The sequence below is a fragment of the Hydrogenophaga laconesensis genome, from assembly GCF_031457235.1.
In the GTDB taxonomy this organism is placed as follows: Bacteria; Pseudomonadota; Gammaproteobacteria; order Burkholderiales; family Burkholderiaceae_C; genus Hydrogenophaga; species Hydrogenophaga laconesensis.
In genome coordinates this window covers 1-55,138 of sequence record NZ_JAVDWE010000021.1, presented here as the reverse complement: position 1 = coordinate 55,138, position 55,138 = coordinate 1, and the positions used below count along the sequence as shown (strand labels likewise).

At 66.6% G+C, this 55,138-nt stretch carries 57 protein-coding genes (1 of these 57 cut by a window edge); 34 read left to right on the top strand and 23 right to left on the bottom strand.

Features of this window, described 5'->3' with window-relative positions:
- From J2X09_RS25125 to J2X09_RS25115, 3 genes are all read left to right on the top strand, one after another.
- Window positions 1–710 carry the 3' portion of a LysR family transcriptional regulator gene (locus J2X09_RS25125; RefSeq protein ID WP_204734499.1) on the top strand. Its footprint begins 256 nt before the window's first position, so only the last 710 of its 966 coding nucleotides appear in the window; the start codon falls outside the window, past its left edge; its stop codon occupies window positions 708–710.
- 23 nt (window positions 711–733) lie between these two features.
- Window positions 734–1,528 (top strand): metallophosphoesterase, encoded by a 795-nt coding sequence (locus J2X09_RS25120; RefSeq protein WP_204734500.1) that lies wholly within the window; start codon window positions 734–736, stop codon window positions 1,526–1,528.
- 70 nt (window positions 1,529–1,598) lie between these two features.
- Window positions 1,599–2,021, top strand: coding sequence for a universal stress protein (locus J2X09_RS25115; RefSeq protein WP_204734501.1), 423 nt, complete (start codon window positions 1,599–1,601; stop codon window positions 2,019–2,021).
- A 67-nt stretch (window positions 2,022–2,088) separates the two neighbouring features.
- On the opposite strand, the gene J2X09_RS25110 is transcribed toward J2X09_RS25115, so the two are convergent.
- Window positions 2,089–2,733: a TetR/AcrR family transcriptional regulator gene (locus tag J2X09_RS25110; RefSeq protein ID WP_310309691.1), complete on the bottom strand. Its 645-nt coding sequence runs from the start codon at window positions 2,731–2,733 to the stop codon at window positions 2,089–2,091.
- Between the two features lie 98 nt (window positions 2,734–2,831).
- Entirely contained in the window at window positions 2,832–3,761 is a 930-nt protein-coding gene (locus tag J2X09_RS25105; protein ID WP_204734502.1) for a LysR family transcriptional regulator ArgP, read from the bottom strand.
- Window positions 3,762–3,910: 149 nt separating this feature from the next.
- On the opposite strand from J2X09_RS25105, the gene J2X09_RS25100 reads away from it, so the two are divergent.
- The 3 genes from J2X09_RS25100 to J2X09_RS25090 all read left to right on the top strand — a co-directional run bounded on the left by J2X09_RS25100 (window position 3,911) and on the right by J2X09_RS25090 (window position 7,872).
- Window positions 3,911–5,269: a D-amino acid dehydrogenase gene (locus J2X09_RS25100; RefSeq protein WP_204734503.1), complete on the top strand. Its 1,359-nt coding sequence runs from the start codon at window positions 3,911–3,913 to the stop codon at window positions 5,267–5,269.
- 304 nt (window positions 5,270–5,573) lie between these two features.
- Window positions 5,574–7,241 carry a ShlB/FhaC/HecB family hemolysin secretion/activation protein gene (locus J2X09_RS25095; protein WP_204734504.1) on the top strand — a complete coding sequence of 556 codons (1,668 nt, stop codon included), beginning with the start codon at window positions 5,574–5,576 and terminating at the stop codon, window positions 7,239–7,241.
- A 43-nt stretch (window positions 7,242–7,284) separates the two neighbouring features.
- On the top strand, window positions 7,285–7,872 hold the full coding sequence (locus tag J2X09_RS25090; RefSeq protein ID WP_204734505.1) for a hypothetical protein: 588 nt from the start codon (window positions 7,285–7,287) through the stop codon (window positions 7,870–7,872).
- Here the strand turns inward: J2X09_RS25090 and J2X09_RS25085 are convergent.
- Window positions 7,841–9,007, bottom strand: coding sequence for a mandelate racemase/muconate lactonizing enzyme family protein (locus J2X09_RS25085; RefSeq protein ID WP_204734506.1), 1,167 nt, complete (start codon window positions 9,005–9,007; stop codon window positions 7,841–7,843). The two genes, J2X09_RS25090 and J2X09_RS25085, sit on opposite strands and share 32 nt — an antisense overlap.
- A gap of 107 nt (window positions 9,008–9,114) precedes the next feature.
- On the opposite strand from J2X09_RS25085, the gene J2X09_RS25080 reads away from it, so the two are divergent.
- Window positions 9,115–10,050, top strand: a complete 936-nt coding sequence (locus tag J2X09_RS25080; protein WP_204734507.1) for a LysR family transcriptional regulator — start codon at window positions 9,115–9,117, stop codon at window positions 10,048–10,050.
- A gap of 3 nt (window positions 10,051–10,053) precedes the next feature.
- Here J2X09_RS25080 and J2X09_RS25075 read toward each other — a convergent pair whose 3' ends face one another.
- From J2X09_RS25075 to J2X09_RS25060, 4 genes are all read right to left on the bottom strand, one after another.
- Window positions 10,054–10,950, bottom strand: coding sequence for a M14 family zinc carboxypeptidase (locus J2X09_RS25075; RefSeq protein WP_204734508.1), 897 nt, complete (start codon window positions 10,948–10,950; stop codon window positions 10,054–10,056).
- A 38-nt stretch (window positions 10,951–10,988) separates the two neighbouring features.
- Complete coding sequence (locus J2X09_RS25070; protein WP_204734561.1) at window positions 10,989–12,245, bottom strand: acyl-CoA dehydrogenase family protein; 1,257 nt, start codon at window positions 12,243–12,245, stop codon at window positions 10,989–10,991.
- 195 nt (window positions 12,246–12,440) lie between these two features.
- Window positions 12,441–13,205: an alpha/beta fold hydrolase gene (locus J2X09_RS25065; RefSeq protein ID WP_204734562.1), complete on the bottom strand. Its 765-nt coding sequence runs from the start codon at window positions 13,203–13,205 to the stop codon at window positions 12,441–12,443.
- 44 nt (window positions 13,206–13,249) lie between these two features.
- Window positions 13,250–14,299, bottom strand: a complete 1,050-nt coding sequence (locus J2X09_RS25060) for a 2,5-dihydroxypyridine 5,6-dioxygenase NicX family protein (RefSeq protein ID WP_204734563.1) — start codon at window positions 14,297–14,299, stop codon at window positions 13,250–13,252.
- 86 nt (window positions 14,300–14,385) lie between these two features.
- On the opposite strand from J2X09_RS25060, the gene J2X09_RS25055 reads away from it, so the two are divergent.
- From J2X09_RS25055 to J2X09_RS25040, 4 genes are all read left to right on the top strand, one after another.
- Window positions 14,386–14,907, top strand: coding sequence for a flavin reductase family protein (locus J2X09_RS25055; protein ID WP_204734509.1), 522 nt, complete (start codon window positions 14,386–14,388; stop codon window positions 14,905–14,907).
- A gap of 95 nt (window positions 14,908–15,002) precedes the next feature.
- Complete coding sequence (locus J2X09_RS25050) at window positions 15,003–15,461, top strand: MarR family winged helix-turn-helix transcriptional regulator (protein ID WP_310309685.1); 459 nt, start codon at window positions 15,003–15,005, stop codon at window positions 15,459–15,461.
- A gap of 55 nt (window positions 15,462–15,516) precedes the next feature.
- Window positions 15,517–16,419, top strand: coding sequence for a DMT family transporter (locus J2X09_RS25045; RefSeq protein WP_204734511.1), 903 nt, complete (start codon window positions 15,517–15,519; stop codon window positions 16,417–16,419).
- Window positions 16,420–16,529: 110 nt separating this feature from the next.
- Entirely contained in the window at window positions 16,530–16,868 is a 339-nt protein-coding gene (locus J2X09_RS25040) for a hypothetical protein (protein WP_204734512.1), read from the top strand.
- Window positions 16,869–16,959: 91 nt separating this feature from the next.
- Here J2X09_RS25040 and J2X09_RS25035 read toward each other — a convergent pair whose 3' ends face one another.
- A complete protein-coding gene (locus J2X09_RS25035; protein WP_204734513.1) occupies window positions 16,960–17,874 on the bottom strand; it encodes a LysR family transcriptional regulator in 915 nt (304 codons plus the stop codon).
- A gap of 101 nt (window positions 17,875–17,975) precedes the next feature.
- Between J2X09_RS25035 and J2X09_RS25030 the strand changes: the two genes are divergently transcribed.
- The gene (locus tag J2X09_RS25030) at window positions 17,976–18,620 is read left to right on the top strand and encodes an NAD(P)-dependent oxidoreductase (protein ID WP_204734514.1); all 645 of its coding nucleotides are present in this window, start codon (window positions 17,976–17,978) and stop codon (window positions 18,618–18,620) included.
- Window positions 18,621–18,773: 153 nt separating this feature from the next.
- Here the strand turns inward: J2X09_RS25030 and J2X09_RS25025 are convergent, their stop codons facing one another.
- Window positions 18,774–20,939 carry an acetoacetate--CoA ligase gene (locus J2X09_RS25025; protein ID WP_204734515.1) on the bottom strand — a complete coding sequence of 722 codons (2,166 nt, stop codon included), beginning with the start codon at window positions 20,937–20,939 and terminating at the stop codon, window positions 18,774–18,776.
- A 121-nt stretch (window positions 20,940–21,060) separates the two neighbouring features.
- On the opposite strand from J2X09_RS25025, the gene J2X09_RS25020 reads away from it, so the two are divergent.
- The 8 genes from J2X09_RS25020 to fahA all read left to right on the top strand — a co-directional run bounded on the left by J2X09_RS25020 (window position 21,061) and on the right by fahA (window position 28,563).
- The gene (locus J2X09_RS25020) at window positions 21,061–22,101 is read left to right on the top strand and encodes an SMP-30/gluconolactonase/LRE family protein (RefSeq protein WP_204734516.1); all 1,041 of its coding nucleotides are present in this window, start codon (window positions 21,061–21,063) and stop codon (window positions 22,099–22,101) included.
- Window positions 22,102–22,181: 80 nt separating this feature from the next.
- Window positions 22,182–22,880, top strand: coding sequence for a TetR/AcrR family transcriptional regulator (locus tag J2X09_RS25015; protein WP_204734517.1), 699 nt, complete (start codon window positions 22,182–22,184; stop codon window positions 22,878–22,880).
- Between the two features lie 25 nt (window positions 22,881–22,905).
- Entirely contained in the window at window positions 22,906–23,847 is a 942-nt protein-coding gene (locus J2X09_RS25010; RefSeq protein ID WP_204734518.1) for an ABC transporter substrate-binding protein, read from the top strand.
- A 35-nt stretch (window positions 23,848–23,882) separates the two neighbouring features.
- Complete coding sequence (locus tag J2X09_RS25005; RefSeq protein ID WP_204734519.1) at window positions 23,883–24,650, top strand: ABC transporter ATP-binding protein; 768 nt, start codon at window positions 23,883–23,885, stop codon at window positions 24,648–24,650.
- Window positions 24,651–24,781: 131 nt separating this feature from the next.
- Window positions 24,782–25,525, top strand: a complete 744-nt coding sequence (locus J2X09_RS25000; protein WP_310309680.1) for an ABC transporter permease — start codon at window positions 24,782–24,784, stop codon at window positions 25,523–25,525.
- Entirely contained in the window at window positions 25,522–26,298 is a 777-nt protein-coding gene (locus J2X09_RS24995) for an ABC transporter permease (protein WP_204734521.1), read from the top strand. Before J2X09_RS25000 ends, J2X09_RS24995 begins: the two co-directional genes overlap by 4 nt.
- Before the next feature lie 43 nt (window positions 26,299–26,341).
- Entirely contained in the window at window positions 26,342–27,148 is an 807-nt protein-coding gene (locus J2X09_RS24990) for a cyclase family protein (protein WP_204734522.1), read from the top strand.
- An 89-nt stretch (window positions 27,149–27,237) separates the two neighbouring features.
- Window positions 27,238–28,563, top strand: a complete 1,326-nt coding sequence (gene fahA / locus J2X09_RS24985) for a fumarylacetoacetase (RefSeq protein ID WP_204734523.1) — start codon at window positions 27,238–27,240, stop codon at window positions 28,561–28,563.
- 7 nt (window positions 28,564–28,570) lie between these two features.
- Here the strand turns inward: fahA and J2X09_RS24980 are convergent, their stop codons facing one another.
- Together J2X09_RS24980 and J2X09_RS24975 are read right to left on the bottom strand one after the other, a co-directional pair.
- Entirely contained in the window at window positions 28,571–29,023 is a 453-nt protein-coding gene (locus tag J2X09_RS24980; RefSeq protein ID WP_204734524.1) for a DUF5990 family protein, read from the bottom strand.
- A 19-nt stretch (window positions 29,024–29,042) separates the two neighbouring features.
- A complete protein-coding gene (locus J2X09_RS24975) occupies window positions 29,043–29,732 on the bottom strand; it encodes a TerC family protein (protein ID WP_204734525.1) in 690 nt (229 codons plus the stop codon).
- A 215-nt stretch (window positions 29,733–29,947) separates the two neighbouring features.
- Here J2X09_RS24975 and J2X09_RS24970 point away from each other — a divergent pair, with 215 nt between their 5' ends.
- Window positions 29,948–31,243, top strand: a complete 1,296-nt coding sequence (locus tag J2X09_RS24970) for a solute carrier family 23 protein (protein WP_204734526.1) — start codon at window positions 29,948–29,950, stop codon at window positions 31,241–31,243.
- Between the two features lie 24 nt (window positions 31,244–31,267).
- Here the strand turns inward: J2X09_RS24970 and J2X09_RS24965 are convergent, their stop codons facing one another.
- A complete protein-coding gene (locus tag J2X09_RS24965; protein ID WP_204734527.1) occupies window positions 31,268–32,536 on the bottom strand; it encodes an AsmA-like C-terminal region-containing protein in 1,269 nt (422 codons plus the stop codon).
- Between the two features lie 142 nt (window positions 32,537–32,678).
- Here J2X09_RS24965 and J2X09_RS24960 point away from each other — a divergent pair, with 142 nt between their 5' ends.
- The 6 genes from J2X09_RS24960 (at window position 32,679) to J2X09_RS24935 (ending at window position 39,254) form a co-directional block, all read left to right on the top strand.
- The gene (locus tag J2X09_RS24960; protein ID WP_204734528.1) at window positions 32,679–33,101 is read left to right on the top strand and encodes a hotdog fold thioesterase; all 423 of its coding nucleotides are present in this window, start codon (window positions 32,679–32,681) and stop codon (window positions 33,099–33,101) included.
- 225 nt (window positions 33,102–33,326) lie between these two features.
- Window positions 33,327–33,461, top strand: coding sequence for a hypothetical protein (locus J2X09_RS24955; RefSeq protein WP_310309678.1), 135 nt, complete (start codon window positions 33,327–33,329; stop codon window positions 33,459–33,461).
- Between the two features lie 23 nt (window positions 33,462–33,484).
- The gene (locus J2X09_RS24950) at window positions 33,485–34,297 is read left to right on the top strand and encodes a PIG-L deacetylase family protein (protein ID WP_204734529.1); all 813 of its coding nucleotides are present in this window, start codon (window positions 33,485–33,487) and stop codon (window positions 34,295–34,297) included.
- A gap of 15 nt (window positions 34,298–34,312) precedes the next feature.
- Window positions 34,313–35,140 carry a class I SAM-dependent methyltransferase gene (locus J2X09_RS24945; protein ID WP_204734530.1) on the top strand — a complete coding sequence of 276 codons (828 nt, stop codon included), beginning with the start codon at window positions 34,313–34,315 and terminating at the stop codon, window positions 35,138–35,140.
- A 476-nt stretch (window positions 35,141–35,616) separates the two neighbouring features.
- A complete protein-coding gene (locus J2X09_RS24940; RefSeq protein ID WP_310309694.1) occupies window positions 35,617–36,903 on the top strand; it encodes a glycosyltransferase family 4 protein in 1,287 nt (428 codons plus the stop codon).
- 104 nt (window positions 36,904–37,007) lie between these two features.
- Window positions 37,008–39,254: a heavy metal translocating P-type ATPase gene (locus J2X09_RS24935; RefSeq protein WP_204734532.1), complete on the top strand. Its 2,247-nt coding sequence runs from the start codon at window positions 37,008–37,010 to the stop codon at window positions 39,252–39,254.
- Here the strand turns inward: J2X09_RS24935 and J2X09_RS24930 are convergent.
- The 3 genes from J2X09_RS24930 to J2X09_RS24920 are packed head-to-tail and all read right to left on the bottom strand — an operon-like array spanning window position 39,246 to window position 40,566.
- Entirely contained in the window at window positions 39,246–39,599 is a 354-nt protein-coding gene (locus tag J2X09_RS24930) for a hypothetical protein (RefSeq protein WP_204734533.1), read from the bottom strand. The two genes, J2X09_RS24935 and J2X09_RS24930, sit on opposite strands and share 9 nt — an antisense overlap.
- A 44-nt stretch (window positions 39,600–39,643) precedes the next feature.
- Window positions 39,644–40,003: a hypothetical protein gene (locus J2X09_RS24925; RefSeq protein WP_204734534.1), complete on the bottom strand. Its 360-nt coding sequence runs from the start codon at window positions 40,001–40,003 to the stop codon at window positions 39,644–39,646.
- A complete protein-coding gene (locus J2X09_RS24920; protein ID WP_204734535.1) occupies window positions 40,000–40,566 on the bottom strand; it encodes a cob(I)yrinic acid a,c-diamide adenosyltransferase in 567 nt (188 codons plus the stop codon). The genes J2X09_RS24925 and J2X09_RS24920 overlap by 4 nt, the downstream gene beginning before the upstream one ends.
- A gap of 202 nt (window positions 40,567–40,768) precedes the next feature.
- Between J2X09_RS24920 and J2X09_RS24915 the strand changes: the two genes are divergently transcribed.
- The 5 genes from J2X09_RS24915 (at window position 40,769) to J2X09_RS24895 (ending at window position 45,666) form a co-directional block, all read left to right on the top strand.
- Window positions 40,769–41,002: a hypothetical protein gene (locus tag J2X09_RS24915; RefSeq protein WP_204734536.1), complete on the top strand. Its 234-nt coding sequence runs from the start codon at window positions 40,769–40,771 to the stop codon at window positions 41,000–41,002.
- A gap of 102 nt (window positions 41,003–41,104) precedes the next feature.
- Window positions 41,105–41,713 carry a TetR/AcrR family transcriptional regulator gene (locus J2X09_RS24910; protein ID WP_204734537.1) on the top strand — a complete coding sequence of 203 codons (609 nt, stop codon included), beginning with the start codon at window positions 41,105–41,107 and terminating at the stop codon, window positions 41,711–41,713.
- Window positions 41,710–42,681: a Bug family tripartite tricarboxylate transporter substrate binding protein gene (locus J2X09_RS24905; RefSeq protein WP_204734538.1), complete on the top strand. Its 972-nt coding sequence runs from the start codon at window positions 41,710–41,712 to the stop codon at window positions 42,679–42,681. Before J2X09_RS24910 ends, J2X09_RS24905 begins: the two co-directional genes overlap by 4 nt.
- A 5-nt stretch (window positions 42,682–42,686) precedes the next feature.
- Window positions 42,687–44,216: an amidase gene (locus J2X09_RS24900; RefSeq protein WP_204734539.1), complete on the top strand. Its 1,530-nt coding sequence runs from the start codon at window positions 42,687–42,689 to the stop codon at window positions 44,214–44,216.
- Between the two features lie 25 nt (window positions 44,217–44,241).
- Window positions 44,242–45,666, top strand: a complete 1,425-nt coding sequence (locus J2X09_RS24895; RefSeq protein ID WP_204734540.1) for an FAD-binding oxidoreductase — start codon at window positions 44,242–44,244, stop codon at window positions 45,664–45,666.
- Here the strand turns inward: J2X09_RS24895 and J2X09_RS24890 are convergent.
- From J2X09_RS24890 to J2X09_RS24865, 6 genes are read right to left on the bottom strand one after another with little or no spacing between them, the layout of a single operon-like run.
- A complete protein-coding gene (locus tag J2X09_RS24890; protein WP_510184455.1) occupies window positions 45,635–46,171 on the bottom strand; it encodes a toxin-activating lysine-acyltransferase in 537 nt (178 codons plus the stop codon). The genes J2X09_RS24895 and J2X09_RS24890 overlap by 32 nt on opposite strands.
- Before the next feature lie 20 nt (window positions 46,172–46,191).
- Entirely contained in the window at window positions 46,192–47,550 is a 1,359-nt protein-coding gene (locus J2X09_RS24885; protein WP_204734542.1) for a TolC family outer membrane protein, read from the bottom strand.
- Complete coding sequence (locus tag J2X09_RS24880) at window positions 47,540–48,883, bottom strand: HlyD family type I secretion periplasmic adaptor subunit (RefSeq protein ID WP_310309671.1); 1,344 nt, start codon at window positions 48,881–48,883, stop codon at window positions 47,540–47,542. The genes J2X09_RS24885 and J2X09_RS24880 overlap by 11 nt, the downstream gene beginning before the upstream one ends.
- The gene (locus J2X09_RS24875; RefSeq protein ID WP_310309669.1) at window positions 48,880–51,045 is read right to left on the bottom strand and encodes a peptidase domain-containing ABC transporter; all 2,166 of its coding nucleotides are present in this window, start codon (window positions 51,043–51,045) and stop codon (window positions 48,880–48,882) included. The genes J2X09_RS24880 and J2X09_RS24875 overlap by 4 nt, the downstream gene beginning before the upstream one ends.
- 10 nt (window positions 51,046–51,055) lie before the next feature.
- Window positions 51,056–51,550, bottom strand: coding sequence for a GNAT family N-acetyltransferase (locus J2X09_RS24870; protein ID WP_204734544.1), 495 nt, complete (start codon window positions 51,548–51,550; stop codon window positions 51,056–51,058).
- Window positions 51,547–52,296, bottom strand: coding sequence for an SPM autocatalytic domain-containing protein (locus tag J2X09_RS24865; RefSeq protein WP_510184454.1), 750 nt, complete (start codon window positions 52,294–52,296; stop codon window positions 51,547–51,549). Before J2X09_RS24865 ends, J2X09_RS24870 begins: the two co-directional genes overlap by 4 nt.
- A 178-nt stretch (window positions 52,297–52,474) precedes the next feature.
- Between J2X09_RS24865 and J2X09_RS24860 the strand changes: the two genes are divergently transcribed.
- Window positions 52,475–53,056, top strand: coding sequence for a hypothetical protein (locus J2X09_RS24860; RefSeq protein WP_204734546.1), 582 nt, complete (start codon window positions 52,475–52,477; stop codon window positions 53,054–53,056).
- Window positions 53,049–53,489: a hypothetical protein gene (locus J2X09_RS24855; RefSeq protein WP_204734547.1), complete on the top strand. Its 441-nt coding sequence runs from the start codon at window positions 53,049–53,051 to the stop codon at window positions 53,487–53,489. The genes J2X09_RS24860 and J2X09_RS24855 overlap by 8 nt, the downstream gene beginning before the upstream one ends.
- 515 nt (window positions 53,490–54,004) lie before the next feature.
- On the opposite strand, the gene J2X09_RS24850 is transcribed toward J2X09_RS24855, so the two are convergent.
- Window positions 54,005–54,445, bottom strand: coding sequence for a hypothetical protein (locus tag J2X09_RS24850; protein ID WP_204734548.1), 441 nt, complete (start codon window positions 54,443–54,445; stop codon window positions 54,005–54,007).
- Window positions 54,446–54,557: 112 nt separating this feature from the next.
- A complete protein-coding gene (locus tag J2X09_RS24845; RefSeq protein WP_204734549.1) occupies window positions 54,558–55,043 on the bottom strand; it encodes a sensor histidine kinase in 486 nt (161 codons plus the stop codon).
- Between the last annotated feature and the right edge of the window lie 95 nt (window positions 55,044–55,138).

Here is a 55,138-nt window from a genome sequence, read left to right as displayed (position 1 = left end):
CGCTGGCGCCCGGCACCTTCGACCCAACGAGCGCACGCAATGCCTTCGTGCTCGCGATGGCAGATGCCACCGCAGCCAAACTCATCCCCGGCCTGATGGACCTCTTCGAAAGTGAAGCGCCCGGCGCCAACCTGCGCGTGCTGCCGCTGACCACACGGGACCCTCGCGAATTGCTCGAGACGGGCACCGCCGATCTGGCGATCGGCCACTTTCCCGGCGTGCTGGCCGAGCTGGGCGCGTTGCACCTGCAGGAGCACAACCCGCACTTCCATCACCAACGCCTGTACGACGGCGAGTACGTGGTCGTGATGCGGCGAGGCCATCCGCTGGCGGGCAAGCCCCTGAGCCTGGACACCTACTGCTCGGCCCGCCATCTGCTGGTGAGCTTTTCCGGCCGTCCATTCGGTTTCGTCGACGAAGCCCTCGCAGCCGTTTCCCGGCAACGCCGTGTCGTGCTGACCGTCAACCAGTTCTTCACCGCAGGCCGGGTGGTCGCCACCACGGACCTGCTCACGGTGTTGCCGCGCCACTTCGTCGGCGCGACCGGCATGGAACACGAGCTCGCCTTGTGCGACCTGCCGCTGCAGGTGCCCGCCGTGCACGTCGATTCGCTCTGGCACCGGCAGGCCACCCAGAACACAGCCCACCGCTGGCTGCGCGAGAAGGTGGCACGGGCGGCCACCATTGGCTTCAGGCCCGGCAAGGCCTGAGCGCCCTGCACCACAATGTGCCCATGAACCTCCAGCTGCTCAGCGACCTGCACCTCGAAGCCAACCCCGACTTCACACCGGCACCTGCCCCGGGCGCCGATCTGCTGGTGCTGGCGGGAGACGTGGGCTCGTACCAACTGCGCCGCGATGGCAGCGCGATGGGCGAGCCCGACTGGGGCCTGGGCCGTTTCGCCGACTGGCCCGTGCCCGTGCTCTTCGTGCCAGGCAACCACGAGTACGACGCGCTCGACATCGACAAGGCGCATGCGCAATTGCGTGCAGCCTGTGAGCGGCTCGGCCTGATCTGGCTGGAACGCGAATCCCGGGTGATCGAGGGTGTGCGTTTCATCGGCACCACGCTGTGGAGCGATTACGACGCGCTGGGCGACCGGGAAAAGGCCTATCGCGCGGCCAACCATTACCTCACCAAGATGGCGGGCCAGCGCAACGGGACGCTGTTCGACGCCGAAGCCATGCGCGGCCTGGCGCTGGAGTGCCAGGACTGGCTGCGTGGCGCACTCGCGGAACCGTTCGACGGCACCACGGTGGTGGTGACGCACTTTGCCCCCACCCTGCACAGCGCAGACCCGCGTTACGGCCTGACCCCGGGCACCGCCGGTTTCTGCAACCGCCTGGACGACTGGTTGCCTCAGGCAGACCTCTGGCTGCATGGACACCTGCATTGCCCGACCGACGTAAAGGTGGGTCGCTGCCGCATCGTGGCCAACCCATTGGGCTATGCGATGAAGAACGAGCAGGGCGGGTTTCTTCCACAGCAATTGATCGAGGTGCCCGTGGGGAGAAGTCAACCCCTTTGAGCCAGCGCAAAGCGCGCACCGCACAAGGGCATACACTTAACCCTGACTTAACCATGAAGGAGATGCATTCATGAAGATCCTGCTGGCTGTCGATGGCAGCACCTACACCAAGAAAATGTTGGCCTACCTCGCGACCCACGACGAGATGTTCGGCCCCAACAACGCCATTTCGATGATCACGGTGCAGGCTCCGCTGCCCCCTCGCGCACGTGCGGCTGTGGGTGCCGCCGCCGCCAACGAGTACTACGAAGAAGAGTCCAGGAAGGTGACGAGCGCGGTGGCCAAGTTTCTCAAGCGCCATGGGATCGACGCCAAGGCCATCCACAAGGTGGGCTCACCCGGTGAGCAGATCTCCAAGGTGGCCGACGCTGGCAAGTTCGACCTCGTCGTCATGGGTTCGCACGGCCACAGCGCGCTGGGCAATCTGGTGATGGGCTCGGTCGCCACGCAGGTGCTTGCCCACTGTGGCGTGCCGGTGCTGCTGGTCCGCTGAAGCAACCCACACCCATCAAAAAAAGGGCCGCTGCATGCGACCCTTTTTCATGCGCGCGGCTCGGGGGTCAACGTGACTGCAATCCTTCGAAGCAGGTGCTCAGCACCATCTCGGTGATCTGCTCGTCCTCATACAGGCCGGTGCCCTTGAGAAATCCAAGCACCGGATCACAGCCCCGCGCGTACAGCGTGTAGAGCACGGCGATGGGCGGCAGTGCCCGGTTAAGGCTGCCGTCGGCCTGCGCAGCGATGATCCAGGCGCCCAGCCGGTCGCTGATGTCCATCAGCCCATCCACGTAGGCCTTGTTGTTGGTCAGTACCGCCCGCAGGCTGGAGTTCTGACTGGGCAGCGACGGCATTTCACCGGCCAGCTGCACCTCGATGGTCCAGCGCGCGACAGCTTTCAGCTGATCGACCGGCCGGCGGTCGGCAGCATCGCTCTGCAGCTTGTCCAGAAATGCGCGTGCGCGGTCCATCATCCGCACCATCGCCGCGCTGGCCAGGTCTTCCTTGCTGGAAAAATGCTTGTAGAGACTGGCCTTCGCGACCCCCACCTCGATCGCTACCTCATCCAGCGTCATCGCCTCGAAGCCCTTCTCGGCTAGCAGGCGGTTCACGACGGTAATGATCGCGTCCTCGCGAGCCAGGTGCATCTGCTCGCGGAAGCTGCGTTTGGCCGGAGCGGGGGGTTTGGAAGAAGTGACGCTGACCATGGGAGTCTCTTGACAGATTCTGGATTCTGCATCAGATCGACGACAGCGTCGACGTTGTGACTACAAAGTCAGCTTTCAGGCAGGGGAGTTAGGAACCGTCATGCCGCCAGTGCATTGGCGCCCTTGAGATTGACGCTCGCGGCGTGCCGCAATGCGGTGCTCAGGGCGTCCAGCACGTCGGAATTGAGGTTCCAGCAATGCCAGTACAGTGCCACGCCCAGGCGGTGTCGCGGCGCCAGATCCACAAGTTCGCCGCGGGCAAGCAGATCGCGAACGCGCAGTTCGGGCACCACGCTCACGCCCCACCCTGCCTGCACTGCGCGCACCTGACCTTCGCAGGACGGCACAAAGACTTGCTTGAGCATCACGCGCGGCAAACCGAACGCCTTGACCACGAAGGCATGCTGCAGGTTGTCCTTGCGGTTGAAGGTGACAAAGGGCACCTTGTGGAAGTTGTGCGCGCTCAAGCCCTTGGGCAGATGTTCGGCCGCGTAGCCCGCCTCGGCCACCACCACGTAGTCCATGGTGCCCAGCGACTCCATCCTGCAACCGCGCAGCGCCTGGCCAAGCGAGGTGACGCAACCCAGCACCTGACCTTCCCGAAGCCATTCGTGCGTGAACTCCTGGTCGTCTGCAATGATTTCGATCGGCAGACCGCCTTGGGCCAGCGAATCGAGTGCAGGCAAGGCCCAGGTGGCGATGCTGTCGGAATTGATGGCCACCGAGACGCGCTCCTCGTCGCGGCCGTTCCCGGTGGTGCTCGGCGCGAGCTCTTTGAGGTCCTTCTCGAGATCTGCCCTCAGCAACCGCATCATCTTGGCGTGCTTGAGCATGAGCTGCCCTGCTGCCGTAGGTTTGAGCGGGCGGCTCCGCACGATCAGCACGGTGCCGACCTGGGCCTCAAGCGCTCGCAAACGCTGCGATACAGCGGACTGCGTGATGGAAAGGCGCTGCGCGGCGCGCTCGAAGCCACCTTCTTCGATGATGGCTGCCAGACATTCAAGTGCGTCCGGATCAAAGGTGCTCATGGAACCTCCAGGGCGAAAACAGGATGCGGCCCCAAAAGGGACATTAGCTATTCTGATGAATCGGATTTTAGTTTAATTCCGCTTCAACAAAACAGCGATTGTTCCCATACTCCAGCGCTTTCACCATCCCCATTTTCATGGAGCGGATCATGCAAGTTACGGTTTTGGGTGCGGGCATCATCGGCGTCAGCACAGCCTGGCACCTGCTGCAGAGGGGCCACGATGTCACGCTGGTGGACCGGCAACCCAACGCGGCACTCGAGACCAGTTTCGCCAACGCCGCGCAGATTTCGGTGAGCTATTGCGAGCCTTGGGCCAACAAGGACGCTCCGCTCAAGACCCTGAAGTGGATGTTCTCGGACGAGTCTCCGCTGCTGTTCCGCCCCCAGCTGGACTGGGCGCAATGGCGCTGGGGGCTGCAGTTCCTGGCGCAGTGCAATGACAAGGCCTTCGTGCGCAACGTCGCGCAACTCGTTGCCCTGGGCGCCTACAGTCATGCGGCCCTGAAGGACGTGGTGGCCGACACCGGTATCGAATACAACCGCCTGGAACGCGGCATTGCGCACTACTACACCGACCAGAAATCGTTCGACGGCGCAGCCGATGCCGCCGCCGTGATGCAGCGCTTCGGCGTTCAGCGCCGCGTGGTCTCCCGCGATGAACTGCTGGCCATCGAGCCGGCGCTGAGGTCGTTCGGCGACCGCATCGTCGGCGGCACGTACACACAGAGCGACGAATCGGGCGATGCACGCGTGTTCACCCAGAAACTCGCCGCACTGTGCGCCCAGCGCGGCGCCCAGTTGCTGTTCGGGCACGATATCGAAAAACTGGAGAGCGACGGCCAGGAAGTGCGCCAGATCCGCGTGCGCAACCGCAACACGGGCATGGCGAGCGTTCTCAAGGCCGATGCCTATGTCGTGGCCTGCGGCGCCTACACCACACCCCTGCTCAAGTCGGTGAATGTGAACGTCCCGATCTACCCCGGCAAAGGCTACAGCGCCACCTTGCCGCTGCTGCAACCGGAGCGTGCTCCCACGGTGAGCATGCTCGATGACCAGATGAAATGTGCGGTGTCCCGGCTGGGCAACCACCTGCGCGTTGCAGGCACCATCGAACTTGGCGGCTTCGATCTGGCACTCGACACACCGCTGGCCCGTACGCGCTGCGAGATGCTGGTGCGCCGTATCGAGGAGGTGTTCCCGGGCGTGGCCGACACGCGCACACCCGAAGAGAACGGCAATCCGCAGTTCTGGTGCGGCCTGCGTCCAGCCACCCCCACCAACATTCCGCTCATCGGTCGCACGAAGCTGCGCAAGCTCTGGATCAACGCGGGCCACGGCACGCTGGGCTGGACGCACGGCGCCGGCTCGGGCAAGGCCATCGCCGAGCTCATCAACGGCGAACAGCCGGCGATGAACTTTGGATTCCAGGGCTCCGGAACGCGCACCAGGACCTACGCATCGGCTAGCGTGCCGCGCCTGCAAACGAAGTCCTCCGTGCGAAGCTGAAGCACAAGCTCAGGCCACCCTGCCCAACGTGCCCATGCGATTCGTTCCACAGGTTGGTCACTCCGTGAATTCCACCCCTCACTCTGTGCGCAACGCGCTCACAAGGCGCCGTGCCTCATAGACTCACCTGCGGCCTCGGGACAAAACCCTGAGCGCCTCGCGCTGCGGGCTTTACCCAAGCCCGCGTGCGCACCCGCAAAGCAAGGGAGTGAGTTTGTCGATACGGCGTCTTTCAGCGCGCGTACGCGCTGTTGGCGCTCGCGCAGTTTCATCCCGTTGGCCCGGCTGGACGCTGTCCTGCCTGATGGTCACCAACGCCGCGCATGCACAGTTTCCGGTCATACCGGCACCGGAGGTGCGGCAACAGGGCGAGCAGCAAGAGCGCCTTCAGCAAGAGCGCGAAGGCGCACGGCGCGGCCTCCTGCAACCCGGGTCCCAGGCCACCATCCCCAGCCCGCCAGAGCCCGTCAGGCCATGGCCCGACAGCGAGTCGCCATGCATCACGATCCGTGAGATCACGCTGGTCGGTGATGCCAGCGAGTCCTTCCCATGGGTGCTCGACGGCCTCGTCTCCGGTACCGATCCGGCTGTCGGGCGCTGCCTGGGCAGCAACGGCCTCAACGTCGCGGCCAGCCGCGCCCAACGGGATCTGATCGAAAGAGGCTACGTCACCTCACGCATCGTCTTCCAGGAACAGGACCTCGCCAGCGGGCGTCTTGCGCTCACCCTGCTGCCAGGGCGCATCGGTTCCATCCGCTTCGGCCAGCCCGATTCGCGCGCCACCGCGTTGAACGCGGTACCCGCCCATCCAGGTGACGTTCTGAACCTGCGTCACCTCGAACAGGCGCTGGAAAACTTCAAGCGCATACCGACTGTCGAGGCCGACATCCAGATCGCGCCCGCCAACACGCCAGACCGGAGCGACCTCGTCATCACCTGGCGTCAGGCTTTCCCCTTTCGCTTCAACGCCACGCTCGACGACAGTGGCTCCAAGGCCACCGGCAGATACCAGGGCAGCACCACCCTGAGCTATGACCACTGGTGGACGCTCAACGACCTGTTCTATGTCACCTTGAACCATGACCTGGGCGGCGGCAGTCCAGGCGCGCGAGGCACGCGCGGTCACACCGTCCACTACTCGGTGCCCTGGCACCACTGGTTGCTGGCGTTCACGCAGTCCAGCAACCGGTACCACCAGAACGTGGCAGGCCTCAGTCAGGACTACGTCTACAGCGGTCGCAGTGAAAACGCCGAAATCAAACTCTCGCGCCTGTTGCACCGCAATGCCAGCCAGAAGACCACCGTCGGCCTCAAAGCCTGGCTGCGTCGCTCCAGCAACTTCATCGATGACACTGAAGTTGAAACCCAGCGTCGCGCGACCGGCGGCTGGGAAGTCGGTCTGGCCCACAAAGCATTCTTCGGCCGCACCACGCTGGATCTGAATCTGGCGCACAAGCGCGGCACGGCAGCGTTTGGCGCCATCCCGGCACCCGAGGAAGCCTTCGACGAAGGCACCTCACGCATGCGCGTGACCACCCTGGACGTGAACCTCAGCGCTCCGTTCGCGCTGGGCGAACAACAGCTGCGTTACACGGGCACGGTGCGTGTGCAACGCAACGGCACCTCACTCACTCCGCAAGATCGCTTCGCCATCGGCGGGCGCTACACCGTCCGCGGTTTCGATGGCGAGTCATCCCTCTCAGCCGAGCGGGGCTGGTTCCTGCGCAATGACCTGTCGTGGACATTGGGCGACTCGGGTCAGGAGATCTACCTGGGCCTGGACCATGGCTCTGTCAGCGGCCCCTCGACCCAGTTCCTCGTCGGCCGGCATCTGACCGGGGCCGTGATCGGCCTGCGCGGCAATGTCCAGCCGTTGACCTACGACCTCTTCATCGGCCAGCCCGTCAGCAAACCCACGTACTTCCGCACACACAGCGCCGTCGCGGGCTTCAGTGTGAGCGCGTCTTTCTGACCTCGGAAGTTGTCACGACCAGGAAACACTTCGCTTCAATTCCATGAACATCAAGACCCGCACCCTCATCGGCACCATCCTGACGACATCACTGCTCACCGCCTGCGGCTCCCGCGGACCTGCGATCGCCGAACCCGACGAGCCCGAGGCAACGGCCACCGCGCGCAACACCGTCATCCTTCCGGCCATCACCTACGGCAAGACGCCGGCGGGCCTGCAACTGAGCAAGGCCGACGACAACTGCGACATCCCCACCTCACTCACGAACGCCCTCCAGGAGCAGCTGGAAGCCCCTTACGAGTTCGCCGTGCCCATGCCGTCCGAGGCGCTGGCGGGTGCACCGACGCTGCGCATCGAGATCACCGACATTCTGGCCAACGCCGGCGGTCTGTATGGCGGGCCGAAGATCGTCCGACTGCATGGCGTGCTCGAGCGGGTGGACGCGACGCCCGTGCATTTCGATGCGCAGCGCCATTCGTTCCTGTACTTTGGCGTGCCGCGCAGCACCTGCAAGATGGTGAGCATCGCGACGTATGGACTCGGCGGCGACATCGCCAACTGGCTGCTGGCGCCTGTGGACGGCGCGCAGCTGGGCGACCTCAACTCGCCAGTGCCCGCATCTCGGAAATGAGATCCGACTTGCCCTCGAACCCGATCCCGGGCAACGCGGGCAGGGTCACATGACCCTTCTCCACCGTCACGCCGTCCGGGAAACCGCCGTAGGGCTGGAACAGGTCGGGGTAGCTTTCGTTGCCACCCAGGCCGAGGCCTGCCGCGATGGCAAGCGACATCTGATGGCCGCCGTGGGGAATGCAGCGGCTGGGTGACCAGCCATATTCCTTCAGCATGTCCAGCGTGCGAAGGTATTCGACGAGGCCGTAGCTGAGCGCGCAGTCGAACTGCAGCCAGTCGCGGTCAGGGCGCATGCCGCCGTGGCGGATCAGGTTGCGCGCATCCTGCATGGAGAACAGGTTCTCGCCGGTGGCCATGGGGCCTGCGTACACCTTGCCCAGTTCGGCCTGCAGTTCGTAGTCGAGCGGGTCGCCGGCCTCCTCGTACCAGAACAGCGGGTATTGCGACAGGGCCTTGCCGTACTCGATGGCGGTCTTGAGGTCGAAGCGGCCGTTGGCGTCCACCGCGAGCTGCTGGCCCGGGCCGAGGATCTGCAGCACGGACTCGATGCGTTCGCAGTCGTCGGCGAGCGACGCACCGCCGATCTTCATCTTCACGACCGAGTAGCCGCGTTCCAGGTAGCTTTCCATTTCCTTGCGCAGGCCGTCGAGGCCTTTGCCCGGGTAGTAGTAGCCGCCGGCGGCGTAGACGAACACGCGCGGGTTCGGCGTGCCGTTGCCGTAGCGCTCGGCGAGCAGCTGGTAGAGCGGCTTGTTGGCGATCTTGGCGACAGCGTCCCACACGGCCATGTCGATGGTGCCGACAGCCACCGAGCGCTCGCCATGGCCCCCGGGCTTCTCGTTGATCATCATGCGGCCCCAGACCTTGTGCGGGTCCAGGTTCTCGCCGCTGTCGTCGAGCAGGCTGGCCGGATCGGCTTCGAGCACGCGCGGGCGGAAGCGGTCGCGGATGAGCCCGCCCTGGCCGTAGCGACCATTGGAATTGAAGCCGTAGCCGATGACGGGCTTGCCATCGCGGATGACGTCGGTGACCACCGCCACGAGGCTCAGGGTCATCTTCGAGAAGTCGATGTAGGCGTTGCGGATGTCCGACTTGATCGGACGGGTGGATTCGGCGATGTCGACGATTTTCATGGTGTTGCCAGGGGAGGAAGAAGCGATGGGTGGCATCATTCCCGCCGGGGCCTGCCCCGTCCAATACCCGAATCGCATACATCTATCTGCGCTCAAGCACCACAACCATGGGCCCAGGCAACCGACCGCTCGACCTCGAATGGCTGGAGGACTTTCTCGCGCTCGCCGAGACGGGCAACTTCTCGCGGGCCGCGCAGGCCCGACACATCGCCCAGCCGGCGTTCAGCCGCCACATCAAGTCGCTGGAGGAGTGGACGGGTGTGCCGCTGTTCGACCGCAGCGAGCACCCGACCGTGCTCACACCGGCCGGGCAGCGGTTCAAGCCGCTGCTGGAAGAGTTGCTGGGCCGGCTCGAATCGGCACGCAGCCTGGCCCGCGCCGCGCACGACGAAGCCGCGGCCGGCCTTCGCTTCGCGGCCACGCACCTGCTCTCACTGGCCTTTTTCCCTGCGTGGTTCTCGCGCGTCGAGCAGACGCTGGGCCCGCGCACGGTGCAGATGCATTCCAACGACCTGGCCGCCTGCGAGGACCTGCTGCTGCAACGCAGCGTGCAGTTTCTGCTGTGCCATGGCCATCCCGCGATGCCGGGGCGGCTGGAGGCATCGGGCCATCCCATGCAGCCGATTGGTGAGGACACGCTGCTGCCTGTCGTTGCCCTCGGGCCCGATGGCGCACCGCCATTCCACCTCGACGATGTGCCGCCCGACCAGGCCTTGCCCCTCCTGGCGTACCACGCTTCTTCAGGACTGGGCCGCATGCTGCAGGCCGGCCTGCCACCGCTGCCAGGCGGTGATGTACAACACCAGACTGTCTTCTCTTCGCACCATGCGGTGGTGCTCAAGGCCATGGCACTGGAGGGCCGGGGCATCGCGTGGTTGCCACGCAGTCTGGTGGCGGCCGAACTACAGGGCGGTCAGCTCGCGGTGGCGGGGGGCGATGAATGGGCGCTGCCGATGCAGATCCGCCTGTACCGCCAGCCGATGGAAATGACCGAATCGGCCGAAGCCCTGTGGTCGCTCGTGGGTGGCGCCCCGGGGGCTTGATGATCAGCCCGTCTTGCGGGCTTTCACCGGCACCAGCGGCGGGGCCTCTTCAGGTCGCAGCCGCTCAGCCATCCAGCGCTGCATGTCCATCCACATCTGGCGCATCTCGGCGTCCAGCGGCGTGCGCAGTGCGCTGGGCAGTTCCACGGTGACGACTGGCATGCCCTGGTGCACGCCGCCGTAGTTGCCGAGGCTGCCGGGAAAAATGCCGACCTGGTCCAGGTAAAGGCGACCGAGCTTGGGCGGCGGCACGCCGGGGCCGTCGAAGTCGAGCACGCCGTAGGGCGCGTGGATGCTCACGATGAGGTGGGGCTGGAAGCTTGCCATCTCCGAATGCAGGAAGCGCGACTCCGGTTCGGACAGCGGCTCCTTGCCTGGCCAGCGGCGCGGGTCCTTGCCGGTGCGCTTTTCCCAATAGACCTTGGCATCGCGGTGCCAGTTGGGCGTGGGGAAGTTGCGGTTCAGGTCGACGCCGTTGGCGTTGATGCGCCGCGCCGGGCGGGACAGCAGGCCGTCGGGGTTGAGCGCGGGGATGAAACGCCAGTGCGCGTTGGCGGGCATCTTCACCGCGTGCTGGATCCAGTGCAGCGCGACCGACGCCGACGAGAGCTCATCGCCATGGATGGCGCCCACCACCAGCACGCGCAACTTTGCCTCGGGCGCGATCACATCGCGCGCGTAGATCGTGCGACCGCGCACCGACCGGCCTTCGGTGGGCTTGAGTTCGGCGGCGTCGCACAGAGGGCGCTTGAGGTTGGGCAGGCGCGCGACAAACGCTTCGCAGGGTGATGCGGACGTGGCTGAAGCCGGTGGCGTGGCATGCGCACCGACGCTCACGCAACCCAGCAGCGCGAGCGCGATCGGGAACACATGGCGCGGCAGATGAACGCGAAAAGACATCGGGCCATTCTAGGTGCGTGGCACCCGAGGGGCGGCTCTCATTCGTCGCGCTCCCCCGCCTCGTACAGCGTCTCGCGCCCCATGCGATCGAGGATGAGTTCGGCCGTCCACGGCAGCATGAGCGCGCCGCAGCGGCTGTCGCGGTACAGGCGCTCCAGCGGCAGGTGCTTCATCATGCTCTGCCCGCCACAGGTGCGGATGGCCAGCCGCGCGATGTCGTTGGCGCCTTCCATGACGCTGTAATGCGCGGCGTATAGGCGCAGCTTCTCGTCCTTCGATGGATTGGGCCGGGCCTCGGCGATGGCGCGCGCGAACAGGCTCTTCATGCCTTCGAGCTGGATGCGCAACTGCGCCACCGCGATCTGTTTGGTGGGGTACTGGCGCCGCTTCACCGGCGGTTCGCCTTCGACTTCGCCGCGCAGGTACTTCACCGTGAAGTCATAGGCCGCCGTGGCCAGGCCCAGGTACGTGGGCGCCAGGGTGAAGAACATGGCCGGCCAGGTCTGTGCGCCCTTGAAGTAGATGCCACGCGGCATGAGTTGCTCGGCATCGCTCACGAACACGTCCTTGAACGCGAGGTTGCGGCTGACCGTGCCGCGCATGCCCAGCGGATCCCACTCGCCGCTGATGGAAAAACCCGCGCTGGTGGCCGGCACGCTGAGGTAGAGCGTGTCGCGCGCATCGGGGTGGTCGTCGCCCTTGTCCTCGGTGCACAGGATGCCGTAGTAGTCGGCCGCACCCGAGAGGCTGGCGAAGATCTTGCGGCCATTGACGCGCCAGCCCCCCTCCACCTTCTTCGCGGTGGTGCCAAAAGGCGCGCGCCCCGCCGCGGCGGCACTGCCTTCGCTGAAGGGCTGGGCGTAGATCGCGCCATCGTTCACCACGCGGCGAAAGTGCAGTTCGCGGCGTGCCAGGTGTTCGGTGCGCTGCCCGTCGGTCATGGGAATACCGTCGGCCAGCACGCCGGTCCACATCGTGCTGCAGATGTGCATGTTCCAGGTGAGCGCGGTGGCGCCGCAGAAGCGCCCGATCTCGGCCGCGACCATCATGTAGGTGGCGTAGTCCGCGCCAAGACCGCCATGCGCGGTGGGCACGCACAGTTTCAGAAAGCCCGCGTTGCGCAGGTCGTCGTAGTTGGCGAAGGGAAAGCTGGCCTCGCGGTCCCACTGCGCGGCGCGTGGCGCGAACTTCTCGCGGCCCAGGCGGTGCGCGGTGGTCAGCAATTCACACTGCAAAGGCGTGAAGACCATGTCGCCGACAGCGGGGATGAAGTCCAGCGCGGAGGCGTTCGGCATTGGCGCGTTCATGGGCAGTCTCCTTGAATCTCCGTTTTCATCGCCTCGGCGCGCGAACCGCAACGCACGAAACAACGCCATCCAGAAGCATCGAGGGCCCGGCTCTGCCGGCCCAAGGTGCTGTCCCTCCTCGAAGCGCCAAAGGCGCGCCACGGAGGGGGGAAGCCGCGTCAGCGGCGCAGGGGAGTGTCGACATCAGTGCGTGTCGCGCGAGCGGTCGCTCGCCGGCTCGCTCAGGAAGTCGAGCAGCAGCGCGTCGAACTCGTCGGGCGCCTCCAGGTTCATGAGGTGCCCAATGCCCGGCAGTTCGGCGTAGCGTGCGCGCGGAATGGCGGCGGCCATCTGCTTCATCACGGCGGGCGCGGCCACGCGGTCGAACTCGCCGCCCACGAGCAGCGTGGGCACACCGATGCCACCCAGCGCGGCCTGGCGGTCGAAGGTGACGAGGCAGTCGAGCGCGCGGCGGTAGGTGGCCGCGGGGACGCCAGCCATGCAGTGTTCGGCCAGTCGCACGCCCTCGGGCAGCGAGCCGGGGCCGACCATCTGCGGCACCAGTTTCTGCGCCACCTCGGCCATGCTCTGGCCCGCGTCCAGCGGCGCGGTGCGCTGCGCGACGAACTGTTTCGCCCACGCGTCCGCATTGCGGCCATCGGTGCGCTTGCCGAACGCGGCCGAGGTGCCGCAGAGCACCAGCCGGCTCACACGCTCGGGCCGGCGCGCCACCACTTCCTGCGCCACCATGCCGCCCATGCTGTGGCCGAGCAGCACCACGTGCTCGCACCGCAGCGCGTCGATGAGATCGATGCAACTCTGCGCCAGACCCTTGAAGGTGTAGGGCTCGATGGGTGCGCTGTGGCCGTAGCCCGGCATATCCCAGGCCACGGCGCGGTAACCGGCCGCGGCCAGTGTCTCCACCTGCGGCGCGAAGGCCACGTGGCCGCCGCCAATGCCGTGCAGCATCAGCACGGTGGTGGGGCCACTGCCCAGGGTGGTGAACTTCGGGATCACGCCACCACCCTCCCTGCGTCGATCACCACCGAGCCATCGAGCGCGACCGTGCAGCCCCGCAAAGGAAAGTCGAAATGCCCGCGCGTGTGGCGCCCGGCCACTTCGTTGGCGCCGGTGCTGTAGAGGAAGTTGCCGGCGAAGGCGCGCAGTTCGGTGCCGTTGAAGTCGCGCTTGTCGTACAGGGCCATGCTGTCCCAGCGAGCGGCGTCGTTGAGGCCATAACCGACATGGCTCACGGCATAGGCGGCCTGCTCGTTCCATGCGGCGTAGTGGCTGCGCAGCAACTCGGCATCGACACCCTGGCCATCGATGCGCGTGACGTGGTCGTTCTCGATCGTGAGCGTGATCGCGCGCTCGATGTAGCGCTTGAAGGTGAGGTTCACGTCGCCCTCGGCCAGCACCAGCGTGCCGTTCACACTGCCCGCTGCGGGAAACGCCAGCACCATGCCGCCCGGCCAGTGGGTGAGCGTGCCGGGTCGCGTGGTGGTGCCCCAGTTGCCGCCCACCACCGAGCCCTGCAGCGAGATGGACAGGTCGGTGCCGGCGGCGGAGGTGACGCGCAACGCCCGGGCACCGCGCACCCGTCTCACGTGGTCTTTCACCAGCGCCTCGGTGGCGCTGTCGGGCAGCAGGCGCACCAGGGCCTCGGGATGCTCGTTGCTCACATAGACGACGCGCGGCTGCGTCTGGCCATTGCCCTTGAGGATGGCAGGAAGCTCGGGCGCGTGCATGAGGCCCTCGACCGTGCAGTCCACCACCAGCGTGCAGCCCGCCAGTGCGGCGATCACCGGCGCGAGCTGCTGGATGGCCGGACTGGCACCGGTAGAGCGGGAAACGGGCTCGTGCGTGCTGAAGACAGAAGACAACGTGAGCGTGAAACTGTGCACGCCGATGCGCGCTGCGGCAAGCCTTGCCAGCTCCATCAGCACCGGCCGGCTCTGGGTTTCACCGAGAATGGCCACAGTGTCGCCGGGCTGCGCGGCGCAACGGCGCAACAGGGTTTCGAAGGCGTCTATCCAGGCGGGTTCAATCCGCTCCTGCAGCATGGGGGTCTCCTGGTCGTGGCCGGCTTGCGTCAGTTTTCTGTGGTCGGCCTTGCCATTATTCATGATTTTTCATATAAATTTCCACCATGTCCCCAGCCCGATCCGCCGGTCTCCAGGCTCGTCCACCTGATTTTTCGGTGCCCGAGTTCCGCGCCTCGCTGGGCATGTTCGCCACGGGCGTGACCATCGTCACCGCGCGCACCGACAGCGGGGCCCTGCTGGGCCTCACGGCCAACTCCTTCAACTCGGTCTCGCTGTCGCCGCCATTGGTGCTCTGGAGCCTGTCGCGCCTGGCGGGCTCGCTCGCGGCGTTCTCCAATGGCCGGCACTACGCCATCAACGTGCTCGCGGCCGATCAGCAGATGCTGGCCGAGCGCTTCGCCGCGCGCGACACCGACCGCTGGGCGGGCGTGGGCTTCACCGAAGGCGTGAACGGTGCGCCTGTGCTCGATGGCGCGGCAGCGAGCTTCGAATGCTTCAACCGAAGCCAGTACGCCGAGGGCGACCACGTGATCTTCGTCGGCGAGGTGGAACGCTGCACCCACCGCTCCGGCGCTTCGCCGCTGCTGTTCCACGGCGGACGCTTCTACACGGAACACCCCTTGTGAACACGCGGCCAGGGCGCGGTGCCGCGGCGGAGCGTGAGGGCGAGCGGGACGGCCGCCGGGCCGCCCCAAGGCCGGCTCAACCCCCTCGGGGGGCAGTGACCCGCGCAGCGGCGGAGCGTGCGGGCCCTGCCCCCTCACGGTTCGTCGACGACTACCTGGGCTACCTGCTGGGCCAGGCCAATCACGCGCTGTTCAAGGATTTCGAGGCCGTGGTCCGGGAGGCCGGCTTGAGCGGCATCGAATGGCGGGTGCTGGCCACGCTGTCCGGCCAGGCGCCCATGCCGGTGGGGCAGCTGGCGCACGAAGTGCTGAGCCAGCAACCCACCGTCACGCGGCTGGTGCAACGGCTGGCCGCGCAAGACTGGGTCTCTCTGAGCGACGACCCCGCGGACCAGCGCCGCACGCTGGTCCGCATCACCGAGACCGGGCAGCGGAAGGTGACGCCGCTGATGGCCCTGGCACGCCAACACGAGGCAGCGGTGCTGGGCACGCTGGATGCCTCCGACGTGCAACGCCTCAAGGAACAGCTGCGCCGGCTCGCGCAGCCCGGCTGAACACCCGAAGCCCCGGCGACAGCCGGGACACTGGCGCGCACCGACAATCGCCCGCATGACCACGCCGGCCCAACGCAAGACCCACCTCGACTCGCTCGCCATCACCCTGCTTGTGGCGTGCTGCGCCTTCTGGGGCTTCCAGCAGATCCTCATCAAGGACACCGTGGCCGAAGTGCCACCGCTGTGGCAGGCCTCGCTGCGCTTCTGGGCCGCGGCCGTGCTGATCGGGCTGTGGTGCCGGGCGCGTGGCGTGCCACTGTTCGCACGCGACGGCACACTGGGCGCCGGTCTGGTCGCCGGTGCGCTGTTCGCCGCCGAGTTCACCTTCATCTACCTCGGGCTGCTGCACACCACCGCCTCGCGACTCACCGTGTTCCTCTACACCAGCCCGTTCGTGGTCGCGCTGTTGCTGCCGCGCGTGGTGCCGGGCGAGCGTCTGCGGCGCATCCAGTGGGTGGGCCTGGTGATCGCGTTCGCCGCGGTGGCGCTGGCGTTCAGCGAGGGCTTCACGCACAGTTCGCCCGTGGCGGGCCAATGGATCGGCGACGCGATGGCGCTGGGCGCTGGCGCGCTCTGGGGCCTGACCACACTCACGATCCGCGCCACGAAGCTGTCCGGCGCAAGCGCAGAGAAAACCCTCTTCTACCAGGTGGCGGTGACAGCACTGACCGCGCCCATCGTCTCGCTGGCCCTGGGCGAGGTGTGGTCGCTCGACTACTCCGCGCGCGCGTGGGGATCGCTGGCGATCCAGACCGTGGTGGGTGCGTTCGCCAGCTACCTCACCTGGATGTGGCTGCTGCGGCACTACCCGGCCACGCAGATGTCGACCTTCACCTTCCTGACGCCGGTGTTCGCGCTGGTGTTCGGCGTGGTGCTGCTGAGCGAACCGCTCACGTTGCAGCTGGGGGTGGCACTGGTGGGCGTGGCGGCGGGCATCGTGCTGGTGTCCCGGCGCTGAAGCCCGCGCCCGTCAGCCCGCGGTAAGCCCGCGAACCGACGATTTTGGCGAGCGCGGCCGTCCATGAGCAGCGCCCTGCCACGCCAGGACAAGGCGACGAGGAGACTGGGGTGCTGTCCAACGTGATTCTGTTGCTGTCGGTGGTCGCGCTGCTCTTCCCCATGGGGTTCTTCGCCCTGGCCACGCCACCGCTGCTGATCCTGAAACACGACACCCCCCTGGACGGGCGTTTCGTGCGCGGCATGTTCCACCACTACTACGCGGTCATCATCGTGGCCGCCAGCGCCAGCGCGGTGGCCCATGCGGTGCTGGGTCGCATGACGACGGCATTCGCGCTCGGTGGTGTCGCCGCGGTCGTGTTCGCCATACGGCGCTGGTTCCTCCCTCGCATGGACGCACTGCGAGAAGCCATCGCGGCCGACGAGCCCGGCGCCATCTCGCGGTTCTAGCGGCTGCATGTCATTGGCATGCTGCTCAACCTGGTTCAACTGGGTGTGGTGGGCTTTGGCATGGCGAAACTGATCACGGTCTGAGTGCGGGTCAGACTGCCCGTGCCGCGAAATGCTGCTGTAGAGCCTGCAGTGCGTGCCGCACCTTGGCCGGCTGCTCGTCTCGGCGCGGCGTGACGGCGAACACCGCCGCAGGTTCCAGCCGCCAGTCCGGCAGCACGGGTGCGAGCCGGCCCTCGGCCATGGGCTGGCGCACGTCGTCGGCCATGCCCACATACAGGCCCCAGCCCGCCACCGCCATCGCCTGCAACGCCGTCACCTGCGAAGCGAGCAGGCGTGGCTCGGCGCGCACCTCTTCCCGGGTGCCTTGCGGTCCCTGAAAGCTCAGGACGTCCACGGCACCACTGCGCGGTGGCAGGCCCAGCCAGTCGTGGCCCGCCAGTTCGCCCGGGTGGCGCGGCCAGCCGCGTTCGGCCAGGTAGCGCGGCGCCGCACACAGCTGGCGCTGGAGTTCACCCAGCCGGCGCGCGACCAGCGCCGAATCGGTGAAGCGGCCCACGCGCAGGGCCAGGTCCACGCGCTCGCCGATCAGGTCGATCGGCGTGTCGTCCAGCAGCAGGTGCAGGCGCAGGCGGGGGTGGCGGCGCAGCGGTTCGAGCGCGGTGGACAGCAGTTCCCCGAAACCGATGGGCGCGGCCAGGCGCAGCTCACCCTCGGGCTCGTCGCGCAGGCGTTCCAGGGCCTGGTCGGCGCTGCGGGCCTGGGCCACCATGGCGGCGCAGGCCGGGTAGTAGCGCTCGCCCGCCTCCGTGAGCGTGATGCGGCGGGTGGAGCGGTGCAGCAGCACCAGGCCCAGCGCGGTTTCGAGCAGGCGCAGCTGCTGGCTCACGGCCGATGGCGTGCTGCCCACGCGGCGCGCGGCGGCGCTGATGGAGCCGCTGTCGACGATCTCGGCGAACAGGGCCATGCGCTTGAGCTTGTCGGTCCAGGCGGTGGCGTCGCTCATTTTGTAGATTTTCTAAATAAAGATAGACGATTCTGCCGTCTATCGGTCTCTTTGTGTAGGTGGGACACTGGATACATCTCAACTGTCTCAGGAGCCTTGTCATGAAGATCGCCCTCATCGGTGCCACCGGTTTTGTCGGCAGCGCCTTGCTCACCGAACTGCTTTCGCGCGGCCACGCCGTGACCGCCCTCGCCCGCCACCCCGAAAAAATCGCCGCGCAGCCGGGGCTGCAGGTGGTGAAGGCCGACGTGACCGACGCCACCCAGGTGGCGCGCGCCGTCGCTGGTCACGACGCTGTGGTGAGCGCTTACAACCCGGGCTGGGGTGAGGCGGACATCCACCGCCTGTTCGGCCTGGGTTACGACGGGATCCTGGCGGGCGCCCGGCAGGCGGGCGTGAAGCGTGTGCTGGCGGTGGGCGGTGCGGGCAGCCTGGAGGTGGCGCCCGGGTTGCAGCTGGTGGACACGCCGGAATTCCCTGCCGAGTGGAAGCAGGGTGCGCTGGCGGCGCGCGATCTGCTGACGCGCCTGCGTGGGGAGACCGAACTGGAATGGACTTTCGTGTCGCCCCCCATCGCGCTGGCCCCGGGCGAACGCACGGGGCAGTACCGCACGGGTGGCGACCAGCTGTTGCCTGGTGCTGGTGAGGCGCCGGCCGGCATCTCGGTGGCCGATCTGGCGGTGGCGATCGTGGACGAGGTGGAGAAGCCGAAGCACGTGCGTGCGCGTTTCACTGTCGCGAATTGAATGTCCTTTTCCGTGCGTTGGCGAGAAAGGCCGGAGGCAAGGGGGTACCCGGCTCCGCGGCTGTCCCCCGGGGCGGCGGCACCAGCCGCCGGGGGACAGTCGCGGAGCAGAGCGCCCGGTGCTTGCGAGCCCGCGAGGTGCAAGCACGCAACCCTACGCAACAGAGCGCGAAGCCGCAAACCTCACATACCAGTCCAGGCACCCCGGATTCGCCATCGCCTCGCGGTTGATGACCTTCTCCAGCGACTGCCCGAGCAAGAGCTTCTTGATCGGCAACTCCTGCTTCTTGCCCGACAGCGTGCGCGGAATCTCCGCCACCTGGAACACATCGTTCGGCACGAAGCGTGGCGACAGCGCGGTCTTGATGCTGTCGTTGATCCGCGCCTTCAGCGCCGCGTCCAGCACGATCCCCTCGCGCAGCACCACGAACAGTGGCATGTAACTCTCGCGGCCGAGGTACTCGAGGTCAACCACCATCGAGTCCATCACCTCGGGCAGCGCCTCGACCGCGCTGTACAGCTCGCTCGTGCCCATGCGCAGGCCGTGCCGGTTGATGGTGGCGTCGGAGCGGCCATAGATGACACAGGACCCATCGGCGCCAATGCGCAGCCAGTCGCCATGTCGCCACACCGCGCCGGTCTCGGGGCCGAGATCCCCCCCGCCGGGCTTGCGTCCCTGCCCAGGCGGGTACATGTCGAAGTAGCTGCCGATCAACCGCTTGTTGTCGGCGTCGCCCACGAAGTACAGCGGCATGGACGGAATGGGCTGCGCGCACACCAGTTCGCCCACCTCGTCGATCACCGGCTGTCCCTGCTCGTTCCACGACTCGACCGCGCAGCCCAGCAGGCGGCACTGCATGCGGCCCGGGGTTTGCGGCAGGTCGCGGTTGCCACCAATGAAGGCCCCTGCGAAATCGGTACCGCCACTGATGTTGCACCACCAGATGTCGCCCCCATGCTCCGCCGCTGTGCGGGTCGCTGCCCCCCGAGGGGGCTGATCCGGCTGGGGGCGGCCCGGCGCCCGATCGTCCTTCTGCACCTCGTTCTTCGCGATGCGGTGGAACTGCTCGGTGCCCCAGCGCTGCGCGTCTTCCGACAGCGGTGAGCCAGTGGTGCCGAGCGCGCGCACGGCGGAGAGGTCGCCACAGGTGGCGAGGTCCACGCCGGCCTTGAGGCAGTTGGCGAAGAACGCGGCGCCGGCGCCGAAGAAGGTCACGCCCTGTTCGGCGGCGAAGCGCCAAAGCGTGGTCCAGTCGGGCCGCTCCTTGCTGCCGCCGGGGTTGCCGTCGTAGATGACGCAGGTGGTGCCGTTGAGCAGGCCGCTGGTCTGCGCGTTCCACATCACCCAGCCGGTGGAGCTGTACCAGTGGAAGCGCTCGCCCCAGCTGTTGGGCTGGTAACTGCAGCCCACGTCGTTGTGCAGCACCTTGAGCGCCAGGCCCACGATGACCGTGCCACCATGGCCGTGGACGATGGGCTTGGGCAGGCCGGTGGTGCCGCTGGAATAGACGATCCACAGCGGGTGATCGAACGGCAGCCACATGGGCTCGAAAGCGGCGGTGGCCACGTCGTCGCGCGCGGTGGCGGCCGCGAAACTGGTGCACGGTGCGGCGGCCTGCAGCGCCTGGGCCTGCGCGGCCTCGCCTTCGGCGAGGTTGGCGTGCAGCACCACATGCCGCACGGTGGGCAGCGCCGCGCGCAGCTCGGCCACGACCGCCAGGCGGTCGTGGTCGCGTCCGCCGTAGCTCACCCCATCGCAGGCGATGAGCACCACCGGGTCGATCTGGCGGAAGCGGTCGAGCACGGCGTTGGTGCCCATGTCGGGTGCGCAGATGCTCCACACCGCACCCAGCGACACGGTGGCGAGGAACGCGACCATGGCCTCGGGAACGTTCGGGAGGTAGGCGGCGACACGGTCGCCCGGCTGCACGCCCTGCGCCTGCAGGTGCTGCGCGAGCGAGGCGACCTGGCGGCGCAGTTCAGGCCAGCTCAGTTCGACGTGCCGGCCCTTCTCGTTGCGACTGACGATCGCGACAAAGCCCGCTTCGTGCGCTGGCTGCACATGGCGCAGCACCTGTTGCGCGTAGTTCATGCGCGCGCCGGTGAACCACGATGCCCCGGGCATCACGTTCTTCGCGAGCACCGCCGTGTGCGGTGTGGGCGAGCGCAGATCGAAGTAGTCCCAGATGCTCTGCCAGAAGCCATCGAGGTCGGTGATGGACCAGCGCCAGAGGTCGTCGTAGCTGTCAAAGCGCAGGCCACGCTGCTCGGCGAGCCACTGCTGGTAGAGGCGGATCTGGGGCACGTAGGGGGCGGACATGCGGCGAGCTTATTCGCCGCATCGCCACGCCGCGCCTAGGGTTTGTACGGTTGTACAAGAAACGGGCAGACCCGTTCAATGCGGTGCACCGCCGCAGCCTGCGGCGCATCCAGGAGCCCGCATGCCTTCATCGCACAACCCGCTGGACGGCTTCGAGGTGGACCGCGCCGCGATCCGTACCATCGGTCACGACCTGCAGCGGCCCGAGTGCATCCTGGCCGAGCGCGACGGCACGCTCTGGGCCGCCGATGCGCGCGGCGGCGTCACGCGCATCGCGGCCGACGGTTCGCAACGCTTCATCGGCCAGCGCGCCGACGAGCGCTTCGCCACAGCGGCACACGCTTCGGCCGGTGACATGGAGGCCAAGTACACGCAGGGCACACTGCCGAACGGCCTCGCGTTCGCGGCCAACGGTGACGTGCTCATCTCCAACTTCGGCACCGACCGGCTGGAGGTGATGACCCGCGACGGCCAGACCCGCACGCTGCACGACACCATCGACGGCCAGCCGATCGGCAAGGTCAACTTCGTGCTGCGCGATTCGAGGAACCGCATCTGGCTCACCGTGTCCACCCGCGTGAACCCGTGGACGGCGGCGGCCAGCAGCCGCGTGCGCGACGGCTACATCGCCGTGGTGGACGAACGCGGCCTGCGCGTGGTGGCCGACGGTTTCCACTTCACCAACGAGGTCCGGCTCGACGCGCGCGAGGAGTGGCTTTACATCGTGGAGACCACCGGCCCGCACATCTCCCGCATGCGGGTGGTGGAGTCGGCGCAGGGCGTGGGTCTGAGCGGGCGCGAGGTGTTCGGGCCGTCGCACCTCGGCGGCTTTCCTGACGGCATCGCGTTCGACGCCTTCGGCAACCTGTGGTGCACGCTGGTGATGACCGACCAGCTGATCGCGCTCACACCGCAGGGCGACAGGCGTCTGCTGCTCGACGACGGCAACCCCGAAGCGTCGAGGGTGCTGCTCGCGCACATGAACGATGGCACGCTCACCGCCGAAGACATGCTGCGCGCGCGCGGCACGCTCGCGCCTTGGATGGCCAGCGTCACCTTCGGCGGACCGGACCTGCGCACGGTGTACATCGGCAGCCTGATGGGCACCACGATCCCCTTCTTCACCTCGCCCGTGGCCGGCTTGCCGATGGTGCACTGGTAGCGCACCTGTGGAACACCTGCGCAACCGGCAAAGGGTTTGTACGGGTGTACAACAAGTTTGAACACCTGTTCAATATCGCCATGCCCGTACGCAAGCCAGCCCCCGCGACCGCCCGCCGCAAGAGCGAAGCCGCTCCCCGGCCCGACCGCCAGCAGGCCATCCTGCTCGCGGCCGAGAAGCTGTTCGCGCAGCGCGGCTACCACGCGGTGACGATCCGCCAGATCGCCGAAGAAGCGGACGTGCCGCTGGCGCTGGTGGCCTATTACTACGGACCGAAGCAAGACCTGTTTCACGCTGTGTTCGCGCACTGGGGCCACACCATCGACGAGCGCCTGGCCGCGCTGGACGCGGTGCCGAAAGACCCGGCGGACCCGCAGACGCTCACGCGCATCGTCGAGGCCTTCGTGTTCCCCGTGATCCGCATGCGCTCCAGCCCCGAGGGCCAGTTCTACGCCCAGCTCGTGGGCCGCGAACTGGCCTACAACAGCGAGGAGTCCGACCGCGTGCTGCGCGACTTCTTCGACCCGATGGCCAACCGCTTCATCGATGCACTGCACGAGGTGCTGCCGCATGGCACGCGCGCCGAAGCCGCCTGGGGTTACCAGTTCGCGCTGGGTTCGCTGCTGCACCACCTGGTGGACGACCGCATCGCGCGGCTCTCCGGCCACATCAACACACCGAGCGACCCCGCCGCCGCCGAACGGCTGGTGCGCTTCATCGTGGGCGGCCTGCGCGCCGCCCTGCCCGTGCCCGACAAGAAGACTTCAAAGAAGCGTTAGCCCCCCCACCCCGAAGGAGACACACATGAAACGTCGCACCGCCCTGGCCGCACTCGCGTCCCTCCCCGCCGCCGCGAGCCTGCCGGCATTCGCGCAAAGCACCACGAAGATCGTGTTCGGCTACACCGCCGTGACCGACTTCGCCTCGGTGTTCGTCGCCGCCGAGAACGGCTACTTCAAGAAGCGCGCGCTGGACGTGGAACTCAAGTTCATCCCGATCAACTCCACCATTCCCGCCGCCGTACAGGCCGACTCGCTGCAGATCGGCGGCCCCACGCCCAGCGTGTTCCTGCAGTCGGTCGACGGCGGGCTGGACCACGTGGTGGTGGCCGGCGCGGGCGTCACGTCCAAGACCATCACCGGCTTCGGTCTCGTGGCCCGGGCCGGCAGCGGCATCCGCAAGGCGCAGGACTGCGTGGGCAAGAAGATCGGCGTGCCCGGCCTGGGCGCCTTCCTGCACGTGACCTTCCGCGCCTGGCTCAAGAGCCAGGGTGTGGACTACACCAAGGTGAACTTCGTGGAAGCCGCCTTCCCGCAGCACGGTGACCTGCTGCGCGGTGGCTCGGTGGATGCCGTGGTCAGCGCCGATCCGTTCATGAGCCGCATCACGGACACCGGCGTGGGCTACGTGGCGTCGTACTACTCCACCTTCCTGCCCGAGAACCAGCCCACCATCATCCACGTGGCGCGGCGCGACTGGGTGGCGAAGAACCCCGCGGCGGCGAAGTCGTTCCGCGAAGCGGTGCAGGAGGCCGCGGCCTTCATGAACCAGCCGAAGAACGACGCCGCCGTGCGCGCCGCCATCGGCAAGTACATCAAGCTGCCGCCCGAAGTCATCGCCAAGGTGCAGATCTCGCCCCCCGGCCCGGTCGTCACCGAGAAGCAGCTCACCTACTGGGTCGACCTGATGAAGGACCAGGGCATGCTGAAGACGGTGCCCGACGTCGCGCGCCTGATCGCCAAGTGAGGCACGCCACGCCCCACGCCAGCGCGCCGTCGACCATGACCGATTCCGTTTTGCACTTCGACCGCGTTGCCATCGAGCTCGGCGGCCGGCAGATTCTCTCGCCCGTCGAGCTCACGGTGAAGCGCGGCGAGTTCGTGTGCGTGATCGGTCCTTCGGGCTGCGGCAAGACCACCCTGCTGCGCGCCGCCGCTGGCTTCGTGACGCCCAGTGGCGGCAGCGTGCGCCGCAAGGGCGCACCCATCACCGGTCCCAGCCGCGAGGTGGCCTTCGTGTTCCAGGACTACGGGCGCGCCCTGCTGCCCTGGCGCACGGTGCAGGCCAACGTGAGCCTGGCGCTGGAAGCCGCGAACGTGCCGGCCGCCGAACGCCCGGCGCGCATCGCGCATGTGCTCAGGACCGTGGGGCTGCAGGCGCACGCCCAGAAGTTTCCGGCGCAACTCTCGGGCGGCATGCAGCAGCGCGTGCAGATCGCGCGCTGCCTTGCGCAGCGGCCCGACGTGATGCTGATGGACGAGCCCTTCGGGGCGCTCGACGCGATGACGCGCGAGACGCTGCAGGACGAACTCGCCCGCCTGGTGCGCGAAGAAGGGCTGACCGTCATGTTCGTCACCCACGACCTGGAAGAGGCCCTGTACCTGGGCGACCGCGTGATCGCGCTGCGCAGCAACCCCACGCCCGAACTGCCCAGCCTGGCCGCGCTGATCGACGTGCCGTTGCCGCAGCCGCGCGACCAGCTCAGCACCAAGGAACACCCGGAGTTCCTGCGCCTGCGCCGCGAGCTGTACCACTACTTAGGACATTGAATGCCCCCCGCAGCGCCGGAGGCGCTACCCCCCACGGGGGGCAACACCAGAGGCCCGGCAAAGCCGGTTCCTCGGTGTTCCTGGACGGCGTCACTTCACGCCGAGAGCTGGATATCGAGATGAAGATTCGAATGAAATCCCTCGCCTTTCCGGCGTTGCTGATCGGCGCGCTGGAGGTCTGGGCCCGCACCACCGGTCAGGGCAGCGACGCGATCGCGCCACCCAGTGCCGCGCTGCGCGCCTTCTGGGGCGCGGCCATGGACGGTTCGCTGTTCCAGGCCACGGCGTTCACGCTGGGCACGGCCGCGCTGGGCCTGCTCATCGGTGCGCTCGGCGGCCTTCTGCTGGGCACGCTGCTGGGCCTCTCGCGCCGCGCGGCGCGGCTCGGTTTCCTGAGCGTGGAGGTGGCGCGCCCGATTCCTTCGGTGGCGCTGATTCCGCTGGCCATGCTGGTGTTCGGCTTCGGCCTGCGCATGGAGCTCAGCGTGGTCGCCTTCGCCTGCCTGTGGCCCATGCTGGTGCTCACGCAGGCGGCGGTGCAGCAGGTGGAGCCGCGCCTGCTGGAGGTTTCGCGTGCGCTGGAGCTCACGGCCTGGCAGCGCTTCGCCTGGATCATCGGCCCGGCCATCGTGCCGCGCCTGTTCGTCGCGCTGCGCCTGGGGGTGGCGATCGCGCTGGTGGTGGCCGTCACGGTGGAGATCGCGGCCAACCCGCACGGCATGGGCTACGCGATGATGATCGCGCAGCAGAGCCTGGACCCCGCCCTCATGCTGGCCTGGCTGGTGTGGATCGGCGTGGTCGGCTACCTCATCAATGCCAGTGCGCTCGCGTTGCAGCACCGCGTGGCGCGCGCCATGGGGGAGCAGGTCGCATGAAGAACACCCACCGCACCCTCACGGCCGTCGGCAACGCATCGGGCTCGGTGCTCGTGCTCGGCGCCTTCATCGCCCTGTGGTGGATGGCCAGCACCAGCGGCTGGGTGAACCGCGCCTTTCTGCCCACGCCGCAGGCCACGCTGCAGAGCCTGCTGCAAGGCCTCGCCGGCGGCGAACTGGGCGCCTACACCTGGGCCACGCTCACCCGCATGTTCAGCGGCTGGGTGCTGGCCAGTGCACTGGGCATCGCGCTGGGCGCGCTCATCGGCAGTTCCGGGCGGGCTCGCGAGTGGATCGCCCCCACCCTGGAGTTCATCCGCCCGCTGCCCGCCTCGGCCGTCATGCCCCTGGCCATCGCGCTGTTCGGCCTTTCCGGCGGCATGGTGCTGGCGGTGGTGGCCTTCGGCGCGATGTGGCCGGTGCTGCTGGCCACACTGCATGGCCTGGCCAACGTGCACAGGCAGCTGCGCGAGGTCTCGCGCTCGCTCGAACTCAGCCACCTGGACTTCGTGCTCAAGATCGGCCTGCCCAACGCCATGCCCGACATCCTGGCCGGCATGCGGCTGTCGATGACGGTGTCGCTCATCGTCTCGGTGGTGGGCGAGATGATCGCCTCGCAACCCGGGCTGGGCCAGGCCATCCTGCTGGCCGCCCGTTCGTTCCAGGCCAGCGAGCTGTTCGCCGGCATCGTGCTGCTGGGCGCCATGGGCTTTGCCAGCAACGTGGTGCTCGCCCTGGCCGAACGCTCCCTGTTGCGCTGGCAACGCCCCTGAACACCAGCACTCACTGCCCCACATCGCCCCACCGGAGAAGACCATGCCCCGCCAATTCGTCGACCTGTCCATCTACCTTGAAAACGACGTGCTGAGCGATCCGCCGGCGTTCGCGCCCAAGATCCAGTACTTCACGCACGAGCACACCTTCGAGCAGATCGAGCCCTTCTTTCCCGGCCTGAAGAAGGAAGACCTGCCCGATGGCGAAGGCTGGGCTGTGGAGCTGGTGCAGCTCTCCACCCACAACGGCACCCACCTGGACGCGCCCTACCACTTCCACTCCACGATGGACAAGGCGCTGGGCGACAAGAAGCCCGCCATCGCGATCCACGACGTGCCGCTGGAATGGTGCTTCCAGCCCGGCGTGAAGCTGGACTTCCGCCACTTCGCCGACGGCTACGTGGTGACCGCCGCCGACGTCGAAGCCGAGTTGAAGCGCATCAACCACACCATCAAGCCGCTGGAGATCGTGGTCGTGAACACGCGTGCCGGCTCGCGCTACGGCAACAACGACTATGTGAGCGCCGGCTGCGGCATGGGCTACGAGGCCACCATGTACCTGCTGGAGCGCGGCGTGCGCCTGACCGGCACCGACGCCTGGAGCTGGGACGCGCCGTTCGTGCACACCGCGCAGAAGTACGGTGAGACGAAAGACGCCTCGCTGATCTGGGAAGGCCACAAGGCCGGGCGCGACATCGGCTACTGCCACATCGAGAAGCTGCACAACCTGGAGGCCCTGCCGGCCGACGGCTTCTTCATCAGCTGCTTCCCGCACAAGATCCGTGGCGCCTCCGCCGGCTGGACGCGCGCGGTCGCCATCTTCGACGACGCCCTTCAAGCCACTGCATAGCCTCCACGCTCCGCCGCTGCCCCTCAGGAGGCCGATCCGGCCTGGGGCGGCCCGGCGCCGGACCGTCTTTCTTGCACACAGGAATCCTCATGGAACTGAACCACACCCACGACGCGAACACCCGCAGCTGGCTCGAATCGGCCAACGCACCGGGCACCGATTTCCCGATCCAGAACCTGCCCTTCGGCGTCTTCCGCCGCAAGGGTTCGAGCGAGACCTTCCGCGGCGGCGTCGCCATCGGCGACCAGGTGATCGACCTCGCCGCCATCGCCAGGGCCGGCGCCGTGTCGGGCGCGGCGGCGGTGAAAGCGGTGAACGCCTGCGCGGGCGATGCGCTCAACGACTTCCTGACCATGGGGCCCGCCGCATGGCGCGCGCTGCGCCATGCGCTGTTCGATCTGCTCAAGACCGGCGCCAGCGGCCCCGGCGTGAACGCGCTGCGCGCCAGCCTGGTGCCGCAGGCCGAGGTGGAACACCGCGTGCCCACGCGCATCGGCGACTACACCGACTTCTACACCTCCATCCACCACGCGCGCAACGTGGGCCGCGTGATCCGCCCGGACGATCCACTCACCCCCAACTTCCAGTGGATTCCCATCGCCTATCACGGCCGCGCCTCCAGCGTCGTCATCAGTGGCACCGCGTTCCACCGCCCCATGGGCCAGGCCATGGCACCGGGCGCGAGCGCGCCTGTGTACGGCCCCTGCCGCCGGCTCGACTACGAGCTGGAAATGGGCTTCTACGTCGGTCCCGGCAACGCCCTCGGCACACCGATTCCACTGACCGAGGCGGAAGACCACATCTTCGGCATGTGCCTGCTCAACGACTGGTCCGCGCGCGACCACCAGTTCTGGGAAATGAACCCGCTCGGCCCCTTCCTGGGCAAGAACTTCTGCACCACGGTATCGCCCTGGATCGTGACGATGGAAGCGCTCGCGCCCTACCGCGTGCCCTTCGCGCACCCGGCCGACGAGCCGCAGCCCCTGGCCTACCTCGACAGCCCCGGCAACAGCGCGCAGGGCGGCGTCGACGTGCAGCTGGAAGTGCGCCTGGAAGCGCGCGCGCACCGCGAACGCGGCATCGCGCCCGACCGCCTCTCGGCAACCAGCTTCCGCCACCAGTACTGGACCATCGCGCAGATGCTGGCGCAGCACACCGTGGGCGGCTGCAACCTGCAGCCCGGCGACCTGCTCGGCACCGGCACCATCTCGGGCCCCACTCCCGCCGAGGCCGGCGCCATCGTGGAACTCAGCGCTGGCGGCACGCGCGACGTGCCCCTGCCCGGCATCAACGCGCAGCGGCGTTTCCTGGAAGACGGCGACACGGTGATCCTGCGCGGCTGGTGCGAGAAACCGGGTGCGGCGCGCATCGGCTTTGGCGAGAGCCGGGGCGAGGTGCTGCCGGCGGTGGGGTGATGGTCGGCTAGGGGTGACCAACCAGGCGCCACTGGATCAGGGCCGGCGCGACGCTCGCACACACCGGTCCTCCGTCGCGCGCCATGCCATGGAGGCATGCCTCGATCGCGCGGTCGGCGTCGCCCGTTGCGGCGGCCACGAGATCGCCTGGCATGCCCGCCAGCCTGATCTTCGCCCGGCGCGCCCAGGGCGTGTCGGGCTGGCCTGCGTAGGTGCCTGAATTCAGGTAGATGAAGCGGTCGGCCGGTGTGCCTTGCGCGAACGGGCCCCGGTAGTTGAACGAGCCGTCTGGCAGCGCGGGTCCGAGAGACAGGGTGAGGGCGAACGACAGGCGGTCGGGCGTCGATGCGTACGGTGACAGCAGGCCATCGCGGCCATGCTGCACGGCGAACACCACCCCCGGGAGCGGGGCTGTGACGACCAGGATGATCTGGAGTTCGGAGAGCGTTCCGGTCTGCATGGCCTCACAGTGTAGGCAATCAGGCATGCGCCTTGCGCTCGGCCCGGGCCTGCATGAACTTGCCCAGGCCCACCACCAGCACCGCACCCGTGGCCGCCGCCACGTAATGCAGCCAGGGATGGGCCATGGTGTAGCCGTGCACCAGGGTGTCGTTGACCACGGTCTCACCGCCCACCCAGCCGATCAGCGCGGCGCCCAGCGTGACGATGATGGGAAAGCGCCCCATGAGCTTGATCATCAGCGTGGAGCCCAGCACCACCAGCGGAATGCTGATGGCCAGACCCAGGATCAGCAGCACCATGTTGCCCTGCGCGGTCGCGGCCACCGCGATCACGTTGTCCAGGCTCATCACGAGGTCGGCGATGAGGATGGTGCGGATGGCGGCCGCCATCGTGCCGGTGCCTTTGTGGTGCGCCTCATCGCCGTCGTCGTCGCCGCTGAGCAGCTGGTAGCCGATCCACAGCAGCAGCACGCCGCCGATGATCTGCAGGAAGGAGAGTTCCAGCAACTTGGCCGCCACCACCGTGAGCACGATGCGCAGCACAACGGCCGCGCCGGAACCGAACATGATGGCCTTGCGTTGCTGCTCCGGCGGCAGCGAGCGCGCGGCCAGCGCGATCACCACCGCGTTGTCGCCCGACAGGATGATGTTGATCCAGATGATCTTCATCAGGCCGATCCAGAAGTCGGCGGTGTAGAGAAATTCCATGGTCGCTCCAGCGTTTCAGATTGGGGGGATGGAGGCACTGTAGGAGTGAAAAACGGCCGCGGTCATTCGTGGTTCTGCGTAAACTTTTTGCGATTTCGGCACGAGACTTAAGAGAGTTAAGCCTGGGGGCAAAAAGCAGGCTTTGAAGGCACAATGCCTGCCGGCGCGAGGGCGCTTTTTCCACAACACAACGACAAGGAGACCGTGCGATGGGCATGTTCAACTGGACCGAAAAACCCGCATCGACGCTCGCCCACGGCGGCGTGATCGCACCCGATGAACGCCTGCCCTGGCCCCAGACGGGCGTGATGGGCGTGCAGCACCTGATCGCCATGTTCGGCGCCACGGTGCTCGCCCCCATCCTCATGGGTTTCGACCCCAACGTCGCCATCCTCATGAGCGGCATCGGCACACTGATCTTCTTCATCGTCACGGGCGGCAAGGTGCCCAGCTACCTGGGTTCGAGCTTCGCCTTCATCGGTGTGGTGATCGCGGCCAGCGGTTACGCGGGTCCGGGGCCCAACGCCAACCTGGGCGTGGCGCTGGGCGGCATCATCGCCTGCGGCCTGGTCTACACCGTCATCGGAGCCATCGTGCAAGCCGTGGGCACCGGATGGATCGAGCGCTTCATGCCGCCGGTCGTCACCGGCGCGGTGGTGGCGGTGATCGGTCTGAACCTCGCGGGCATCCCCATCAAGAACATGGCGCCCACCGGCTTCGACGCCTGGATGCAGGGCATCACCTTCGTCTGCGTGGCGCTGGTCGCCGTGTTCACCAGCGGCATGCTGCAACGCCTGCTGATCCTCATGGGCCTGATCATCGCCAGCCTCATCTATGCCGTGCTCACCAACGTGCTGGGCATGGGCAAGCCGCTGGACCTCTCCGGCATCGCCAACGCCGCATGGTTCGGCATGCCCAATTTCAGCGCCCCGGTGTTCGAGGCGAACGCCATGCTGCTGATCGCGCCGGTGGCCATCATCCTCGTGGCGGAGAACCTGGGCCACATCAAGGCCGTGACCGCCATGACCGGCCGCGACCTGGACAAGTACATGGGCCGCGCCTTCATGGGCGATGGCGTGGCCACCATGGTGGCCGGCAGCGCGGGCGGCACGGGCGTGACCACGTATGCCGAGAACATCGGCGTGATGGCCGCGACCAAGATCTACTCCACCGCGATCTTCCTCGTGGCCGGCCTCATGGCCGTGCTGCTGGGCTTCAGCCCCAAGTTCGGCGCGCTGATCCAGGCCATTCCTCTCGCGGTGATGGGTGGCGTCTCCATCGTGGTGTTCGGTCTGATCGCCGTGGCCGGCGCGAAGATCTGGGTCGACAACCGCGTGGACTTCTCTGACAACAAGAACCTGCTGGTGGCGGCGATCACGCTGATCCTGGGCACCGGCGACTACACGCTGAAGTTCGGCCAGTTCGCGCTGGGTGGTATCGGAACCGCCACCTTCGGCGCGATCATCCTGTACGCCCTGCTCAGCCGAGGCAAGGCGCCCGCCAGGCGCTGAAGCACCCCGCGGGGCGCCGCCCAGTCAGTGGCGCGGCGGTTCGGGCTGCGGCCTGGGCGGGCCGCTCACCACGCCGCCGATCTTGGCGCCCAGCACGGTGCCGATGCCCGGCAACACCGCCGTGCCCACCGCGGCGCCGGCGATGGTGCCCCAGGCGATGCTGAACTCGGGCTTGCGGGTCGGGCCCTGGGCTGCAAAGGGCACGTCGACCACGCCTCCGGCGATCTCCAGGCGGCCTTGCGCGGCAATCTGCTTGCGGTGAAGCGTGGCCTGGCCAGAGGCCGTGTAGTTGCCCGCCACCGCCTCCACCTGGGTGAACACGGTCTTCAGGCCATGCCCGGTGTTCTGCGTTTCCATGACGCCGGTGAGGCTATCCAGCGGAGTCTCGCCCGCGCGGTCCTCGCCGAGCGACTTGACCGCCTTGTCCATGTCAAAACGCAGCAGCTTCGCGCGCTCCACCTTGAGCACGCTGCGTGTGTGCAGCGAGCGGAACAGCTCGCTGACGGTGTCGCCCTGCGCGCGCAGTTCGGTCTCGCCCGACGCGCGACCGCCGATGGGCGAGCGGCGGTGGAAGGCATCGAGCAGCGCGGCCACGTCGACGTCGCGCGGCGCCAGTTCGCCCGTCAACGTCATGCGCCCCTCGGCCGACGTCGTCAGCCTGGCCTGCCCGAGTGCCGATCCGCCGGCGGCCTGCACGCGCAAACGGTAGATGTCCGCACCCTCGACGGTTCGGCCGTCGCGCGTGGCGTCCAGCGTGGCGGGCGGCTGCACATCGGGGCGCAGCAGCCGCGCGCGCTGCGGCAGGCGGTCTGCGTCGAACACGATCTCGCCGTCGTACACCACGGGAATGCCGCTGTAGGAGATGTAGGTGACGTTGGTGAACGACACCGCACGCAACTCGACGTCGCCACCGCCTGGTGGTGTGACCCTGCCCCGGTAGGCAGCCAGCGCGTTGCGTGGCACCACGGCGCCATCCAGCTCCACCCGGTCGATGACCAGTTGCCTCTGCAACAAGGGCATGAGCTGCGGGTAGACGGCAATGCGCCTGACGCGAAGCGCTTCCGGCTGCTCCGTGTGCGCGTCCAGCACCTCCACCATCGGCAGGCCCAGCACGCGCCAGCGCACCGCGCCGACCACGAGCTTCTGGCCCAGCCGTTCCTCGAACGTCGCTTCGATGCGTCGCGCGAGCGCGTCCTCGTCGGGCATCCACGCCCACACGGCCAGGCATGCGGCGGCCAGCAGCCCCACCAGTACGGTTGCGGCGGTGGTCCAGCGGCGGGTGTGGGCGGTCATGGCGTGCGCTTTGCTCCCACGTTCCATGTTCCGCGCCAGCCGCCCGGCTGTCTGTAGGCGTTTGCCGCCTCGGCCTGTGGGCGGCGGCGAAGGCAGCCAGCCCGTTTGCCTATAGTTGACCGCTCAACGACTGGAGAACCCCTTGAGCATCTGGAAGAAAGCCATCTCCGTCGAGGAGCTCACCGCCATCCACAAGGACACGGCGGTGCAGCACCTCGGCATCGAATTCCTCGAGGTCGGGCCGGACTTCATCCGCGCCCGCGTGCCGGTGGACACACGCACCAGGCAGCCCTATGGCCTGCTGCATGGCGGCGTGAGTGTGGTGCTGGCGGAAACCCTGGGCTCCTGCGGCGCGGCCTACAGCTGCCCCGAGGGCCATCGCGCGGTGGGGCTGGACATCAACGCCAACCACCTCCGGGGCGCGACCGGTGGCTGGGTGACCGGTATCACCCGCCCGGTGCACATCGGCCGCACCACCCAGGTCTGGCAGATCGACATGACGAACGAAGCGGGCGAGCTCACCTGCGTCTCGCGCATCACCATGGCGGTGCTGGCACCCCGCTGACGCCCAGCGGCGCCATTCACAGCCCAATTTTGTGAGCGCTCACTCGCAAAACGCAAAAAAACCGGAAATCCTTAACGGTTTCCGTGTTTTGTTCTTTCGTGTCGATAGACGGTGTGACCCGACCCATGGCTTCACCTTTAACGTAACAACATGTAGCCACGTGTAATGCCTTGGTTTGCCACGGCATCCAGGCCTCCCGGACCCCGCATCACCACCTCTGTCGACATGAAAACGTCACGCGCGCGCGTTCAACTGCCCATCATCCTGGGCATCACCCATCAGGCACCCTCCTACGGGCACGGCCTGCGCCATGGGGGTATCGCCGCCGGACGCCACAACCTCGGCCATCCGGCCCCTTGATCAGCGCCAGGAAGAGTCCGTTCATGTCATCCCTCATGCACAAGCTCAAGAACAGCGTGGGATACGCTGTGAGGCAACGCACCGCCCGAGGCCTGCTGGTGGCCCTCAAGCGGGCACTGCACCGGCTGCCTTCGCGGCTGGAAGAGCCCATTCGCGCCCGTGTTCTTGTCATCGCACCCCATGCCGATGACGAGGTGATCGCGTGCGGTGGCGCGCTGCTGCGACACCGCCAGCTCGGCAGCCCGACGCGGGTGGTTTTCGCCACGGACAGTTCGGCGGGCATCCAGGATCCCGCCATCGCCCAGCAGGTTCGGAAGATCCGGTTCGACGAGTCCGAGCAGGTGGCCGCGGCCATGCGCTTCGAATCCGTCGTCCGCCTGGACTTGCCCGACGCCAGCCTGGTGCGGCACGAGGCGCCCCTGGCCACGCTGCTGGCCGACCAGATCCGGGCATTCCAGCCCGACATCATCTACTGCCCTTTCCCGGGAGACGGCCATGCCGACCATCAGGCCTGCGCCCTGGCGCTGGCCGATGCCGCGGTCGAACTTGGCTGGAAAGGCAGCATCCACGGCTATGAGGTGTGGACCGCCTTGTGGCCCAACATCATGGTCGACATCAGCGACCAGGCCGAAGAGAAAGAACGGCTCATCCGCCTCTATGCGTCCCAGATGGCGGACCGGGACTATGCCGCCGGCGCACTGGGCCTCAACCGATACCGCGGCCTTCAGCACCGCCTGGCGTACGCAGAGGCCTTCTATGCCTGCGACGCACACGAATTCAAGGCGCTGGCAGGTCTCCTGAACCAGCTGGTGCCGGAAGTTCCTCCCTCTTCATAGCCCAGGAGAAGCAACGTGCGCAGACACCTTTCACGCATCCGGCATTGGCAGGGCGTCGCCAAGTCGATGGCCATCAACACCGTTCTTTCCATCCCGTATATGCGGAAGGTGGTCACCCGGACGCACGTCACGGGCATCGACGGCAATGAGGAACAGGCGCAAATGCTGCTCCAGTTTTTTGAAGGCATGGCAGACATCCAGAACGCAGTCATCCTGGAGCTGGGGCCGGGCAAGACGCTGGAGACCTTGCAGTTCGCACGCAGGCGCGGTGCGAAGTACGTGATCGCCGCCGACGTCACCAACTATCACACCAGCCAGGCCGCCTACCGGCGCGGTGTTGACTACCGCGTGTTCGACGGCTCGCACCTGCCTTTCCCGGACAACAGCGTGGACGTGGTGTGGGGCTGCTACTGCATGCAGCACTTCCGCGATCCCCAGGCCATGCTGCAGGAGATCCACCGCGTCCTTCGCCCGGGCGGCCGGCTGATCTGTCGCGTCGACCTGCGCGACCACTACCACATGTTCGTCATCGGGCGACAGTACGACTGCCTGCGCCACTCACCACGCCTCTGGCGCTGGATGGCGTGGAACCGCTCCAGCTACGTCAACCGGTTGCGCCTGTCCGAATGGAAGCAGCTTCTCGCCAACTCGGGTTTCCACACCGATGCGTTGATCCCTCACGAGGACGTGAAATTGCTGGAGGAAAACCGCTCGCATGGGTACCTCTCTCACCTGGATGACCAGGACCTCAAGACGTACCGGTTCGACGGCAGCTTCCAGCGGGCGCTATGCCTTATGCTGGGCGTGCTTGCCAACGTGGAGCTGTTCGCCGAATACTTGTGAAAACAACCCGGGTTAGAACCTCGGGTTTTCCCCGAATACCCGCCCTCCCCACGCACCCGACCGTGTTCAGCGCCGACCGACCTGTTGACTGGTTGCAACAAGTATGAACCGCCTGTGTAGCCTGACACACTCTTGAACATCACCCCATTTGCTCTCGGCGTGCCGCTGCTTATCATCTCCCCTGTGCCTCACTCCCCCATCGGACCGGCCGACCCTTGGGTAGGAAATCGTTAGCCGGATCGGCAATCGTCCCCATGCTCTCTTTCTCTGGCCATTGCTATTCCCTGTCGACCAGATCCACCAGAACCTGCGACCTGCCCAGCTGTTTGTGCTGATTGCACCCTTTATCCGTGCGGCTACCACCCACCTCTTCCCTGGAAAGCCTGCCGTTCGGCTGGACGGGGGATGGGTCGCGTGAGAGTTTGTCGGCCGCCTTTGACACCCACACAGGGTCACCGCATCCGTGCGGGTTGCGCGTGCTCGTCGTGGCGGAACATGCCTCCCGACGCTACGGTGGAGAAGCCGCGCTGCCCATGCAGTACTACGAACACCTCCGCCGGCGCGGCATCTCTGCATGGCTGCTCACCCATGCGCGCGTGCGGCCCGAGTTCGAAGGCAGCGACATCGCCGACCATGTGATCTACGTCGAGGAGCTCCACATCCACAGCCTGTTGTGGAAGGTGGGCCGGCGGCTGCCCTCCCGCATCGACTACCTCACCACGAACTACCTGTCCCGCCTCCTGACCCAGGCCATCCAGCGTCGGCAGACCCGTCGCCTGGTGAAGGAGCTGGCGATCAACGTCATCCACCAGCCCATGCCGGTCTCGCCCAAGGAGCCTTCGCTGCTCTATGACCTGGGCGCTCCCGTGGTGATCGGTCCCCTGAACGGCGGCATGCACTTCCCGCCGGCATTCAAATCCCACGACTCCATCTTCACGCGGGCTCTGCTGCGCGGCATGCGGTGGCTGTCGAACGGGCTCAATGCCCTGGTCCCGGGCAAGCTGGAGGCGGCGCTCATCCTGGTGGCCAACGAACGCACCCGCCGCGCACTGCCACTGGGCCACAGTCCCCGTGTCAAGACGATGGTGGAGAACGGTGTCGACCTGCGGCTCTGGCGTCCCCGCGCGCCGGACGCGGCGCCACCACCCGAGCACACCCGCTATGTGTTCATGGGCCGGCTGGTCGACGTGAAACGGGTGGACCTGCTTCTGAAGGCGTTCGCGCAGGCCTGCCAGCAACAACCCATGTCGCTGCTGGTGATCGGCGACGGCCCGCTGCTGCCCGAACTCAAGCGACAGGCCGACATGCTGGGCATCCTGGCACCCGATGGCGAGAAGGTGTCTGGCGTGCACTTTGCCGGCTGGATGAGCCAGGTGGAAGCGGCCGACCGCCTGCAGACCCAGGATTGCCTGGTGCTGCCCAGCATCCGCGAGTGTGGCGGCGCCGTGGTGCTGGAGGCCATGGCGTCCAGCCTGCCGGTGATCGCGGTGCGCTGGGGTGGGCCGGCGGACTACCTCGATGACTCCTGCGGCGTGCTGATCGCGCCGGATGGTCCTGCCTACCTGACGCAGGAAATGACCCACGCCCTGGTGAAGCTGGCGCGGGATCCCGCCCGACGCCGCGCCCTGGGTGCGCGGGGCCGAGCCAAGGTGGAACAGGAGTTCGACTGGGAGAAGAAGATCGATGCCATCCTGCCGATCTACGCCCAGGCCGAGGCCGATGGAATGATGGCGGAAGAAGAGCCGCATCCGCAGCACCTGTGATCCTCGCGGCGTCATCGGTGCCGCGGACAAAGCCGCACCCGGCGTCATGGCCTTTGCGTCGCGCGGCTTGACCCCGGAGTGACTCCAGGGTCTGTAATCGGCCCATGGACCCCAGACACAACGCTGCCGAGCCCAGCGAAACCGGCTCGACATGGCTGCAGGTGCCCAGCATGTGCTGCGCAGCCGAATTCAACCTGGTTGAGAAGGAGTTGCGACGCCTGCAAGGCGTGCGCGAGGTCTCGCCCGATTTCATCCGCCGCTCGGTGCGCATTCAGCACGACGCAGTGGCCGAGCCCGAACTGGTCGCTGCGGCGGCGCGCTCAGGCTTCGAGGTGCGGCTGGGCAGCGGCGCACCGCGCGGCAAGGGCCTGGGCGCCATCGGCGTGAAGGCCGAGGCGGCCCCGGCGACCACGGGGCATGAAGACCACGCGCACGACGACAAACACGCGCACAAGGACCACGACAGCGGCCTGCATTCCCACGCCGATCACGCGCATGGCAGCGAGTCGCCGTGGAAACTGGCGCTGGGCGGGGTGCTGGCGCTGGCCTCCGAGGTGGTGGCACTGGCCTATGGGGACTCGTCCATCGGTGCCGTCGCCTTCGCGCTCGCGGCGATCGGGCTGGCCGGGCTGGACACCTACCGCAAGGGCCTGATGGCGCTGAGGCATCTCAACCTGAACATCAACGCGCTGATGTCCGTGGCCGTCACCGGCGCCGCGATCCTCGGCCAGTGGCCGGAGGCGGCAATGGTGATGGTGCTGTTCGCCATCGCGGAAATGATCGAGGACAAGTCGCTCGACCGGGCGCGGCGCGCGGTCGAGGGCCTGATGGCGATGGCGCCGGACATGGCCACGGTGCAGCAGGGCACGGCGTGGCAGGAAGTGCCCGCAGCCAGCGTGGCGCTGGGCGCGCTGGTGCGCGTGCGACCGGGTGAGCGCATCGCGCTCGACGGCACGGTGGAGGCGGGCGCGTCCGCTGTGGACCAGGCCGCGATCACAGGCGAGAGCGTGCCGGTCGACAAGGTGGTGGGCGACCAGCTGTTCGCCGGCACCATCAACCAGAACGGCGAACTGCAGTACCGCGTAAGTGCGCGTGCCGACGATTCGACGCTGGCGCGCATCATTCGCGCGGTGCAGGAGGCGCAGGCCACGCGCGCGCCCACGCAACGCTTCGTGGACACGTTTGCCCGCTACTACACGCCCGCCGTGTTCGCCATCGCGGTGGCCATCGCCGTGCTGCCGCCCCTTTTCTTGGGCGGCGACTGGATGACCTGGGTGTACCGCGCCCTGGTGCTGTTGGTGATCGCCTGCCCCTGCGCACTCGTGCTGTCCACGCCCATCTCGGTCGTCTCCGGCCTGACCGCCGCCGCGCGGCGCGGCATTCTCGTCAAGGGCGGCCTGTACCTGGAGCAGGGCCACCGGCTGAAGGTGCTGGCGCTGGACAAGACCGGCACGCTGACGCAAGGCAGACCTGTCGTGACCGACGTGGTCACCCTGCAGGGCAATGAGCACGACGTATTGGCGCGCGCGATCGCGCTGTCGGGCCGCAGCGACCACCCGGTATCACGGGCCATTGCCGCACGGGGGCCGGCTGCCCCGCTCGAAGTCAGTGGCTTCCAGGCCCTGCAGGGACGCGGTATCGAAGGGCTGATCGACAACGAGCGCCACCGGCTCGGCAACCACCGCCTGCTGGAAGAGTCGGGCGCGTGCACGCCCGAACTCGAAGCGAAGCTCGACGCGCTGGAGGCGCAAGGCAAGACCGCCGTGGTGCTGGTGCGCGGCCAGACGGCCATCGGCATCTTCGCGATCGCCGATCAGGTGCGGCCCGAAAGCGCCGGCGCCATCGCGCGGCTCAAGGCGCTGGGCGTGCACCCGGTCATGCTCACGGGCGACAACCGCCACACCGCCGAAGCGATCGCGCGCCAGGTCGGCATCGAGGACGTGCGCAGCGAGCTGCTGCCACAGGACAAGCTCAAGGCCATCGAGTCGCTGTCGGCCAACGGCGCCGTGGTCGGCATGGTGGGCGACGGCATCAACGACGCACCGGCCCTGGCGAAGGCGCACATCGGCTTTGCGATGGGCGCGGCGGGCACCGACACCGCCATCGAGACGGCGGACATCGCCCTGATGGACGACGACCCGCGCAAGCTGGCCGGCTTCATCGAACTCTCGCGCGCCACGAAAGCGGTGCTGTGGCAGAACATCGCCTTCTCGATCGGCATCAAGGTGGTGTTTCTCGCGCTCGCCGTGGTGGGGCAGGCCACGCTGTGGATGGCCGTGTTCGCCGACATGGGCGCCAGCCTGCTGGTGGTGTTCAACGGGCTGCGACTGCTGAGGCACCGCTCAGTCTGAATCCGGCTTCTCGTCGACGTGGAAGTGGTGCAGGATCCGGTGGATCACCGGCGTCATCACCAACGCCGCGCACACGATGAACACCAGGCCCGCGTAGAGCGCGAACAGCCCCGCGAAGAGCTTGCCGCCGCTGGTCACGGGCGGGTTCACCGGGCCCATGCCGCCCAGCAGCATGGCGGTGTTCAGAAAGGCGTCCATCCATGGCATCCGCTCGGTGGCGACGTAGCCCACCATGCCCATCCCCAGCGACAGGACCAGCAGCGCCACCGCAATGGAGACGTGCAAGGCCACGCGTTGGTAGAACCCCGCACGGGTCAGAAGAGGTTGGTGCCTGGCTTCGTACATGGTGTGCCCCGTCACACGGTGTGGCGCAAGGCCGACCCGCCGCTTCAGTGCCGCTCGCAGCGGCCCTGCGACGTCGCCTGGCCCCGGAAGTCGCTCGTCCAGCTCTGCGCAGCGGTGTCGATCTGGATGCGCTCGTTGTCGATCGCGGTCAGGATGGTGGTGCCGTTGATGGCGAAGGTGTAGACCGGCACGCCGTCGATCAGCACCGCGTTCACGCGCTTGCGGTCGTAGCCGATGGCCACGGTGCGGGTCCAGGTGGTGCGCGCGGGCAGATAGACCGCCTCGCACACCAGCGTCACCTCGGCGCTGCCCGGTGCCTTGCCCTTCTTGGCGGCCTTGTCCTGCGCCCACACTGGCGCTGCCAGCCAGGCGGCCAGACCGCAGGCGAACCAGATCACTCTCATGACGCGTCCGCCCGGGCCATGCGCTCGCTCTTCCAGTACACGTCGTCGCCACCGTTCATGCGGTTGAGCACCCGCGCGAGCACGAACATCAGGTCGCTCAGGCGGTTGAGGTACTGGCGCGGTGTGTCCTTCAGTGTCTCGGCCTTGTCCAGCGCGACGACGGCACGTTCGGCGCGGCGCGCGACCGTGCGGCACACATGCGCCAGGCTGGCGGCACGGTTGCCAGCGGGCAGGATGAATTCCTGCAGGCGTGGCAGGGCCTCGTTGTGCGTGGCCAGCGCCTCGTCAAGCGCCAGCACGGCCTCGGGCTTGAGCAACTCGAAGCCCGGGATGGAAAGCTCGCCGCCCAGGTTGAACAGCTGGTGCTGGATCTCCACCAGCAGGTGCCGCACATCGGCGGGCAGGTCCTCGCACAGCAGCACGCCGATGTGCGAATTGAGTTCGTCCACATCGCCCATGGCGTGCACGCGCAGGCTGTCTTTCGAAACGCGGGTGTTGTCGCCCAGGCCGGTGGTGCCGGCATCGCCGGTGCGGGTGGCGATCTGGGTGAGTCGGTTGCCCATGGAATGCCTCTTTTTGTATGGCGGAACAGAAAGGCCGATTGTCCTTGAGGTTGCCCGCGAAACCCGAATCCGTAACCGGATGAGGGTAAATGTGTCTGAGGCAAAGGGTTCTTGAAGATCGCAACGGCTGGCAAAAGGGCTTGGCCGTGCGGTGCGATCCGGGCGTAATGCGGCTTCGTCCACCGACACAAGGAGTTTTCCGATGTCCCGCTTCCGTCTCCAGTCCCCCCTGTCCATCTCGGATTTCGAGAAGCGCAGCGTCCAGCTGGTGGCCGCGTGCGCACTGGGGCTGGCCGGCATTGCCGCGGTGCAGGTGTCCCCGCCCACGCGCCATGCCCTCAGCGTCTTCACGCCCGTCCGCCAGGCCGATGCACCGCGTCCCGCCCGTCTGGCCACCGTGATCACATCACTGAAAACCACCGGCGGTCGCCGGTAAATCCCCCACAACGACTGGCCCGGTCTGGCGGGTCGGCGGCCAAGGGTTTGCCCTCATCCAGGCAAATTGCATTACAAACATAATGCAATTGAAGGCACCCCCATGGCACCCAACCTCCACCAGCTCAAAAGCACCCAGACCCGCTCCCGCCTCCTGGAGGCGGCCATGGAAATCCTGCAGACCAAGGGTTACGGGCAACTCTCCATCCACGAGGTGGCCCGCGTCGCGCACATGACCACCGGCGCTGTGCAGCATCACTTTGGCTCCAAGGCCGCGCTGATGATGGAAGTCCTCGCGCACCTGATCGACCGGCTGGACAAGGAGAACTCGTTCTGGCCGCCCGCGCAATGGCCGGCTCGTGAGCGTGCCGATCACTTTGTGGAGCAAGCCTGGAAACAGCTCTACGGGCAGCCCCGGTTCGCCGCGGCGTGGTCTGCGTACCTGGCCGCTCGCGACGATCCCGTCATGACGGCGCACATCATCGAGCGGCGCGCCCAGCTCAGTGAAAGGCTGACGCAGCGCATGCTCGGAAGCTTTCCCGAACTTCGCCGTGAGCGCGACAGCGTCGCTCACGTGAACTTCATCCTGTCCTGCCTGCGCGGCCTGGGTCTGCAGGGGCCTTTTGCCCCGAGCGATGTGATCGACGCCCAGCTCAAGGTGCTCTCACAGACCATCCAGTCGTTCTTGACAACCCCGGAGACACACTCGTGAAGAAGAATCCGTTGCATCTCAACCTGCTCGCCATCGCTGCGCTCGCGCTGACCGCCACACAAGTGATCGCGCAGCCATCGCCCCTGCAGGTGATCGCACAACAGCCGCCGGGCAGCGGCTCCGACTCGATGACCCGCGCCTGGGCCGAGTGCACTTCTCGACAGACAGGGCTTGCATCCGTCGTCATGAATCGGCCCGGCGCCAACGGCATTCTGGCCATCAACTACCTCAAGGGACAGCCGGCCGATGGCGCCAATGTCATGTCTATCGGCATGTCCCAGATGACCATCACGCCCTTCGTCCACCGGCAAATGCCCTACGACCCGCTCAAGGACTTCGACGGGATTGCGGTCATTGGCACTTCCCCACTCGTGCTCACGGTCCCTGCCGGCATGGGCATCCAGAAACTGGCCGATCTGAGCAAATTGGCCCAGTCGCAAAATGGCGGCCTCAACTTCGGGTCACCGGGCAAAGGCAGCCCGGCGCACCTCTTGACTACCGCCCTGGCCGAAGCCATGAAGTGGCCCGCCACTCATGTGCCTTTCGTGGGCGAAGCGGCCGGTCTGAACGCCCTGATGGGGCATCACATTCAAGCCATGACACTGGTGATCGGCACGGCCGCCACGCAGGTTCAGGCGGGAAAACTGGTTCCCCTGGCGGTGTTCTCCAGCGAGCGCTCCGCCCTCATGCCCGATGTGCCCACCATTGCCGAGGCGGGTGGACCATCGGTGCTCGCCCGCCCGGCGTGGATCGCCATCGTGGCCAAGAAGGGCACACCCCCGGACGTGGTGGCCAGGCTCAACGAAGCCACCAACAAATGCCGCAACGACAGCACCTACGCCAATCGCATGGGTGCGATGAACGTGACTCTGGTGAGCAGCAAGCCCGGTGATGTGGCCGCGTACGCGGAACGCGACATTGCGGTCTGGAAGCCGCTGATCGACAAGCTGGGCCTGGCCACCGAGTGAGCCGCATGCCTGCCGATGCATCCCGCTTGGTCGAGCTGAGTGCGCGCGAGCTGCGCGCACGCATCGCGCGCAAGGACATTTCGCCGGTCGAGCTCATGCAAGCCTGCCTGGATCGGATCGATGCGATCAACCCGGCTGTCAATGCCATCTGCGCGCGCGATGACGTCCGGGCGATGGAGTCCGCCAGGGCCGCCGAGCGCGCCGTGATGCGTGGAGACAGCAACCTCCCACTGCTGCACGGCATTCCCCTGGGCGTCAAGGACCTGCAGGATACCGCCGGCCTGCTGACCACGCACGGCAACGTCCGATTGCGGAACCACGTGCCCACCACAGACAACGCACTGGTGGCCCGCCTGCGCCGAGCGGGTGCGATCGTGACGGCCAAGACCAATGTGCCCGACTCCGGCGCCGGGGCGAATACGCGCAACCCCGTCTGGGGGGCGACAGGCAATCCGTTCAACCCCGTTCTCAACGCGGGCGGTTCATCGGGTGGTTCCGCCGCCGCACTCGCGACCGACATGATGCCGCTGTGCACGGGCTCGGATACCGGGGGTTCGTTGCGCATACCGGCCGCGCTCTGCGGGGTGGTCGGCCTGCGGCCTTCCCCCGGATTGATTGCCAATGACGCACGAGCACTGGGCTGGTCCGCCATCTCGGTGCTGGGACCGATGGCCAGGGATGTGGCCGACACCGCCTGGATGATGTCGGCATGCGTGGGCCCCCACCCGATGGACCCCCTCGGCGCTGCGGCGAAAGCCGACGCGTTCTGGCCACTGCCCGAGGTGGATCTGTCGAAGCTGCGCGTGGCCTTCACACCGGACTTCGGCACCTGCGCAGTCGACCCCATGATCCGGCGCAGCTTCGCGCAGCGCATGCAGTCACTTTCGTCTGTGGTGGCACATTGCGAAATGCTGGACTGGAAGCTGGACGACGGTCATCGGTGTTTTGACGTGATCCGCGCCGAGAGCTTCCTGGCTGGCTTTGAGGCCATCTACCGCACGCAGCCAGAATCGCTCGGCCCCAACGTGCGGGCGAATGTGGAACTGGCAGCCAACATCACGCTCTCGGATCGGGCACAGGCGCACCTGACACAGACCCGGCTCTTCCGACAGTTCCAGCGCGCCTTCGAACACGTGGACCTGATCGTGGCACCTGTCACGCCACTCTCGCCCTTTCCATGGCACCAGCTGTACGCGCAGCGCATCGACGGTATCGAGCAACGCAACTACTACGAGTGGCTCAGCCTCACGTATCTGGTGACGCTCTCGACCTGCCCCGCGCTGTCCCTGCCCTGCGGGTACGACGAGGCCGGCATGCCATTTGGTCTGCAGCTGATCGCCCCGCTGCACGAGGATGCCCGCTTGCTTGCCACCGCTCACGCACTTGAGACCTGGTGGGGCGCGTCGTCTCGCACGCGTCCCGACATCGGGGCCCTGCGCCGCACGCCACGCCCCGAACTGCGCGAAATAGTGACCCACCCGCCACAATGGACGGGCGGCAGTGGCTACGATGCTCCCACGCTCACCGCCGTCTGAAACCCCGATTCGCCCACCGCCCGCCATGAACGCTCCTACCGCCCACAACCATCTCGCCCCGCAAATCCAGCAGCGCACCGTTCCGGCCGAGTTCCTGGCTGAACTGCAGGTGCGTTTCGGCGCGCAATGTTCCACCGCCCTGGTGGTGCGCGAGCAGCACGGCCGCGACGAATCGGTCTATGAGGTGCCGCCGCCGGTGGCCGTGGTGTTCGCCGAAAGCACGCAGGACGTGGCCGATGCCGTCGCACTCGCCGCGCGCCACCGCGTGCCGGTCATCCCCTTCGGTGTGGGCTCCTCGCTTGAAGGCCACCTGCTCGCCGTGCAGGGTGGCATCAGCATCGACGTGAGCCGCATGAACAAGGTGCTCTCGATCAACGCCGAAGACCTCACCGTGACCGTGCAGCCAGGCGTCACGCGCAAGGCGCTCAACGAAGCGGTCAAGAGCGAAGGCCTGTTCTTTCCCATCGACCCTGGCGCCGACGCCTCCATCGGCGGCATGTCGGCCACGCGCGCCTCGGGCACCAACGCCGTGCGCTACGGCACCATGCGCGAGAACGTGCTCGCGCTCGAAGTGGTGACCGCGCGTGGCGAGGTGATCCGCACCGGCACGCGCGCCAAGAAGAGCAGCGCAGGCTACGACCTCACGCGCCTCATGGTCGGCAGCGAAGGCACGCTCGGCGTGATGACCGAGATCACCCTCAAGCTCTACCCACTCCCCGAAGCCATCTCGGCCGCCACCTGCTCGTTCCCCACCATCGAAGCCGCCGTGCGCACCGTGATCCAGGTGATCCAGCTCGGCGTGCCGATCGCACGCTGCGAACTGATCGACCACAACACCGTGCGCATGGTCAACGCGCACAGCAAGCTCGGGTTGCGCGAAGAGAACATGCTGCTCATGGAGTTCCACGGCTCGCCCGCGAGCGTGAAGGAACAGGCCGAGACGGTGCAGGAGATCGCCCGTGAATTCGGCGGCAACGCGTTCGAGTGGGCCGTCACGCCGGAAGAGCGCACGCGCCTGTGGACCGCAAGGCACAACGCCTATTTCGCCGCCATCCAGAGCAAGCCCGGCTGCCGAGCCATCTCGACCGACACCTGCGTGCCCATCAGCCGCCTGGCCGACTGCCTGCTGGATTCGGTGAGCGAAGCCGACGCCGCCGGCCTGCCCTACTTCCTCGTTGGCCACGTGGGCGACGGCAACTTCCACTTCGGCTACCTGATCGACCCCAACAAGCCCGAGGAACACACCCTGGCCGAAGAGCTCAACCACAAGCTCGTGGCCAGGGCGCTCAGCCTGGAAGGCACCTGCACCGGTGAACACGGCGTGGGCCTGCACAAGATGGACTTCCTCGTCACCGAGGCCGGTGCCGGCGCGGTCGACATGATGCGCACCATCAAGCGCGCGCTGGACCCGGACAACATCATGAACCCGGGGAAGATTTTTTCGCTGTGAGATCCCCATCCCCCTGACCTTGCTGGATCGGCCACTCCAGCACTTCGGCGGTGCGCCCGGGCAACTGCACCAGTTGGCGCAACTCACGTCCCGCGAGATGCGTTGTGCGAAGCTCCTGCAGCATCTCGCGCGCACCCCCGAACGGCGTGAAGATATCGATCAGCCAGGCCTGCTCGCCGCTGTTCCAGTCCTGCATCGCCAGCCGGTGCGGCGCCTGGCGCCAACGGGTCACCGCTTCTTCTGACAGCAGCGCCCACGAGGCGTAGCCCACCGGCGCATCTCCTTGCATGAAGAGTCGTGCCTGCCCCTGCATCAGCGGCGGCAACACACGCCACTCCAGGTCGGCCAGCAAGCCCGTGCGCGATGCGGATTGCTGCAGCATGAGCCAGGTGACGGCACCCAGCATGGGGATCTTCTGCAATGCACTGTGGGCTTGCGCACGAGCCAGCTCGGCGAGCTCCCGTGTTCCGCCTGAGGGCTCAAAGGAATGCGACGGGGTCTGCATGGACGTCGGAGATATCGTGTTCATGGAAGCGGGGGCATCAGAAGTGCGTTGATCGAAGCGAGGTCAAGTTCGGAAAGTTCACCGATGGCAGCCTTGAGGCGCAGCCCATTCATCAATGTGTCCACACGCGCCTTGTGCCAGTCGCGCTGCGCGGCATGCAGCTGCTGCTCGGCGTTGAGCACATCGGTGTTGATGCGCGTGCCGATGCGATAGCCCACGCGGTTCGATGCGAGTGCCGCCTCGCTGGACTGCACCGCAGAGGCCAGGGCATCCACCTGAGCAAGGCCGTTGAGCACGCCAGCGTGTGCCTGGCGCGCCTGCGTGGACGCCAGCCGTTTCGCGGCCTCCAGCTCTTCCTCGGCCTTTTCACTCATCGCCAGGGCTTCGCGCACCCGGGACTGCACGGCACCACCGGCATACAAAGGCATCGTGAAGTTCACACCAACCTGCGCCGAACGCACATGGCTGGCAATGTCTGCCGGTGAGCTCATGCTGCCCGAGGCCCGGGTCGGGCCGTAGCTGGCGGTCAAGTCCAGCGTGGGCGAATGGCCGGCGCGCTGGCGCTCCACCTCCGCCCGCGCCACCTCCAACGCGGTGCGCTGGATCCTCACGGCAGGATGGTCTTCCCGCGCGCTGTCCAGCCAGCGCTGAAGTTCACCAGCAGGCGGTGGCGGTAGCTCGGCCGAGGGGTTCAGCAGGTGCAAGGTACCCGGTGATGCGCCGAGAAGCCGCTCGAGCTCCGCGGTTCGCAATTCGACTTCGTTGTGCGCGGCCACGCCCTGCGCGCGTGCCGCATCCCTCCTTGCCTGCGCCTCGTGCACGTCGGTGATGGCGCCGGTACCCACGTCGAAGTTGCGGGTGGCGAGTGCAAGTTGGTGTTCCACGGCCGCGCGATACGACTTCGCAGCCCGGCGCCCTTCCTGAGCCACCAGAACGTCCAGGTAGGCCTGCGCCACCCGCAGCAACAGATCCTGCTCCGCCTGGCGGAACTGTTCGCGCGCTTGTTCGAGTTGGGCCTCGGCGTGGCGCCAGCCCGCGAGATTCGCTGGACGCCAGAGGGGCTGGGTGACCTGAACGCTCCAGCCGCGGTTGCGCACTTTGCGATCCACAGGGTCTGCATCCGCGAAAGACGCCTGCCCGGATTGGCGACTGGCCGATGCGGTGAGATGCGCCGCCGGAAGCATGCCCCCGCGCGCCTGAATCGGCCGCTCGGTGGCCGCCTCCAACGTGCGGCGCGCGGCGAGATAGGTGGCATCGTGTGCCTGCGCTCGCCGTGCAACGCCCAGCAGGTCGTCGGCCTGGACGGCGGGCACCCATCCGATCTGCAGCGACAACGCCAGCACGCCGACGGCACGCAAGAGGCTTCCATCAACGCTCACGGATGGCCTCCTGCTTGTAGCGAAACATCGGCGCCAGGAAGTACTCCAGCATGCGGCGCTCTCCGGTGCGTATGTCGGCCGTCACGTTCATGCCCGCACCCACAGTGCCGTGGCGACCATTCACCGCGTTGGGCGTGCTGGTGCCATCCAGTTCGACGCGCACCGGGTAGACCGGGCCCAGCTTCGGGTCGTTGACGGCATCCGTGCCCACCCAGCTCACGCGCCCTTCGATATAGCCATATCGGGTGTAGTCGTAGGTCTCCACCTTGTTGATGACGCGCTGGCCCGGCCGGATGTGGCCGATGTCCTTGTTGAGCACCTGCGCTTCCACTTCCAGGCCGCTGCCCGCCGGCACGATGGTCATGAGCGGTTGCGCGGGTGTGACCACGCCACCCACCGTGGTCACAGCGAGCTGCTGGACCACGCCATCAATCGGACTGCGCAAGGTCTGCAGTTCGCCTCGCAGCGTGGCCTTCACCAGCTCCTGTCGCGCGGCTTCACGCTTGCGAATCGCCTCGCTGAGTTCCGCGCCAGCGCGCGCGCGAAACTCAGCGCGCACCTGGGCGCGCTGCTGCAGGGCGGCTTCGCGGCCAGCCGCCGCTTCACGCAGACGGTTCTGCTGCACCGCCAGCTCCTTCTCCATCGCCATCAGCTCCAGGCGCGATTCGATGGCGCCCGTGCGTGGCAAGTGCCCGGTGGTGGCCAGCTCCTCACGCATGGCATGCTTCTGGCGCAGCAAGGGCAGGCTCTGCCGCAACTGGTCGATGCTCGCCGCGATCGCATCGCGATCCGCCTCACGACGGGCGACATCGGCATCCAGTGTCGCGATGCGCTGGGCCTGTTCGGCACGCTTGCTGGCCAGCAGCGCTTCCTGCTGCCGAGCCACATCGCCGGGCATATCGGCCGGCCATGCCGCCAGGACATCGCCCGACATTTCAGCCTGCAGGCGTGTCGCATCCGCGCTGGCGTCCCAGAAATCGCGCTGCACCCGGCTCTGGTCCGCGTGTGCGCTGGTGGGATCGAGCTCCACCAGCAGGTCGCCGGCTTTCACGGCCTGACCATCGCGCACCGCGATGGCCCGGACCACCCCCGACTCGAGTGGCTGCACCACCTTGCTGCGACCCGACGGAATCACCCGGCCTTGCGACGACACGACGATGTCAACGGGTGCCAGCCATGCGAAGACCAGCACACACGACGCCATGGCACAAATGCCCAGGCTGATCATCCGCGCCACCGCCCAGGGCATCGGCCGCTGCAGCGTCAACGCATCCGGTGAGAAGGCATGCCCGGGTGCCTGCATGGGTTGGGTCAACGTACCTCCTGCGCTCATGCGGCCTCCAACACTTGATGGGACCGGTACAGCGACGCATAGCGCCCGCCCATTCGAAGCAAGTCACGGTGGTGTCCGCTCTCCACCAGACGCCCTTTGTCGAGCACCAGCACCCGGTCTGCCAGGCGCAAGGTCGACAACCGATGCGCGACGATGAACACCGTGCGGCCTTCACAGATGCGGGCCATGTTGTCGTGAACGGCGCGTTCACTGTCATAGTCGAGCGAGGCGGTGGCTTCGTCGAACAACAGGATGCACGGATCGCCCGCCAGCGCGCGGGCAATCGCCAGGCGCGCCCGCTGACCACCAGACAGCTGGCTGCCCCGTTCGCCAATCACCGTGTCATAGCCTTGCGGCAGCTGCAGCACGAAGTCGTGCGCCCCGGCGAGCTTTGCTGCGTCCATGATCTTTTCCATCGGCAAGTCGGCCCGCCCCAGGGCAATGTTCTCGCGCACGCTGCGATTGAAGAGCGTCACGTCCTGGCTGACCACGCCGATCTGGCGGCGCAGCCACGAGGCGTCCATCAGCGCCAGGTCCATGCCGTCGATCAACACGCGGCCCCGCTCAGGCACATAAAGGCGCTGGATCAACCGCGTCAACGTGGTCTTGCCCGAGCCGGACACGCCGGTGATGCCCACGATTTCGCCGGGCTTCACGTCCAGGCTCAGGTCCGACAAGACCTCGGGCGCATGCGGCGCATAACGGAAGGTCACGTGCTCCAGCGTGACCCCGCCCTTCAGGGATGGCGGCACGCTGCGCCCAGGCCGGAACGCGGGTTCCACGGGCGCGTCCATGATCTCGGCCAGCCGCTTCACGCTCACCTTCATCTGCGTCACCTCCTGCCAGACCGACGCCAGCTTCAGGATCGGCGCGTTCACCCGGCCCGCCAGCATGTTGAAGGCGATGAGTCCACCCACCGTCAACTCGTTGTCAATCACCAGACGCGCCCCGAAGTACAGCAGCAGCACCGTCAGCACCTTGCTGGCCAGGCCCATGAACTGCTGTGTGGCGTTGCCCACATGGCCTGACGCGAATGCCGCGTGTACGTAATCGGCCTGTCGTCGCTCCCACTCGCGCTGCCATGCGGTCTCCACGGCCTGGCCCTTGAGCGTTTCCATCGCGCCCACCGTTTCCTGCAGGAAGGTCTGGTTCTCGGCCCCGAGGGCGAACTTGTCCTCCAGCTTGCTGCGCAGCAGCGGCGTGACGATCCAGGAAGCGGCGAACAACACCGGCAGCGCAGCCACCACGATCAGCGTGAGCGTGGCGCTGTAATGGAACATCACCGCGAGGAAGACAACGGCGAACGCGAGATCGAGCCATCCCGTGAGCGCGGTCCCCGTCAGGAAGTTGCGCGCGTTCTCCAGCTCACGCACCCGCGCCACCGTATCGCCCGTGCGACGCGCGCCGAAATACGACATGGGCAGGTGGATGAGATGGCGAAACAGGCGCGAACCCAGTTCCACGTCCACCCGATGCGTGGTGTGCGAAAACAGGTAATGGCGCATGGCACCCAGCACCACCTCGAACACGCCCAGGCCCAGCAGGGCGATCACCAGCACATCCAGTGTCGCCATCGAGCGGTGCGCCAGCACCTTGTCGATCACGACCTGGAAGATCAACGGCGTGACCAAGGCGAACACCTGCACGAAGAGCGAAGCCAGCAGCACCTCACCCAGAATGCCCTTGTGCCGCGAAAGCGACCGCCAGAACCAGTCCATGCCAAAGACACGGTGCTCGGCGTCCGCTGCCTGCGCGGCACCTCGGCGTGCCTCCAGCCACTCTCCCGTCCACAAGGCCTGCAACGCGTCGGTGTCCAGCGAAGATGGCGCCGACTCTCCCGCCGCCTGCACCAGAAACTCATCGCCACCCAGCGGCGATACCAGCAACGCACGACCACTGGCCGTGGTCGTGAGCACGGGCACCCCTTCTGCCAGGCGACCCGGTCCACCCCTTCTGGGCTGCACCGACAGGCCCACGGCGGTCAACGCACGGGCCATGGCCGCCAGGTTGGGTGCCTGCGCAAACGCCACGCCCTGCGCACGAAGCACCGCGGCGTCCACAGGCATGCCCATCAACCCCACAAAGCTGGCCAGCAGCGACCAGGTCTCATTGGCGCAGCTTCCCCCCGACGGCTTCTGGGCCGCCTCCTTCAACTCACTCATCATTCCCTCTTCAGGTCGATTGGATTTTGGGTGCGGCCTCGGTCTGCCCCTGCAGAGGCAGAAAGAAATTGGAGCCGCAGTTGCGAAACTGGAGGTGGCCCATGAAGCGCTCAAAACGATCGCGGTCGATGTCCACGCTCATGTTGATGTTCAGCTCGCGCGCCCGCCGGTTTTCTGCCCAGCGCCGCACGGCCAGCATCAGCTTCAAGGCCGCCGCACTGCCCCGGTGGAGCGGCGCCACATAGAACCACTTGTCCTGCACCACGCGCACGTCGGCGAAAAAGTAGGTCGTGACGAAAGCGCCCAGCCCGCCCGCCAGCTCTCCCTCATGGGTTTCTGCCAGCAGTGCGCAAGCGGTGGCCGGATGTGTGACCATGTCACGCAGCATCGCCTCCACCCGTTTCGAGTCCATGGGGTAGTGACGGAAGCGGGACTCCGCGTGCATCGCTTGTCCCAGCGCATACATGGCGGGCAGATCGTCCGGGGTGGCAAACCGCACCTTCATGTGGCCCCCGCGGCGACGGACAACGAACCCAGGGCCGCCGCCGCGACCCACGCATCGGCGGGGTCGTCGTGGGCAGCGGGCACAAAGACGGTGGCGGCTTCGCTCGCACCCGAAGGCGGGAGTGCCGCGTACTGCGCAAAGAGCAATGCCATCTGTGCGGCCTCGGGGATGGGCACGCCATCGCCGGCGAACATCACGTCGCCCGCGCGCGTGGTGCTGCCATCGGCCCACTGCACCTGCGATGTGCCGAAGACGATGTTGCCCTGGTTCATCGCGGGCGTGCCCTCGCGGGTGAGGGAGATGCCCTGCAGGCCTGCGTCGTCGAGCGAGACGAACTCACCCTCGTCCTGCGCGCCGTTGGCGTTGCGGTCCTGGAAGAGGCCGAAGTCCTTCCAGCGGTCATCGGCCGCGCTGATCCAGCCGTCGTGGTTGCTGTCGTGCGCGGCCAGGCCTTCGAGGTCGGTGCGCGCGCCGGGCAGGTGGTCGACGAAGCTGACCTCGTGGTCGATGTCCACGCGGCCGTCGCGGTTGGCATCGAGCACGAGGATGGCGTCGGCGGGTGCGGCCCAGCCGATGCGGTCGCGCCAGCCGTCGTCGTTGATGTCCATGAAGACGTTGGAGTCCTCTGGGCGGATGGGCGACTCTATGTCACTGGCGCCACGCGACCGGGTGTCACCCTGGATGCCGAGGGCTATCCCAACGAGATCGTTTCCACAGCCTTTGCGGTGCCGAAAACCAACTGACACCACCGGTTTTGGCGGTCAGTCCGTACGTTGGCGCCTATCAGTCATGCAAATGAATTGCTTGATTCGCGAATGGAGGGCTCTCCTCCCTGTTTTCAGGGATGGGCAACCGGCTGATGACTCAGCAGAATCGTGCCCACTTCAAAAATCAAACGAAAGTTCTATCGATGAGGGAAGTCACATGAAGACCGTTTCCAGACATCAACAGACCTCCGGTGGGGACTGGAAGAGCCCGCTCGGGCTTGCACTGATCGGCTACTACCTTGTGATGGCCGTCGTAGGTTTGCTGATCCCCGACGACATCTTGAGCGCGAACGCTTGGGCGCGTAAGTTCAGCGACTTCATGGCTTCGATCGTTCCGCAGATCGATCGCATCACTGCGTTGGGGATCAAGCCAGATGTGAACCGGTTTTATTTCGCGGTGTTGTGGATGAGTAGTCCGGTTGCCTTTTTCTTTTCCGCTCTGCTGGTGCTAAGTGGCCGTCAAAAAAACTATCCGATGTGGTCGATGCCGTTTTTCAAGTCTTTGCTCTTTATATCTATTCCCGCAGTGTTCTTCTCGTGGGCGCAGTTCCTGTGGGGGGTAAATCCAGAGATGAGGCTTACAAAATTCCTGTTTGCAGTTGACCTTGCACGAGGCTTCTATACGCAACTTGTGTTTTGCACGGGCGTTGTGTTCGGCATTGCCGGTGTAACGGTTTGGCTTGCGGGCTGGATAACAGGCTACATCCCGCGCTGCATCCAGGAGCAGAAGAATGGCTGAATCTACCAACGTTCGTGCCGATAGAGTCTTCGTTCTGAACAACGATGCTGTTTCCAGAGTCGTCAACACCGATGTTTTCTCCACAGCAGGTGCACGAGCTCGAGTCGAGACGAAGGAAATTCTGTCGGACGGTCCGTCAGCTGCACTCGCAGGCATCGAGAGCGGCGCAGAAAAGGCCATCACCACGTTTCCATCGACTTCCGGTATTGCGGGACGCATCGTGCCCGGCGCAGCTTATGTAGGCATGGCCTCAAACACTCCTCTGGGTAGATCCGTCACTTCAACTAACAAGAGTGCTTCTCGGAAATGTCGCTGCCCAGGCCTTCGTGGCGCAGTTAATGTGGGTGACTGGCCCATCCCTGTTTCTCGCGATTTCGCCTTTTGCGTTTGCTGCGTGGTATCTAAATCCACGCTCTGTGGGGTCAAAAAATGACTGAATCAAGTGCTAGTCCAGAGGCTGCAGTGCACGTCGGCAACCTTTTTGTTCTGAGCGGTGGCTCAGTCATCACAGCGCCGAATATCGGTAGCTTTGAAACCAACGCAAACGTGTGGAGTGCTGCTACCCCTAGAAGTCGAGCGTCCACTACAGAGATACTGCCCGACGGCCCTTCGGCTGTTGTGGCTGGGGTCGAACACGGAGCAGCTAGCGCAGCCATTCATCTCCCATCAACATCGGGGATTGCTGGTCGCATCGTGCCGGGCGCGGCGTACGTCGGCATGGGAAACGACGCGGTCAATGTGGGACAACATGTTCTGCAAGGCCATGGCGCGGAAGCTGTAACGGAGGGCGTTGGTGTTGTTGGGCAAGCGGGTGGTGCTTTAGTTGGAGCCAAGGTTGGCGCGGCGCTCGGAGCGAGTGGCGGGCCTTTCGCCCCAATAACCGTACCCGTGGGAGCTTTAATTGTTGGAGGCTTTGGTGCATACGTCGGCGCCGCTGGCACCAAATCCCTAGGCGAGTCCCTCATCGGCAACCTGGGAGATCAACTTCAAGGCAACGCCGTTTCTCACGATGGTCACCTTGTCGACCACGCCGAACGCCACGGTCTTGGTGCCAAGAATCTGTGCAGCGCCCAAGGTGGTTGCCTGGCTGATCGCCTCGCCGGTGCAGGTGGTACCCGGGTACTTTGTTTCGATGGATGTGGTTCCGTATTCGCTGGCGTTGATCTTGCCGATCGTCAGGTCTTCCAGCTCTGAGAGGCCGTCCGGATATGACGCATTGACCGCGGGAGAAAACATCACCTCGCAGTTGCGAACCCACTGGCCCACGTACTTGTCAACCGGATCTGCGCTGGTGTTCTGAGGTTCGGTGTCGGGGTTTGATCCACCACCGCCACATGCGGCCATGAGGCAGGGGATCAAAGCCATCGCGATTTTGGAAAGAAGGTTCATTCAACAAGCCTTTGTGAGTTGGAAAGGGCGCGATTCTGTTGACGCCGCCTCCAAATGCATATCCCCCAAAACAGGGACTCAGCGTGTTGATCTCTGAAGATGCACGAACTCATCAAACGTCACCCTCCCCCAACGAAACCCCCACCGCCGTCCCCTTCCCCGCCACGCTGCGCAGCGTGGTCGACTGCCCCAGCAACTCCGCCATGCGTTTGACGCTGTAGAGCCCCAGGCCCATGCCTTCGGGCACGCGCTTGGGCATGCCGCCGCGCTGGAACGCTTCGAAGCAGCGCGCGGCGTCTTCGGCATTCATGCCGATGCCGTTGTCGATCACCATGAGCCACAGGCGGCCCTGCCTGCGGCGACAGCCGATGAGGATGCGGCCGCCTTCATCGGTGTAGCGCAGGGCGTTGGAGAGCAGGTTGCGCACGATGCGCTGCAGCGTCGGCACGTCGGTGCGAACGGTGCGATCCACCCGCTGGTAGCGCAACGTGATGTGGCGGCCCCGCGCCCATTGGCGGAACTCCTGCACAACAGGTTCGAGCACGGTGTGCAGGTTGACCGTCTGGAGGTCCAGTGCGGGTGGTCCGTCCTGCACCATCTGTCAACGCCGGTTGAATTTTCCTCAGATTGGCCGGAGTAAATTTCCCCACCTGGTGTGTGCGGGTGATCAGCCCGTGATGGGGTCTCGTGGCT

Excerpts from the sequence above, each read along its gene's own strand:
- J2X09_RS25120 (WP_204734500.1), top strand. The coding sequence starts at position 734 with ATGAACCTCCAGCTGCTCAGCGACCTGCACCTCGAAGCCAACCCCGAC.
- J2X09_RS25115 (WP_204734501.1), top strand. The coding sequence starts at position 1,599 with ATGAAGATCCTGCTGGCTGTCGATGGCAGCACCTACACCAAGAAAATG.
- J2X09_RS25110 (WP_310309691.1), bottom strand. The coding sequence starts at position 2,733 with ATGGTCAGCGTCACTTCTTCCAAACCCCCCGCTCCGGCCAAACGCAGC.
- J2X09_RS25105 (WP_204734502.1), bottom strand. The coding sequence starts at position 3,761 with ATGAGCACCTTTGATCCGGACGCACTTGAATGTCTGGCAGCCATCATC.
- J2X09_RS25100 (WP_204734503.1), top strand. The coding sequence starts at position 3,911 with ATGCAAGTTACGGTTTTGGGTGCGGGCATCATCGGCGTCAGCACAGCC.
- J2X09_RS25095 (WP_204734504.1), top strand. The coding sequence starts at position 5,574 with ATGGTCACCAACGCCGCGCATGCACAGTTTCCGGTCATACCGGCACCG.
- J2X09_RS25090 (WP_204734505.1), top strand. The coding sequence starts at position 7,285 with ATGAACATCAAGACCCGCACCCTCATCGGCACCATCCTGACGACATCA.
- J2X09_RS25085 (WP_204734506.1), bottom strand. The coding sequence starts at position 9,007 with ATGAAAATCGTCGACATCGCCGAATCCACCCGTCCGATCAAGTCGGAC.
- J2X09_RS25080 (WP_204734507.1), top strand. The coding sequence starts at position 9,115 with ATGGGCCCAGGCAACCGACCGCTCGACCTCGAATGGCTGGAGGACTTT.
- J2X09_RS25075 (WP_204734508.1), bottom strand. The coding sequence starts at position 10,950 with ATGTCTTTTCGCGTTCATCTGCCGCGCCATGTGTTCCCGATCGCGCTC.
- J2X09_RS25070 (WP_204734561.1), bottom strand. The coding sequence starts at position 12,245 with ATGCCGAACGCCTCCGCGCTGGACTTCATCCCCGCTGTCGGCGACATG.
- J2X09_RS25065 (WP_204734562.1), bottom strand. The coding sequence starts at position 13,205 with ATGCTGCACGGCATTGGCGGCGGCCACGTGGCCTTCGCGCCGCAGGTG.
- J2X09_RS25060 (WP_204734563.1), bottom strand. The coding sequence starts at position 14,299 with ATGCTGCAGGAGCGGATTGAACCCGCCTGGATAGACGCCTTCGAAACC.
- J2X09_RS25055 (WP_204734509.1), top strand. The coding sequence starts at position 14,386 with ATGTCCCCAGCCCGATCCGCCGGTCTCCAGGCTCGTCCACCTGATTTT.
- J2X09_RS25045 (WP_204734511.1), top strand. The coding sequence starts at position 15,517 with ATGACCACGCCGGCCCAACGCAAGACCCACCTCGACTCGCTCGCCATC.
- J2X09_RS25035 (WP_204734513.1), bottom strand. The coding sequence starts at position 17,874 with ATGAGCGACGCCACCGCCTGGACCGACAAGCTCAAGCGCATGGCCCTG.
- J2X09_RS25030 (WP_204734514.1), top strand. The coding sequence starts at position 17,976 with ATGAAGATCGCCCTCATCGGTGCCACCGGTTTTGTCGGCAGCGCCTTG.
- J2X09_RS25025 (WP_204734515.1), bottom strand. The coding sequence starts at position 20,939 with ATGTCCGCCCCCTACGTGCCCCAGATCCGCCTCTACCAGCAGTGGCTC.
- J2X09_RS25020 (WP_204734516.1), top strand. The coding sequence starts at position 21,061 with ATGCCTTCATCGCACAACCCGCTGGACGGCTTCGAGGTGGACCGCGCC.
- J2X09_RS25015 (WP_204734517.1), top strand. The coding sequence starts at position 22,182 with ATGCCCGTACGCAAGCCAGCCCCCGCGACCGCCCGCCGCAAGAGCGAA.
- J2X09_RS25010 (WP_204734518.1), top strand. The coding sequence starts at position 22,906 with ATGAAACGTCGCACCGCCCTGGCCGCACTCGCGTCCCTCCCCGCCGCC.
- J2X09_RS25005 (WP_204734519.1), top strand. The coding sequence starts at position 23,883 with ATGACCGATTCCGTTTTGCACTTCGACCGCGTTGCCATCGAGCTCGGC.
- J2X09_RS25000 (WP_310309680.1), top strand. The coding sequence starts at position 24,782 with ATGAAATCCCTCGCCTTTCCGGCGTTGCTGATCGGCGCGCTGGAGGTC.
- J2X09_RS24995 (WP_204734521.1), top strand. The coding sequence starts at position 25,522 with ATGAAGAACACCCACCGCACCCTCACGGCCGTCGGCAACGCATCGGGC.
- J2X09_RS24990 (WP_204734522.1), top strand. The coding sequence starts at position 26,342 with ATGCCCCGCCAATTCGTCGACCTGTCCATCTACCTTGAAAACGACGTG.
- fahA (WP_204734523.1), top strand. The coding sequence starts at position 27,238 with ATGGAACTGAACCACACCCACGACGCGAACACCCGCAGCTGGCTCGAA.
- J2X09_RS24980 (WP_204734524.1), bottom strand. The coding sequence starts at position 29,023 with ATGCAGACCGGAACGCTCTCCGAACTCCAGATCATCCTGGTCGTCACA.
- J2X09_RS24975 (WP_204734525.1), bottom strand. The coding sequence starts at position 29,732 with ATGGAATTTCTCTACACCGCCGACTTCTGGATCGGCCTGATGAAGATC.
- J2X09_RS24970 (WP_204734526.1), top strand. The coding sequence starts at position 29,948 with ATGTTCAACTGGACCGAAAAACCCGCATCGACGCTCGCCCACGGCGGC.
- J2X09_RS24965 (WP_204734527.1), bottom strand. The coding sequence starts at position 32,536 with ATGACCGCCCACACCCGCCGCTGGACCACCGCCGCAACCGTACTGGTG.
- J2X09_RS24955 (WP_310309678.1), top strand. The coding sequence starts at position 33,327 with ATGAAAACGTCACGCGCGCGCGTTCAACTGCCCATCATCCTGGGCATC.
- J2X09_RS24950 (WP_204734529.1), top strand. The coding sequence starts at position 33,485 with ATGTCATCCCTCATGCACAAGCTCAAGAACAGCGTGGGATACGCTGTG.
- J2X09_RS24935 (WP_204734532.1), top strand. The coding sequence starts at position 37,008 with ATGGACCCCAGACACAACGCTGCCGAGCCCAGCGAAACCGGCTCGACA.
- J2X09_RS24930 (WP_204734533.1), bottom strand. The coding sequence starts at position 39,599 with ATGTACGAAGCCAGGCACCAACCTCTTCTGACCCGTGCGGGGTTCTAC.
- J2X09_RS24925 (WP_204734534.1), bottom strand. The coding sequence starts at position 40,003 with ATGAGAGTGATCTGGTTCGCCTGCGGTCTGGCCGCCTGGCTGGCAGCG.
- J2X09_RS24920 (WP_204734535.1), bottom strand. The coding sequence starts at position 40,566 with ATGGGCAACCGACTCACCCAGATCGCCACCCGCACCGGCGATGCCGGC.
- J2X09_RS24915 (WP_204734536.1), top strand. The coding sequence starts at position 40,769 with ATGTCCCGCTTCCGTCTCCAGTCCCCCCTGTCCATCTCGGATTTCGAG.
- J2X09_RS24910 (WP_204734537.1), top strand. The coding sequence starts at position 41,105 with ATGGCACCCAACCTCCACCAGCTCAAAAGCACCCAGACCCGCTCCCGC.
- J2X09_RS24900 (WP_204734539.1), top strand. The coding sequence starts at position 42,687 with ATGCCTGCCGATGCATCCCGCTTGGTCGAGCTGAGTGCGCGCGAGCTG.
- J2X09_RS24895 (WP_204734540.1), top strand. The coding sequence starts at position 44,242 with ATGAACGCTCCTACCGCCCACAACCATCTCGCCCCGCAAATCCAGCAG.
- J2X09_RS24890 (WP_510184455.1), bottom strand. The coding sequence starts at position 46,171 with ATGCAGACCCCGTCGCATTCCTTTGAGCCCTCAGGCGGAACACGGGAG.
- J2X09_RS24880 (WP_310309671.1), bottom strand. The coding sequence starts at position 48,883 with ATGAGCGCAGGAGGTACGTTGACCCAACCCATGCAGGCACCCGGGCAT.
- J2X09_RS24875 (WP_310309669.1), bottom strand. The coding sequence starts at position 51,045 with ATGAGTGAGTTGAAGGAGGCGGCCCAGAAGCCGTCGGGGGGAAGCTGC.
- J2X09_RS24870 (WP_204734544.1), bottom strand. The coding sequence starts at position 51,550 with ATGAAGGTGCGGTTTGCCACCCCGGACGATCTGCCCGCCATGTATGCG.
- J2X09_RS24860 (WP_204734546.1), top strand. The coding sequence starts at position 52,475 with ATGAAGACCGTTTCCAGACATCAACAGACCTCCGGTGGGGACTGGAAG.
- J2X09_RS24855 (WP_204734547.1), top strand. The coding sequence starts at position 53,049 with ATGGCTGAATCTACCAACGTTCGTGCCGATAGAGTCTTCGTTCTGAAC.
- J2X09_RS24850 (WP_204734548.1), bottom strand. The coding sequence starts at position 54,445 with ATGAACCTTCTTTCCAAAATCGCGATGGCTTTGATCCCCTGCCTCATG.
- J2X09_RS24845 (WP_204734549.1), bottom strand. The coding sequence starts at position 55,043 with ATGGTGCAGGACGGACCACCCGCACTGGACCTCCAGACGGTCAACCTG.